At 61.1% G+C, this 57,671-nt stretch carries 59 protein-coding genes and 1 riboswitch; of the genes, 13 read left to right on the top strand and 46 right to left on the bottom strand.

From position 1 onward, the window contains the following. Positions 1-203: 203 nt before the first annotated feature. Entirely contained in the window at positions 204-395 is a 192-nt protein-coding gene (rpmB, locus tag AB1402_05305) for a 50S ribosomal protein L28 (protein ID MEW6541012.1), read from the top strand. 142 nt (positions 396-537) lie between these two features. Here rpmB and ribE read toward each other — a convergent pair whose 3' ends face one another. The 13 genes from ribE to AB1402_05370 form a co-directional block, all read right to left on the bottom strand. Beyond that, positions 538-1,014: a 6,7-dimethyl-8-ribityllumazine synthase gene (gene ribE / locus AB1402_05310; GenBank protein MEW6541013.1), complete on the bottom strand. Its 477-nt coding sequence runs from the start codon at positions 1,012-1,014 to the stop codon at positions 538-540. Between the two features lie 19 nt (positions 1,015-1,033). Beyond that, the gene (locus AB1402_05315) at positions 1,034-2,242 is read right to left on the bottom strand and encodes a bifunctional 3,4-dihydroxy-2-butanone-4-phosphate synthase/GTP cyclohydrolase II (protein ID MEW6541014.1); all 1,209 of its coding nucleotides are present in this window, start codon (positions 2,240-2,242) and stop codon (positions 1,034-1,036) included. A gap of 30 nt (positions 2,243-2,272) precedes the next feature. After that, positions 2,273-2,920 (bottom strand): riboflavin synthase, encoded by a 648-nt coding sequence (locus tag AB1402_05320; protein MEW6541015.1) that lies wholly within the window; start codon positions 2,918-2,920, stop codon positions 2,273-2,275. After that, on the bottom strand, positions 2,901-4,022 hold the full coding sequence (gene ribD / locus AB1402_05325) for a bifunctional diaminohydroxyphosphoribosylaminopyrimidine deaminase/5-amino-6-(5-phosphoribosylamino)uracil reductase RibD (GenBank protein MEW6541016.1): 1,122 nt from the start codon (positions 4,020-4,022) through the stop codon (positions 2,901-2,903). The genes AB1402_05320 and ribD overlap by 20 nt, the downstream gene beginning before the upstream one ends. Before the next feature lie 325 nt (positions 4,023-4,347). Beyond that, positions 4,348-5,322, bottom strand: coding sequence for a GTP 3',8-cyclase MoaA (gene moaA / locus AB1402_05330; protein MEW6541017.1), 975 nt, complete (start codon positions 5,320-5,322; stop codon positions 4,348-4,350). Between the two features lie 159 nt (positions 5,323-5,481). Continuing rightward, positions 5,482-5,602, bottom strand: a riboswitch (molybdenum cofactor riboswitch). Between the two features lie 133 nt (positions 5,603-5,735). Then, on the bottom strand, positions 5,736-6,515 hold the full coding sequence (locus AB1402_05335) for a slipin family protein (GenBank protein ID MEW6541018.1): 780 nt from the start codon (positions 6,513-6,515) through the stop codon (positions 5,736-5,738). 103 nt (positions 6,516-6,618) lie between these two features. Continuing rightward, positions 6,619-7,962 (bottom strand): nodulation protein NfeD, encoded by a 1,344-nt coding sequence (locus AB1402_05340; GenBank protein ID MEW6541019.1) that lies wholly within the window; start codon positions 7,960-7,962, stop codon positions 6,619-6,621. A gap of 99 nt (positions 7,963-8,061) precedes the next feature. Next, positions 8,062-9,762, bottom strand: a complete 1,701-nt coding sequence (locus AB1402_05345; protein ID MEW6541020.1) for a proline--tRNA ligase — start codon at positions 9,760-9,762, stop codon at positions 8,062-8,064. After that, the gene (gene ispG / locus AB1402_05350) at positions 9,762-10,835 is read right to left on the bottom strand and encodes a flavodoxin-dependent (E)-4-hydroxy-3-methylbut-2-enyl-diphosphate synthase (GenBank protein MEW6541021.1); all 1,074 of its coding nucleotides are present in this window, start codon (positions 10,833-10,835) and stop codon (positions 9,762-9,764) included. The genes AB1402_05345 and ispG overlap by 1 nt, the downstream gene beginning before the upstream one ends. Before the next feature lie 22 nt (positions 10,836-10,857). After that, on the bottom strand, positions 10,858-11,877 hold the full coding sequence (rseP, locus tag AB1402_05355) for an RIP metalloprotease RseP (protein ID MEW6541022.1): 1,020 nt from the start codon (positions 11,875-11,877) through the stop codon (positions 10,858-10,860). 4 nt (positions 11,878-11,881) lie between these two features. Beyond that, positions 11,882-13,045: a 1-deoxy-D-xylulose-5-phosphate reductoisomerase gene (locus AB1402_05360; protein MEW6541023.1), complete on the bottom strand. Its 1,164-nt coding sequence runs from the start codon at positions 13,043-13,045 to the stop codon at positions 11,882-11,884. Between the two features lie 19 nt (positions 13,046-13,064). Further along, complete coding sequence (gene ytvI, locus AB1402_05365) at positions 13,065-14,141, bottom strand: sporulation integral membrane protein YtvI (protein ID MEW6541024.1); 1,077 nt, start codon at positions 14,139-14,141, stop codon at positions 13,065-13,067. A 331-nt stretch (positions 14,142-14,472) separates the two neighbouring features. Beyond that, entirely contained in the window at positions 14,473-14,949 is a 477-nt protein-coding gene (locus AB1402_05370) for a hypothetical protein (protein MEW6541025.1), read from the bottom strand. A 261-nt stretch (positions 14,950-15,210) separates the two neighbouring features. On the opposite strand from AB1402_05370, the gene AB1402_05375 reads away from it, so the two are divergent. After that, the gene (locus AB1402_05375; GenBank protein ID MEW6541026.1) at positions 15,211-15,402 is read left to right on the top strand and encodes a hypothetical protein; all 192 of its coding nucleotides are present in this window, start codon (positions 15,211-15,213) and stop codon (positions 15,400-15,402) included. Between the two features lie 109 nt (positions 15,403-15,511). On the opposite strand, the gene AB1402_05380 is transcribed toward AB1402_05375, so the two are convergent. The 15 genes from AB1402_05380 to ligD all read right to left on the bottom strand — a co-directional run bounded on the left by AB1402_05380 (position 15,512) and on the right by ligD (position 30,061). After that, positions 15,512-16,291, bottom strand: a complete 780-nt coding sequence (locus tag AB1402_05380) for a phosphatidate cytidylyltransferase (protein MEW6541027.1) — start codon at positions 16,289-16,291, stop codon at positions 15,512-15,514. Then, entirely contained in the window at positions 16,291-17,049 is a 759-nt protein-coding gene (locus AB1402_05385) for an isoprenyl transferase (GenBank protein ID MEW6541028.1), read from the bottom strand. The genes AB1402_05380 and AB1402_05385 overlap by 1 nt, the downstream gene beginning before the upstream one ends. Positions 17,050-17,315: 266 nt before the next feature. Beyond that, positions 17,316-17,537, bottom strand: coding sequence for a hypothetical protein (locus AB1402_05390; protein MEW6541029.1), 222 nt, complete (start codon positions 17,535-17,537; stop codon positions 17,316-17,318). A 2-nt stretch (positions 17,538-17,539) separates the two neighbouring features. After that, positions 17,540-18,097 (bottom strand): ribosome recycling factor, encoded by a 558-nt coding sequence (gene frr / locus AB1402_05395; GenBank protein ID MEW6541030.1) that lies wholly within the window; start codon positions 18,095-18,097, stop codon positions 17,540-17,542. After that, positions 18,061-18,822, bottom strand: a complete 762-nt coding sequence (gene pyrH / locus AB1402_05400) for a UMP kinase (GenBank protein ID MEW6541031.1) — start codon at positions 18,820-18,822, stop codon at positions 18,061-18,063. Before pyrH ends, frr begins: the two co-directional genes overlap by 37 nt. A 52-nt stretch (positions 18,823-18,874) precedes the next feature. Beyond that, complete coding sequence (tsf, locus tag AB1402_05405) at positions 18,875-19,480, bottom strand: translation elongation factor Ts (protein ID MEW6541032.1); 606 nt, start codon at positions 19,478-19,480, stop codon at positions 18,875-18,877. 75 nt (positions 19,481-19,555) lie between these two features. Further along, positions 19,556-20,290, bottom strand: a complete 735-nt coding sequence (gene rpsB, locus AB1402_05410) for a 30S ribosomal protein S2 (GenBank protein ID MEW6541033.1) — start codon at positions 20,288-20,290, stop codon at positions 19,556-19,558. A 178-nt stretch (positions 20,291-20,468) separates the two neighbouring features. Further along, on the bottom strand, positions 20,469-21,248 hold the full coding sequence (codY, locus tag AB1402_05415; GenBank protein MEW6541034.1) for a GTP-sensing pleiotropic transcriptional regulator CodY: 780 nt from the start codon (positions 21,246-21,248) through the stop codon (positions 20,469-20,471). Positions 21,249-21,266: 18 nt separating this feature from the next. Further along, a complete protein-coding gene (gene hslU, locus AB1402_05420) occupies positions 21,267-22,667 on the bottom strand; it encodes an ATP-dependent protease ATPase subunit HslU (GenBank protein ID MEW6541035.1) in 1,401 nt (466 codons plus the stop codon). Positions 22,668-22,683: 16 nt separating this feature from the next. After that, a complete protein-coding gene (gene hslV / locus AB1402_05425) occupies positions 22,684-23,217 on the bottom strand; it encodes an ATP-dependent protease subunit HslV (GenBank protein MEW6541036.1) in 534 nt (177 codons plus the stop codon). A gap of 135 nt (positions 23,218-23,352) precedes the next feature. After that, complete coding sequence (locus AB1402_05430; protein ID MEW6541037.1) at positions 23,353-24,270, bottom strand: tyrosine recombinase XerC; 918 nt, start codon at positions 24,268-24,270, stop codon at positions 23,353-23,355. Continuing rightward, positions 24,254-25,588, bottom strand: coding sequence for a methylenetetrahydrofolate--tRNA-(uracil(54)-C(5))-methyltransferase (FADH(2)-oxidizing) TrmFO (trmFO, locus tag AB1402_05435; protein ID MEW6541038.1), 1,335 nt, complete (start codon positions 25,586-25,588; stop codon positions 24,254-24,256). The genes AB1402_05430 and trmFO overlap by 17 nt, the downstream gene beginning before the upstream one ends. After that, complete coding sequence (topA, locus tag AB1402_05440) at positions 25,588-27,825, bottom strand: type I DNA topoisomerase (protein ID MEW6541039.1); 2,238 nt, start codon at positions 27,823-27,825, stop codon at positions 25,588-25,590. Before topA ends, trmFO begins: the two co-directional genes overlap by 1 nt. A 109-nt stretch (positions 27,826-27,934) precedes the next feature. After that, positions 27,935-29,062 (bottom strand): DNA-processing protein DprA, encoded by a 1,128-nt coding sequence (gene dprA / locus AB1402_05445; GenBank protein ID MEW6541040.1) that lies wholly within the window; start codon positions 29,060-29,062, stop codon positions 27,935-27,937. Positions 29,063-29,158: 96 nt separating this feature from the next. Then, positions 29,159-30,061 carry a non-homologous end-joining DNA ligase gene (ligD, locus tag AB1402_05450; GenBank protein MEW6541041.1) on the bottom strand — a complete coding sequence of 301 codons (903 nt, stop codon included), beginning with the start codon at positions 30,059-30,061 and terminating at the stop codon, positions 29,159-29,161. Positions 30,062-30,173: 112 nt separating this feature from the next. Between ligD and AB1402_05455 the strand changes: the two genes are divergently transcribed. Further along, on the top strand, positions 30,174-30,389 hold the full coding sequence (locus tag AB1402_05455) for an alpha/beta-type small acid-soluble spore protein (protein MEW6541042.1): 216 nt from the start codon (positions 30,174-30,176) through the stop codon (positions 30,387-30,389). 139 nt (positions 30,390-30,528) lie between these two features. Here AB1402_05455 and AB1402_05460 read toward each other — a convergent pair whose 3' ends face one another. Next, complete coding sequence (locus AB1402_05460; protein ID MEW6541043.1) at positions 30,529-31,464, bottom strand: hypothetical protein; 936 nt, start codon at positions 31,462-31,464, stop codon at positions 30,529-30,531. Between the two features lie 246 nt (positions 31,465-31,710). On the opposite strand from AB1402_05460, the gene AB1402_05465 reads away from it, so the two are divergent. Beyond that, a complete protein-coding gene (locus AB1402_05465; GenBank protein ID MEW6541044.1) occupies positions 31,711-32,625 on the top strand; it encodes a peptidyl-prolyl cis-trans isomerase in 915 nt (304 codons plus the stop codon). Positions 32,626-32,636: 11 nt separating this feature from the next. Here AB1402_05465 and AB1402_05470 read toward each other — a convergent pair whose 3' ends face one another. From AB1402_05470 to AB1402_05490, 5 genes are all read right to left on the bottom strand, one after another. Beyond that, on the bottom strand, positions 32,637-33,482 hold the full coding sequence (locus AB1402_05470; protein ID MEW6541045.1) for a Ku protein: 846 nt from the start codon (positions 33,480-33,482) through the stop codon (positions 32,637-32,639). Positions 33,483-33,536: 54 nt separating this feature from the next. Next, the gene (locus AB1402_05475) at positions 33,537-34,796 is read right to left on the bottom strand and encodes a SpoVR family protein (GenBank protein ID MEW6541046.1); all 1,260 of its coding nucleotides are present in this window, start codon (positions 34,794-34,796) and stop codon (positions 33,537-33,539) included. A 113-nt stretch (positions 34,797-34,909) separates the two neighbouring features. Then, the gene (gene yhbH / locus AB1402_05480) at positions 34,910-36,037 is read right to left on the bottom strand and encodes a sporulation protein YhbH (protein ID MEW6541047.1); all 1,128 of its coding nucleotides are present in this window, start codon (positions 36,035-36,037) and stop codon (positions 34,910-34,912) included. Positions 36,038-36,139: 102 nt separating this feature from the next. Beyond that, positions 36,140-38,035 (bottom strand): protein prkA, encoded by a 1,896-nt coding sequence (locus AB1402_05485; protein ID MEW6541048.1) that lies wholly within the window; start codon positions 38,033-38,035, stop codon positions 36,140-36,142. Between the two features lie 1,120 nt (positions 38,036-39,155). Beyond that, on the bottom strand, positions 39,156-39,491 hold the full coding sequence (locus tag AB1402_05490; GenBank protein MEW6541049.1) for a hypothetical protein: 336 nt from the start codon (positions 39,489-39,491) through the stop codon (positions 39,156-39,158). A 271-nt stretch (positions 39,492-39,762) separates the two neighbouring features. Here AB1402_05490 and AB1402_05495 point away from each other — a divergent pair, with 271 nt between their 5' ends. The 5 genes from AB1402_05495 (at position 39,763) to AB1402_05515 (ending at position 42,759) form a co-directional block, all read left to right on the top strand. Continuing rightward, entirely contained in the window at positions 39,763-40,239 is a 477-nt protein-coding gene (locus AB1402_05495; GenBank protein ID MEW6541050.1) for a hypothetical protein, read from the top strand. Between the two features lie 20 nt (positions 40,240-40,259). Further along, complete coding sequence (locus AB1402_05500) at positions 40,260-40,979, top strand: LytTR family DNA-binding domain-containing protein (GenBank protein MEW6541051.1); 720 nt, start codon at positions 40,260-40,262, stop codon at positions 40,977-40,979. Between the two features lie 189 nt (positions 40,980-41,168). Further along, on the top strand, positions 41,169-41,987 hold the full coding sequence (locus AB1402_05505; protein MEW6541052.1) for an ATP-binding protein: 819 nt from the start codon (positions 41,169-41,171) through the stop codon (positions 41,985-41,987). Further along, complete coding sequence (locus AB1402_05510) at positions 41,984-42,637, top strand: accessory gene regulator B family protein (protein ID MEW6541053.1); 654 nt, start codon at positions 41,984-41,986, stop codon at positions 42,635-42,637. Before AB1402_05505 ends, AB1402_05510 begins: the two co-directional genes overlap by 4 nt. Continuing rightward, positions 42,634-42,759: a cyclic lactone autoinducer peptide gene (locus tag AB1402_05515; protein ID MEW6541054.1), complete on the top strand. Its 126-nt coding sequence runs from the start codon at positions 42,634-42,636 to the stop codon at positions 42,757-42,759. Before AB1402_05510 ends, AB1402_05515 begins: the two co-directional genes overlap by 4 nt. Positions 42,760-42,915: 156 nt before the next feature. On the opposite strand, the gene AB1402_05520 is transcribed toward AB1402_05515, so the two are convergent. The 4 genes from AB1402_05520 to AB1402_05535 form a co-directional block, all read right to left on the bottom strand. Continuing rightward, complete coding sequence (locus tag AB1402_05520; protein ID MEW6541055.1) at positions 42,916-43,716, bottom strand: AAA family ATPase; 801 nt, start codon at positions 43,714-43,716, stop codon at positions 42,916-42,918. Beyond that, positions 43,709-44,401, bottom strand: a complete 693-nt coding sequence (locus AB1402_05525; GenBank protein ID MEW6541056.1) for a Mu transposase C-terminal domain-containing protein — start codon at positions 44,399-44,401, stop codon at positions 43,709-43,711. Before AB1402_05525 ends, AB1402_05520 begins: the two co-directional genes overlap by 8 nt. A gap of 4 nt (positions 44,402-44,405) precedes the next feature. Then, complete coding sequence (locus AB1402_05530) at positions 44,406-45,065, bottom strand: helix-turn-helix domain-containing protein (GenBank protein MEW6541057.1); 660 nt, start codon at positions 45,063-45,065, stop codon at positions 44,406-44,408. Between the two features lie 88 nt (positions 45,066-45,153). After that, positions 45,154-45,639, bottom strand: a complete 486-nt coding sequence (locus tag AB1402_05535) for a DUF6431 domain-containing protein (GenBank protein ID MEW6541058.1) — start codon at positions 45,637-45,639, stop codon at positions 45,154-45,156. Between the two features lie 507 nt (positions 45,640-46,146). Here AB1402_05535 and AB1402_05540 point away from each other — a divergent pair. Further along, the gene (locus tag AB1402_05540; GenBank protein MEW6541059.1) at positions 46,147-46,911 is read left to right on the top strand and encodes a hypothetical protein; all 765 of its coding nucleotides are present in this window, start codon (positions 46,147-46,149) and stop codon (positions 46,909-46,911) included. Positions 46,912-47,746: 835 nt separating this feature from the next. Here the strand turns inward: AB1402_05540 and AB1402_05545 are convergent. Both AB1402_05545 and AB1402_05550 read right to left on the bottom strand, forming a co-directional pair. Beyond that, entirely contained in the window at positions 47,747-48,472 is a 726-nt protein-coding gene (locus AB1402_05545) for a glutamine amidotransferase (protein MEW6541060.1), read from the bottom strand. Beyond that, positions 48,444-49,847 (bottom strand): MurT ligase domain-containing protein, encoded by a 1,404-nt coding sequence (locus tag AB1402_05550; protein MEW6541061.1) that lies wholly within the window; start codon positions 49,845-49,847, stop codon positions 48,444-48,446. Before AB1402_05550 ends, AB1402_05545 begins: the two co-directional genes overlap by 29 nt. A gap of 165 nt (positions 49,848-50,012) precedes the next feature. Here AB1402_05550 and AB1402_05555 point away from each other — a divergent pair, with 165 nt between their 5' ends. The 3 genes from AB1402_05555 to AB1402_05565 are packed head-to-tail and all read left to right on the top strand — an operon-like array spanning position 50,013 to position 52,331. Further along, positions 50,013-50,405 (top strand): GntR family transcriptional regulator, encoded by a 393-nt coding sequence (locus tag AB1402_05555; protein ID MEW6541062.1) that lies wholly within the window; start codon positions 50,013-50,015, stop codon positions 50,403-50,405. Next, the gene (locus tag AB1402_05560) at positions 50,402-51,307 is read left to right on the top strand and encodes an ABC transporter ATP-binding protein (GenBank protein ID MEW6541063.1); all 906 of its coding nucleotides are present in this window, start codon (positions 50,402-50,404) and stop codon (positions 51,305-51,307) included. The genes AB1402_05555 and AB1402_05560 overlap by 4 nt, the downstream gene beginning before the upstream one ends. Further along, complete coding sequence (locus tag AB1402_05565) at positions 51,279-52,331, top strand: ABC transporter permease subunit (protein MEW6541064.1); 1,053 nt, start codon at positions 51,279-51,281, stop codon at positions 52,329-52,331. The genes AB1402_05560 and AB1402_05565 overlap by 29 nt, the downstream gene beginning before the upstream one ends. Before the next feature lie 269 nt (positions 52,332-52,600). Here the strand turns inward: AB1402_05565 and AB1402_05570 are convergent, their stop codons facing one another. From AB1402_05570 to AB1402_05595, 6 genes are all read right to left on the bottom strand, one after another. Beyond that, entirely contained in the window at positions 52,601-53,302 is a 702-nt protein-coding gene (locus tag AB1402_05570) for a 4Fe-4S dicluster domain-containing protein (protein MEW6541065.1), read from the bottom strand. 2 nt (positions 53,303-53,304) lie between these two features. Continuing rightward, a complete protein-coding gene (locus tag AB1402_05575) occupies positions 53,305-54,471 on the bottom strand; it encodes a nickel-dependent hydrogenase large subunit (GenBank protein MEW6541066.1) in 1,167 nt (388 codons plus the stop codon). 147 nt (positions 54,472-54,618) lie between these two features. Further along, a complete protein-coding gene (locus AB1402_05580) occupies positions 54,619-55,077 on the bottom strand; it encodes a hypothetical protein (GenBank protein MEW6541067.1) in 459 nt (152 codons plus the stop codon). 136 nt (positions 55,078-55,213) lie between these two features. After that, entirely contained in the window at positions 55,214-56,101 is an 888-nt protein-coding gene (locus tag AB1402_05585) for a hypothetical protein (GenBank protein ID MEW6541068.1), read from the bottom strand. 464 nt (positions 56,102-56,565) lie between these two features. Further along, positions 56,566-56,880 carry a type II toxin-antitoxin system RelE/ParE family toxin gene (locus AB1402_05590; GenBank protein MEW6541069.1) on the bottom strand — a complete coding sequence of 105 codons (315 nt, stop codon included), beginning with the start codon at positions 56,878-56,880 and terminating at the stop codon, positions 56,566-56,568. After that, positions 56,867-57,139 (bottom strand): type II toxin-antitoxin system Phd/YefM family antitoxin, encoded by a 273-nt coding sequence (locus tag AB1402_05595; protein MEW6541070.1) that lies wholly within the window; start codon positions 57,137-57,139, stop codon positions 56,867-56,869. Before AB1402_05595 ends, AB1402_05590 begins: the two co-directional genes overlap by 14 nt. Positions 57,140-57,671: the final 532 nt, after the last annotated feature.

Consider the following 57,671-nt stretch of genomic DNA (forward strand, 5'->3'; position numbering starts at 1 on the left):
GGCAAGGACCCGCTCCATGATGTCCAGTCTCCTGGCTTCCTTGGGTTTCAAGAAAACGTCTCCCTTCTTCATGAGTGACATTTTCTCAGACCGCTTACGGGGTGACAATATCACAGGCCAACAACACTGCCTGAAATAAGCACTTGCGCTGAAACCCGGGCTTTGATAAAATATTAAAGTGGTTTGCGCAAGGAGGTGGAGTCGTGGCCAAGAAATGTGACGTCTGCGGCAAGGGCGTGGTTGTGGGGATGAAACTCAGCCACTCGCACATCCGCACCAAGCGCACCTGGGAACCCAACCTGCAGCGGGTCAGGGCGCTGGTGGACGGCAAACCCCAAAGGATCAGGGTCTGCACCCGTTGCCTGCGCAGCGGCCGGGTGGTTCGCGCCGTGTAGCAAGTAGTGGATCATTATGGTGAAAACCAGAAACGGTTCGCCTTGAGCCGTTTTTCAGTTTCCTCGCGTATGGTGGGCGGATGAACTCCGGTGCCGGCGATGCCGGGATACACAGGGAGCTCGTTTTCCGTTTCTGGGGTTCCTACGATGAACTCTCCAGGCTGCGGACCAGGTTGGCCATTTCGATGCCGCTGACCGCCGCCTGCCAACCCTTGTTTCCAGCCTTGGTGCCGGCCCGCTCGATCGCCTGCTCGATGGTGTCGGCCGTAATTACCCCGAAGATCACCGGAGTGCCGGTCTCCAGCCCCACTTTGGCGACGCCCTTGGCCACCTCGGCGGCGACGTATTCGAAGTGGGGCGTACCCCCACGGATTACGGTGCCCAGACAAAGGACCGCGTCGTAGCGGTTCCTGGCCAGCATACGGCGGGCCACCAGGGGGATCTCGAAAGCGCCGGGCACCCAGGCCACTTCGATGTCGTTCTCCGCTACGCCGTGCCTGACCAGGGCGTCCTGGGCGGCTGAAAGCAGCTTATGGGTGATGAATTCATTAAACCGGCCCACCACGATTCCAAACCGCAAACCCTCACCGATCAGGTGCCCTTCGAAAACCTTCGCCAAATCGCCCACGCTCCTTTAATTAGTCCGCAAGTGTCAGAAGATGCCCCATTTTCCGTTTCTTGGTGGCCAGGTAGAACCCGTTTTCCGGCCCCGGCGGCACCTCGATCACCACCCGTTCCACCACTTTCAGGCCGTGACCTTCCAGACCGGCGATCTTCCGGGGGTTGTTGGTCATGATGCGCAGCTTGGTCAAGCCCAAGTCCGAAAGGATCTGGGCACCGATGCCGTAGTCTCTCAGGTCGGGCGGAAAACCGAGGGCCTCGTTCGCCTCCACGGTATCCTTGCCCTCGTCCTGCAGTTCGTAGGCCCGGATCTTGTTCAGGATGCCGATCCCCCGGCCCTCCTGCCGCATGTACAGCAGCACCCCGACCCCCTCCGCTTCGATCTGCCGCAGGGCCCGGCCGATCTGGTTCCCGCAGTCGCACCGGATGGAACCGAACACGTCCCCGGTCAGGCACTCGGAGTGGACCCGCACCAGGGGTGCCTCGACCGAACTCAGGTCACCCTTCACCAGCGCCAGGTGCCCCTTGCCGTCCAACAAGCTCTCATAGGCGTATACCACGAAATCCCCGTACCGGGAGGGCATCTTGGCGGTGCCCACCAGGCGCACCAGCTTTTCGGTGCGGCGCCGGTAGCGGATCAGGTCGGCTATGGTCACGATCTTCAGCCCGTGTTCCCTTACGAACCCCATCAGTTCCGGGACGCGGGCCATGGTACCGTCTTCCTTCATAATCTCGCAGATCACGCCGGCGGGATAAAGGCCGGCCATTTTGGCCATGTCCACCGCCGCTTCGGTATGTCCGGCCCGGCGGAGCACCCCGCCATCCTTGGCGCGCAACGGAAAAATGTGGCCGGGCCGCCGCAGGTCTTCGGGCCTGGTTGCCGGATCGATGATCTTCTGCACCGTAAAGGCGCGTTCGTGAGCCGAAATCCCGGTCGTACTCCCCACCGCGTCCACCGATACCGTGAAGGCGGTGGCGTGCGGATCGGTATTGGTGACCACCATGGGAGTCAATTCCAGTTTCAGGGCCAACTCACCGGTGATCGGCATGCACACCAGGCCGCGCGCATGCGTCACCATAAAGTTGATGGCCTCCGGAGTCACTTTCTCCGCGGCCATTATCAAGTCGCCTTCGTTCTCCCGGTCCTCGTCGTCCACTACCACCAGCATCTTACCCCGGCGGAAGTCTTCAATGGCTTCCTCAATCGTGTTGAATCCAAACTCCACCGTCCGCTTCCTCCCCCCAAAATACCTTGACTACAAAAAGCCGTGGCGGGCCAAAAAGTCGCCGTCCAGTTTCCGGTCGGGCTCCTCCCGGCGGCCGCCCAGCATTCTCTCTACGTATTTGGCGATCATGTCCGCTTCCAGGTTTACCCGCGCCCCCACCCTCTTGAACCCCAGGGTGGTCATCTTGGCCGTATGCGGGATGATCGACACCCGGAAGGCATCCCGGTCGTGGTCGACCACCGTCAGGCTGATTCCGTCCACGGCCACCGAGCCCTTTTCAATAACGTAGCGCATTACCGTCCCGGGAGCCTGGATCCGGAACACCAGGGCGACTCCCTCCGGTTCGCACCCGACGACCGTACCCACCCCGTCGACGTGGCCGCTGACCAGGTGCCCGCCCATGCGCTCCCCAAGCCGCATGGCGCGCTCCAGATTGACCCGTTCCCCAGGGCGGACCTCCCCCAGGTTGGTCCGCTTCAGCGTCTCGGCCATTACGTCGGCGGTAAACCACCCGGCACCGAAATCGGCCACGGTCAGGCACACTCCGTTCACCGCGATGCTCTCACCGAGACGCGCCTCCTCAAGCACCGCGCGCGCTTCGACATGCAGGCGGGCGGAAACCGGGCCGCGTTCGGCCCGCCGCAGGGTGCCCAGTTCCTCAATGATCCCGGTGAACATCCGTTCCCGCCCTCCCCCATACCGGATAACCTTCGATACAGAAATCATCACCCAGTTCCAGCCGGCGCACCCGTTCCAGACCGACCGCCTCCGACATGCGCCCCACACCCTGTCCGGCCACCGCCCCCGGGGCTTCCACCCCGCCCACGATCTTGGGAGCCACGAACCAGTGCAGTTTATCGACGAACCGGGCCTCCAAAAACGAGGCGTGCACCGCCCCCCCACCTTCCACCAGCACACTGGTGATCTCCCGCGCGGCCAGTTCCCGGAGCAGCGTCTCCAGGTCGACCGCCGGTCCCGGACCGCAACGCACCACCTGGACGCCCCGGCTCTCCAGAGCCGTCACCCGGGTCCGCGGGGCCTGTCCGGTCACCGCCACGATCACCGGGACGGCCGATTCTCCCGACAGCATCCGGGACGATTCCGGAATACGGGCCAGGCTGTCCAGCACCACCCTTGCCGGATCCCGGCCCCCTTCGGGAAGCCGCGTGGTCAGGGACGGGTCGTCTTTGACCACCGTTCCCCGCCCCACCAGCAGCGCGTCGTACGTGTCCCGCAGCCGGTGGGCGTATTCCCGGGCCGGTCCGCCGGTAATCCAGCGCGAATCGCCGGTGCGGGTGGCGATCTTGCCGTCCAGGCTCACGGCCGCCTTCAAGGCCACAAACGGCCGACCGGTGGTGATGTATTTGATGAAGACCTCATTTAACCGGGCCGCCTCTTCGCGGAGGACGTCCTCGGTGACCTCAAGGCCCGCTTCGCGCAGCCGCGCGATGCCCCGGCCGGCAACCTTCGGGTTCGGGTCCCGCATCGCCGTCACCACGCGACGCACACCGGCGGCGATCACCGCCTCGGTGCAGGGGCCGGTCCGGCCGAAGTGGCAGCACGGCTCTAATGAGACATAAAGGGTGGACCCGCGCGCCGCCTCGCCGGCTTGGGCAAGCGCAACAATCTCGGCGTGGGGCAAACCGGCCCGGGCGTGATACCCATGGCCCACAATCTCCCCGTCCCGGACCACCACCGCGCCGACCATAGGATTGGGGCTGGTGCGGCCCCGGGCTTTTGCCGCCAGGTCCAAAACCACCCGCATGTATTCTTGGTCCATGCGGCCCCCTCCTGCCAAAACATTAAAAAGTCGACATGGGGCCGACTCCGGATCAGATGCTTGTACGACACGCCCAGTGCGCGCTTTGCGCCGCGGTTTTCCGTTTCATTATAGGTTTTTCAAAAATACGCTGTCAAGCAAGGGCCGCCGGTACCCAGTTCCGTGCGAAAAAGGGGGACAGTCCCCCTTTTTCTTTTTTCGGAACACGGACAAGAAAAAGGGGCCAACAAGAAAAAGGGGCCAGGCCCCTTTTTTGCCCGGCCCACCCGAAGCAGCCGTCCGGCCGCACTGTCTGACACCTTTTGCCCCTTTTTGACGTGGGCGGTCAGCCGCCGATCTCGGACATCAGCCGGTCGCATACGGGCCGGATCTCGTTCTCAGGGTGGCCTTGCGGTTTACGGAGCACCGCCTGGACAACCAGGGCGGCCAGTTCCTCGTCGCTCACCCCCCGCGCCAGGGGTTCCACCAGGTCGATCTCGTTCCCCTGGCAGAGGCACGGCCGCAGGGTACCGGCGGCGGTCAGCCGCAGCCGGTTGCAGGACGGACAGAAGTACCCGCTCAAGGGCGCAATCAAACCGACGGTGCCCTCAAAGCCCGGGATCTTCCAGCAACGGGCCGGGCCGTCACCGCCACCCGGCCGTACCGTCTGCAGCGGGCCGTAACGCTCGTCGATCTTGCGCCGGATTTCGTCGGCCGGGACATAATAGTCGGACGCCCAACTGCTGCTTGCCCCAATGGGCATGAGTTCGATAAACCGGACGTGCAGGGGACGGTCTTGCGTCAGGCGCACGAAATCTTCGACCTCGTCGTCGTTGATGCCCCGCATTACCACCATGTTGAGCTTCACCGGATGCAAGCCGTGGGCGAGGGCGGCTTCCAACCCATCCATTACCGGGGCGAGTTCGCCGTTTTTGGTTATGGTGCGGAACCGGTCCGGCCGCAGGGTGTCCAGGCTGATATTCACCCGTTTCAGCCCCGCCGCCTTCAGGGCCTGCGCCCGGGGCACAAGCAGCGAGCCGTTTGTGGTCAGGGCGATGTCGTCGATTTGCGGGATTTCGTTGAGCGCCGCCACCACGGGAACTACATCCGGGCGGACCAGGGGCTCGCCCCCGGTAAGGCGGATTTTCCTGATGCCCACCCGGGCCCCGGCACGAATCACCCGCACCAGACCATCCAGCGGCAGACCGTCCGCTGCAGGCCCTGTGTGCTCGCCCGGGCGGCAGTAGAAGCAGTTCAAATTGCACCTTTCGGTCAAGGACACCCGCAAGTAGGTAATCTGCCGCTCAAAGTTATCCCGCACGCTCCCCAACTCCCCGTGAACTTGCCTTTTTCAAAGCCGCAAAAACAAAACGAGAACTTCCAGACCTCGCCGCCGCGGGCGAGGCAGTGAACTTGCCTTTTTCAAAGCCGCAAAAACAAAACCGAGCCCTGAAAATTCCCAGGCCCGGTCCCGCGCCTATAACCAAAAACCCCACCATCCTTTCCACAACGGGAGGCGCGCCGGTTTCCCAACGCACCCTGTCGGCCCGGGTCCATGGCGCTACGGCTTTAGGTCCCCCGGCTCGGAGGTGCTCTTCAAAAACAGTCTCCATATTTAATTATGCGCTAAAAAACAACTTCGGGGGCCGGGGCCGTTTTCCTGCCGGTTGGACAAAAAACACGAACCCCGCCCGAAGCGGACGGGGTCATAGAGCCTCTGCCGCGCGCCTGTTTCTATTCCGCCGACCGTTCCGGAATAGCGGTGAAACGCTCCAACACCTTGATAAAGTCCATCGGCAGGGGAAACACGATTGTACTGGATCCTTTCTCCCCGGAAATGTCGGTCAGGGTCTGCAGGTACCGCAACTGGATGGCGGCCGGGTGGGTGCCGATGATGGCGGCGGCGTCGGCCAACTTCTGGGCCGCCTGAAACTCGCCGTCGGCGTGGATGACCTTCGCCCGCCGGTCCCTCTCGGCAGCCGCCTGGGCGGCCATAGCCCGCTGCATCGCCTGGGGCAGTTCCACGTCTCGCACCTCGACCATCGACACCTTCACGCCCCAGGGCTCGGTACCCTCGTCGATGATCTTCTGCAGGCGCTGGTTGATCTGATCGCGCTGCGCGAGCAACTCGTCCAGCTCGCTCTGGCCGAGCACGCTCCGCAGCGTGGTCTGGGCCAGTTGCGACGTCGCCCGGATGTGGTCGAGCACCTTCAAAACGGCGTTACCGGGGTCCACCACGCGAAAGTAGATGACCGCGTTGACTTTTACGGTCACGTTGTCCCGGGTAATCGCCTCCTGGGTGGGCACATCGGCGGTCACCACCCGGAGGTCCACTTTCTCCATCCGTTCGATGATCGGAATGAGAAAGAACAGTCCCGGCCCACGCGCCCCGACGAACCGGCCCAGCCGGAAAATCACCCCCCGCTCGTATTCCTGGACGATCCGGATAGCGGAGGACAGGAACATTACGGCCAACGCAATCAGCACGCCCCAGAACATCAGAAACTCCAGCATGTTTTCACTCCCCTTCGCTTGTTTACGCGGTGCCGGTTGGTAAACCGGATACCCGTATTATAATTATACCCATCTTGTTGCCAGGTTTTTCTATCTGGCACCTCTAACCGCCGCCGGTTTTTTCACGCCGGCGCACCACCAACTTCAGGCCGTCCTCCATCCGAACAACGACCACCTCCTCGTCGGCTTCGACCGGACCGTCCTCGGCCACTGCGCGCCAGCGCTCACCTTCAAGCAGAACCTCTCCCTTGGGGTCAAGCTGGGTAAGAGCCACCGCAACCGCGCCGGACATCCCCTCCCGGCCGGTGGCCGCCTGGCGCTTGCGCATCTTTACTGCTGATTGCACCGTAAAAATAGCAAACAGGGTGATGCCGGCGACGATTGCGGCCATCACGCCGATATTTACCTTGAAACCCTCCGGGCTGCCGGCAAAAAGAATCATTGAACCAAGCACAATGGCAATTAACCCCCCTGCGGCCAAGAGGCCGAAACTGACTACGAACAATTCCAAGGCGAGCAGGACGAATCCCAGGATAATTAACGCGATCCCTCCCCAGGAGGCATCCAGCGTTCCCAGTGAATACAGGGCCAGAACCAGGGCCAACCCTCCGGCCGCTCCCGGGAAAATGGCCCCCGGGTTGTAGAACTCGATCAGCAAACCGAGCATTCCGAGCGAGAGCAGTATGTAGGCGATAGTGGGATTGCTTAAGGTGTGCAAGGTTCGCTCGACCCAGTTCATTCCCTCCCGTTCCAGCGGCGCATCCGCCGTAGCCAGCCGTACAATCTCGCCGCTGTCCAGGGTGACGGTCCGCCCGTCGATCAGCTGCAAGAGCTCAGCCAGGTTCGGCGCTTGCAAGTCGATCAGGTTGAACTCCAGGGCCTGGCTGTCGGTGTAGGACCGGCTTTCGGTCACTGTCAGCTCGGCCTTCTCGGCGTTGCGCCCCCGCATCTCGGCGATGCTCCGCACCCAAGCCGCCGCATCCTCAACGATCTTCTCCTCCTGGGCCTCGGTCATCTGCTCGCCGCCGGCCGCCACCGGGTGAGCGGCGCCGATGCGGCTCCCCGGGGCCATCGCCGCCACGTCGGCCGAAATGGTAATGAACGTGCCGGCCGAACCGGCCCAACCCCCGGCGGGTGAGACGAAAACCACCACTGGGACGTCGGCGTTCATTATTCGTTGAACAATCTTCTGGGTGGTGTCGTAAAGTCCTCCCGGGGTATTTAGCTCAATGACGCAAACCGCGCCCAGCCGTTCCGCATCAGCAATGCCCCGGTCCAGGTACTGCGCCACCACCGGAACGATGAGGCCGTCCACCGTCAATACCACAACCTGGTCGGCCACTCGGCCCTGAACCGGAACCGCCGGACTCAGAAGCACCATCCCGACAAAAATCAGCACGCACATGGCGAAGATCTGCCTGTTACGGGGCCGTACCAGACCCAACACTGTCTTTCTCACTCCCCTTAATCGAGAAAGGGGGACAGTCCCCGGGAAGAAAAAGGGAACAGTCCCCCTTTTCTCGACTCCTCCACACAAAACAGGTGTTTACAGAACCGCGCGCACCACAGCCGCCAGTTCCCCGATTCCGACCAGACGGGTGTCCCCGTTCTTCCGAAGCCGCAACTCCACCAGCCCTTCGGCGGCCGTTTTGCCCACGGTAACCCGCAGGGGGTACCCAACCAGGTCCGCGTCCTTGAACTTCACCCCGGGGCGCTCGGGCCGGTCGTCCAGCAGAACGTCCACGCCTGCTCCGGAGAGCGCCGTGTAGGCTTTCTCCGCCAACTCCGACTGCACCTCATCCCGAATGTTCACCGGCACCACCACTACGGCAAAGGGGGCGATGGCCGCCGGCCAAATTATCCCCTGCTCATCGTGGTTCTGTTCCACGGCGGCCGCCAGGGTGCGGGTCACGCCGATGCCGTAGCAGCCCATGACCACCGGGCGCTCCGCACCGTGCTCATCCAGGTAGGCAAGCCCCATTACCTCGGAGTACTTGGTGCCCAGCTTGAACACCTGTCCCACCTCGATCCCGCGGGCCGCGAGCAGGGGCCGGCCGCACCGCGGGCAGGGGTCCTTCTCCCGCACCAGCCGCAGGTCGGTCACCAGCGGCAGCGGGAAATCCCGCCCGGGATTGACGTTCCGATAATGGGCGTCCCCCTGGTTGGCACCGGTAATACAGTTAACCATGAATGAAACCTCATCGTCAACCACGAACCGGACCCCCTCCAGGCCGACCGGGCCGGTGAACCCGACCGGGGCCCCGGTGATCCGCCTGATGGCCTCCGGCCCCGCCATTTCCAGGTGGACCGCCCCGACCGCGTTCTTGAGCTTGACCTCGTTCACTTCCCGGTCGCCCCGGACCAGCGCCGCGTAAGGCCCCTTGTCGGTTTCGTACAACAAGGTCTTCACGATGCGCTCCGGACCGACCTCCAGAAAGGCGCATACGTCCTCCACCGTCCGCTTGCCCGGTGTGGGCGCGAGTTCCAGCGCCCCCGGTTCCTCCTCATGTCGCGGGCGCTCTGCGCCGCTCTCCGCTTTCTCCACGTTCGCCGCGTAACCGCAGGCCGCCTCCGGGCAGTAGACCACCAGGGCTTCCCCGGAACCGGCCAGGACCATGAACTCGTGGCTGACATTGCCCCCGATCGGCCCCGAGTCCGCCTCCACCGGGCGGAACTCCAGCCCGCAGCGGCTGAAAACACGCTGGTAGGCGGTAAACATCTTGCGGTAACTGACTTCCAGGCCGGCCTCGTCCCGGTCGAAGGAATAAAGGTCCTTCATGATGAACTCCCGGCCCCGGAGCAGGCCGAAACGCGGGCGCCGCTCGTCCCGGTACTTGTTCTGCATCTGGTACAAGAGGAGCGGCAACTGCTTGTGGGAGCGCACATCGCCCATCACCAGTTCGGTGATGATCTCCTCGTGCGTGGGACCCAGGCAGAAGTCGCGCCCGTGCCGGTCCTTCAGCCGGAAAAGCTCCGGCCCGTATACCTGCCACCGGCCCGAACGCAGCCACAGCTCGGCCGGCTGCATGATCGGCAGCAGGATCTCCTGCCCCCCCTGCCGGTCCATCTCCTCCCGGATGATGCGCATAATCTTTTGCAGCACCCGGTGGGCCAGCGGGAGCAGGGTGTAAAACCCGGACGCCGCCTTGCGGATGTAGCCGGCTTTCAAGAGGAGCCGGTGACTGACCACTTCCGCTTCGGCCGGCGTTTCCCGCAGTGTCGGGATCAGGTACTCGCTAGCGCGCATTAGTCAACTTGTTCCTCCTCGGACTGCAATTTCTCTATCTCCTTCAGGAGCGCGTCCACCAAATCCGGCTCCGGTACGATGCGGACCGGTTCTCCCCTGCGGAACAAGAGCCCGGCCCCTTTCCCGCCCGCAATGCCGACGTCGGCCTCCCGCGCCTCGCCCGGCCCGTTCACGACGCAGCCCATCACCGCCACCTTGAGCGCCCGGGTCACGCCCTGCAAACGCTCTTCCACCTCGGTCGCGATGGCCACCAGGTCGATCTCGGTCCGGCCGCACGTGGGGCAGGAGATCAGTTCCACGCCCCGGTGCCGCAGTCCAAGGGCTTTCAATATTTCATACCCGGCCCAGACCTCGTGCCTGGGCGGTGCCGTCAGGGAAACCCGGATCGTGTCGCCGATACCCTGCGCGAGCAGCACTCCGATCCCAACCGCCGATTTCACCAGACCCCCGCGCATCGTTCCGGCTTCGGTGATCCCGACGTGAAAGGGGTAGTCCACCTGGTCCGCGAGCAGCCGATAAGCGGCCATCGTCAGGGGTACGCTGCTGGCCTTTAAGGAAACCTTTACGGCCGTGAAGCCCAAGTCCTCCAGAACAGCCACGTGTTCCAGGGCGCTGGCGACCATGGCCTCGGCCGTAACGGCGCCAAACCGCTCCAGGATCTTTCGGTCCAGGGAACCGGCGTTGACCCCGATGCGGATCGGCACGCCCCGCTCCCCGGCCGCGCGCACCACCTCGGCTACCTTTTCGCGGCCGCCGATGTTGCCCGGATTCAGACGCAGCCCGTCCACTCCCGCTTCGACGGCCGCCAAGGCCAGGCGGTGGTCGAAGTGAATGTCCGCCACCAGCGCCACCTCCGGCACCTGGGCGCGGATCTGCCGCAACGCCTCGGCCGCCTCCCGGTCGGGTACGGCCACCCGGACGATTTCCGCGCCGACCCCGGCCAGCTCGCGGACTTGAGCCACGGTGGCGGCCACGTCGCGGGTGTCGGTGTTGGTCATGGATTGCACCGAAACCGGGGCCCCGCCGCCGACCTGCACTTGGCCGAGCCGCACCGCCCGCGTCTTCCTGCGCAAGACCTCAAAAACCCCCGTTTCCTTACATCATCAATTGGGCGATGTCGTTGTAGGTGATGACCACGATCAACAGCAGCAGCAGGGCGAAGCCCACCAGGTGGAACATCCCCTCCCGCTCCGGATTCACCGGCCGCCGCGTAAGGCCCTCCCAGGAGAGAAACAGCAGGCGGCTGCCGTCCAGCGCCGGGATGGGCAGCAGGTTGAAGAGCCCCACGTTGATGCTCAGGAAAGCAGCCAGCTGCAACAGCGGCATCAGTCCGAGCTGGGCCGCGGTACCGATCTCGGCCACAATCCGGACCGGCCCCCCTACGTCGGCCGGCGCGTGGCCGGTGATCATCTGGCCCAAGAAGCCGATGATCAAAAGCGTGATCTGGACCGTGTACTGCACCCCGCCGGCCAGGGCACTAAAAAACCCCACCCGTACCGGCTGTATGTCCGGGGCGAAACCGATTTTGCCCACGCCGTCCTCATCCGCCGGGACCACCGGCAGCTGAAGATGCCGGCCTTCCCGTTCCACCGTCAGGACCAGGGTCTCGCCCGGCCGGTTTTTGATTTCGCCCACCAGTTGCTCCCAGTTGCCCACCTGCCGCCCGTCGACCGCCACGATCCGGTCACCCGGCTGGAGGCCGGCCTCCGCCGCCGGCCGGTCGGGCAGCACCGTTCGCACCACGGTGGTCGGGGTGGGCTGACCCTGGACCATAAAAATGACGGCCAAGAGGACCACCGCCAGGAAGAAGTTGGCCAGCGGTCCGGCCGCGATCACGCCCATGCGCCGGCCGACCGACTTATGCTTGTAGCTCCGGGCCGGGTCATATTCCTCTTCCTTGGGGTCCATACCGGCGAACCGAACGAAACCCCCGAGCGGCACCGCTCTCAAGGTGTATTCCGTCTCCCCCCGGCGAAGACCGGCCAATTTCGGCCCGAAGCCCAGAGCGAACTCGTGCACCAGTATCCCGGCACGTTTGGCCATCAGGAAATGTCCCAACTCGTGAATGAAAATCAAGAGACCGAATACGACAATTACGGCGATGACCGTAAGCATCAGCTCACCCAACCCTTTCCGCGGCCGCCGCGGCCGCCGCGGCCGTTTCCCGAGCCCAGCGGTCGGCGGCCAGAATGTCTTTTAGTCCGGGGCGGCGCTTTTTTTCATGTTGTTCCATGACGGCGGACACCACCTTAGGGATGCCGGTGAAGGCCAGGCGCCCCGCCAGAAAAGCCGACGCCGCCACCTCGTTGGCGGCGTTCAGCACACAGGGCATGGTGCCGCCCTCGCGCCCGGCCTGGTAGGCCAGGTCCAGCGCCGGGAAGAGGTCGCGGCGGGGCGTTTCGAAGGTAAGCGCCCCCAAGGCGGCGAAATCCAAAGCCGGTTGCGCCGTTTCCCAGCGCTGGGGATGGCTCAAGGCGTACTGGATGGGCAACCGCATGTCGGGGGGACCCATGCAGGCCAGCACCGTTTTGTCCCGCAAGCGCGCCATCCCGTGGACGATACTCTCGGGATGCACCACGACCTCGATCTGGTCGTAGCCCACGTCAAACAGCCACCGGGCCTCGATGATCTCCAGGCCTTTGTTCATCAGCGTCGCCGAATCCACCGTGATCTTGGGGCCCATCCGCCAGGTCGGGTGCCGGAGCGCGTCCTCCGGCCGCACCCGCTCCAGCTCCTCTCGGGAGAAACGGCGAAACGGGCCTCCGGAGGCCGTCAGGACGATTCCCGCCACCTCGGTCCGCCGGTGGGCGATGCATTGCCAGACGGCGGAATGCTCGCTGTCCACGGGCAGGATCCGCGCACCCATCCCGAAGGCCAGTTCGGTGACCAACTCGCCGGCGACCACCAGCGTCTCCTTGTTGGCCAGCGCCACGTCCTTGCCCAGTTGGATCGCTTCCACGGTCGGAACGAGGCCGGCGGTGCCGGTGACCGCCACCAGCACGATGTCCGCCGCCGGCCAGCCAGCCACGGCGTTCAGTCCCGGCTCGCCCGCGTGCACCTCGGTCCGGTCGCCCAGGCGCACCCGAACGCGCGCGGCGTCGTCAGCGGACCAGACGGAGACCACTTCCGGCGCGAATTCGGCCGCCTGCTCGGCCAGCAGCTCCCAGTTCCGCCCGGCGGCCAGCCCCACCACTTTGAGTTTTTCCGGGTGGCTCCGCACCACGTCCAGCGCCTGCCGGCCGATGGAACCAGTGCTGCCCAAAACGGCAACCCTCTTCGGCATACCAACCTCCAGCCGCCGGCTACACACTCGCTTCGCGCGCGTGTCTCCCGGCCATAATCGCACCCTGCACCACCACCACCAGGATCGGACCCAGGATTAACCCAAGTATGCCCATTACTTTGAGCCCGACGTACATCGCCACCAGTACGGCCAGCGGGTGAAGACCCAAGCTCTTAGCCACCACTTTGGCCTCCAGGGAAGACCGGACGATAAACAGGATCGCGTACAGAATGAACAGTTTCATCGCCAGCGAATAGGAACCGGTCAGCACGCACCAAACAATCCAGGGCACGAAGATGGCGGTCGGACCCAGCATCGGAATAAGGTCGAAGATACCCGTGACGATGCCGATCGACACGGCGTACGGCGTGCCGATGATCAGGAGCCCGGTGGTGGTGATCGCCATGGTGATGCCCACCAGTACGCACTGGGCCCGGAAAAACCGGATGAACGCCCCGAAGCCCTCGCGCACGATCAGAAGACTCTTGATGCCCCAGGGTTCCGGAATCGCCCGGATCCACGCTTCGCGGAGCTTTTCGCTGTCCCGGCTGAAAAAATAGGTAGCCACGAAGGTGATGATGGTCACGATGATGATCAGCGGCACGGCCGCCAACAGCTCGAGTGAAGTGCCCAGCGCACCCGTCAGAAGCCCTTCCAGGCCCTCGCCCGCCGAAGCGATTAGGCCGTCGATGTAGCTCACCGCGGCCGGGGACAAGCGTCCGTAAATAGTCACCGCCTCATCGATCAGCCGGTCAAAAGTGTTCCGAAAATGGGCGATGTGATGAGGCAACAACGAAGACAGGTGTTGCAGTTCGGCCACCAGCCGCAGGGTCGCCGCCGTCAGCACGGCCCCGACCGCGGCCAGCAGCACCAGGAGCACTCCAATGGCGGCTGCCGGGCGTGGAAAGCGGAGCCGTTCCTGCAGGAACCGCACCAACGGTTCGATCAGCAGGCTGATCATCAACGCCACCAGGAACGGCAGGATGATAGGCAACATGTACCGGGTGATGTAACCCAAGACGATCAGGTTCGCCGTCACCAGCAACAACGCGCCCGCGCTCCAGGCAATCCGCTGCACCCGCTCCGAAGGCGGCATGGCCATTCCCCTTCAACAAAAGTATCTAAATAGACTATAACCATTTGCGCCGTACAAGTAAACCCGCCCGCCCGGTGTGGTTATCGGCCTCCGGTTTCGCGCCAACGAGCACCGCGTTGAAAACGAAGTAGCCACTTTTCGCGGGCCGCCCACAGTTCGTGATTGCGGCGTTATCATGTTCGTCCAACGGCCGGCAATCGGAAAAAGACCCCCCGGCCACGGTGAGTCTTTCCCCCGAAAAAGGCCGTTTTTTCGCTCGGCCTGCCAGGACCGGGTCGGTGGCGGCGCTTCCCCGGCACCCGCGCTTTCGGGCACCCGGGGGATTTCACCGCTAGTCCCCCCCGGCCGGAGTCTCCCCGAAACTTCCGGAACCTTGGGCGCCCAAGCCACGCAGCAGTTCGTTCGCCGACTTCAACATCGCGGCCCAATCAAATTCGCCGCCCGGCCCGCCACCCAAGGCAAAGGCCGACTCTTTCCCCCGGGCGATGTTCTCGATGATCAGGACGGCGGAACCCGCGAGAATCTGCAGCAACTGCCCGCCCATTTCCGCCATCCCGCTGTAGTACTTCAGCTTATTCAACAACTCCTGTGTGTTGTCCTGGGAAAGCCCCGCACCCTGCTCTTTTTTTCGGGCGGCGAGGCATTCCTCCTGTTTCGCTTCAATACGGGAAATTTTCTCGATCACTTCTTTCAATGCGGCGGCAAGCCTGGAGGTCTTTTCGACCTGCCAGGCGAGTTTGGCTTCCAGGTCGTCGACCTTTTTGTTGAGCTTCTCGGGCACCACGGGTTTGTTCCGTTCGTATTCCACTTTTGCACTCCCTTTCGAATCCGTCAACCCCACGGACGCCGGTCACGCCCGGAAGGCCGGGGTTCCTCCAATCAAAATATGATTCCGACCGGAGCAACGTGACTGTACACGGTCAATGTTTGCCGGCACGCCGCCAACCGCATCGACATAGGATATTGGAACCACCCATCCAGGAACATCTTGCCACAGGCGCACGTATAATGACCTTGAGAACGATCAAGGGCATTCGTTCCACACAATAAACTGTAAGGAGGTAATAACATGGCCGTGGGTGAATTGGTAGAACAAATGAAGGGCAAAGCGGGCACTCGGGCGACAAGTCTGTTGGAACTCATCGCCGGGGTTCTGCTGATTGCGGCCGGGCTTGCTTTGCTGCTGACCCTGCCGACCGATGGATCAATCGCCCTAGGTGCGATACTTCTTATTGCCGGGGCTTTGATCGTCTTGTTCTAGGGTCGACAAGCCACGTACCAGCGGGGCACAAACGATTCGGGGACACCACCACAAGGTGTCCCCGATTATGTGTTTGGGGCCTGAATCGGACCAGCGCTTTCCGGAAGTCTCACTGGATAATCAGCCACTGAATCAGGTAATAGCCCAGCGGCGCGCTGAAAAGGACACTGTCGAACCGGTCCAGCACGCCCCCGTGGCCGGGGAGCAGACGCCCCGCATCCTTGACCCCGGCGAAGCGCTTCAAAGCCGAGGCCGCCAGGTCGCCGGCCTGCGCCGCAGCGCCGATCAAAAAGCCAACCAGGATGAAAGTCCAGTCCGGCGCACCGGCGATCAAATAGCCGGCGGCGGCCGCCGCCGCCGTGGCGGCCAGGATTCCGCCGACCAGGCCCTCGACCGTTTTCTTCGGGCTCAGGTTGGGCGTCATCCGGGTGCGGCCGAAGGCCAGCCCAGTAAAGTAGCCAAAAATGTCGAACGCCCAGGTGACGGCGAATACGAACAACAGCCACTGCCAACCGTCCGGCAGGGCCCGCAGTAGATAGAGGTACGACAGCAATCCCGGGTAGACCGCGGCCAGCAGGGTGCCGGCCAGTGATCCGGGTGCAAAACGCGGAAAAAAGAAAACGAAGGCTCCCAGGTAGAGCAGCAACAGGGCGAACAGCGCGGCGTCAGGGAACCGGCCCGGGCTGAAATAGGCCGCCGCCACCAGAATCAGCCCCCCGGCGAAAACCAGCCCCCGGTGCGGGGCCAAGTCCCCAATCAAGCGCACCAGCTCATATTGGGCCAGAAGCACCAGCACAGCCACGGCGGCAAGCAGGTAGACCCCGCCCAGCCAGGCGGCCAACAGCAAAAGGGGTGCGCCGAGCAAGGCGGTAAGAACCCTGGCCGCCATTAAACGTTCAGGCCCCCGTAGCGCCGGTCGCGGCGCTGAAACTCCACCAGGGCCTGGACCAGGTGCACCCGCGCGAAGTCGGGCCAGAGGACCGGCGTCACCCAGAACTCGGTATACGCCAGTTGCCAGAGCATAAAGTTGCTGATCCGAAATTCGCCGGACGGCCGGATCAACAGGTCGGGATCGGGAATCCCGGCCGTGTACAGGGCGGCCTCGACCGTTTTTTCGTCAATGTCCCCGGGGTCAAGCCGTCCCGCCCTGATTGCCTCGCCCAGCCTGCGGGCCATGTCCACCAGTTCCCGGCGGCCCCCGTAGTTCAGCGCCAGGTTTACAATGATCCGCGAGTTGTCCCGCGTCCGGGACACGGCTTCCGCGAGGGCCGCTCCGGCATCCGGCGGCAACTCCTCCGGGCGGCCGATCGTCCGCAGGCAGACCCCCTGGCCGTGCATTTCCTCCAGTTCCTTGTAGATGTATTCCACCAGCAAAGACATCAGGCCGTCAACTTCGGCACGCGGGCGTTTCCAGTTCTCGGTGGAGAAAGTGTACGCCGTGAGATAGCGCACCCCCAGTTCAGCGGCAAACCGGACCACTTCCCTCAAGGCCTCCGCCCCGGCCCGGTGGCCTGCGGCCCTGGGAAGTCCGCGCTTCTGGGCCCACCGGCCGTTGCCGTCCATAATTACCGCCACGTGAGCAGGTATCCGCTCCCGGTCCAGCATCTGCACCAAAGTCTTTTCCTCGGCCGATCCGTCCCGCCCCACGCTTGGCACCTCCAAAGGGGACACCAGAATATAGAATCCAGAATTCAGAATCCAGAATAAAGGGCCGGGGGAACACCGGGGCCAATATTTCGGAATCAGAATGGCGCGCGCCTCAGGGGCCAGAATTCAGAATGAAAATCAGGGCAACCGGGAATGCACAATCGAGAAACCACTATCCACAGCTTTCATAAATAGTATTGAATTCTGAATTCTGACTCCTGAATTCTTTTCCCTATAAGAACACCCCCCGAAACTCTGGGGGGGCGCTACTTATGATTCACAATGCCGTCCGGAAACCGGTTTCCCTCCCAACCCTGGTGGGCCGCCACGATTTCGACTTCTTGGGCACCGGTCATCACCACGCGGACCACCCTGCGGGGTCCCGGCGGTACGGTTCCGGGAGGTGAGGTCAACTTCACCTTCACCCGCCATCCCTTCGCCTCCAGCTGGGCAAGAGCTTCGTCCAGTTCAAAACCAAGAACGTCCACGGTCAGATCTCCATAACCTCTTTCTCTTTGGCCGCGACGATCCGGTCGACTTCCTTGGTGTAACGGTCGGTCAGCTTCTGGGCTTCGTCCTGCTCCCGGCGCAGGTCGTCTTCGGAGACCCCCCCGCCTTCTTTCTGCAGCGCCTTAAGGCGCTCAATGACGTCCCGGCGGATGTTCCGCACGGCCACTTTGGCCTCCTCGCCCCGCTTTTTCAAGAACTTCACCAGGTCCCGGCGCCGTTCTTCGGTCAATTGGGGCACAGCCAGACGAATAATGTTCCCATCGGACGAGGGGGTGATCCCCAGATCCGATTTTAGAATCGCCCGCTCGATCTCGCCGATGGCGCTTTTGTCCCATGGTTGGATCACCAGCAGGCGCGCCTCCGGAACCGAAACCGTCGCCAGTTGGTTTATGGGCGTCGGCGATCCGTAGTAGTCGACGCCGATCCGGTCCAAAAGGGCCGGCGTGGCCCGTCCGGCCCGCAAGGAGGCAAATTCCTTATCGAGCACTTCAATCGTTTTCATCATGTTGAGTTCGGCTGATTCCAGTAGTTCGCGCATTCGACCTCACTCCCGATAAAAGTCCCGATATTCTCTCCGAGTACGGCTTTCTTAATGTTGCCGGGCTCGTAGATGCTGAAAACCACAACCGGGATGCCGTTTTCCATACAGAGCGAAGCAGCGGTGGCGTCCATCACGCCCAGGCCCCGGTTCAACATCTCGATGTAGGTCAGCCGGTCCAGCTTCTTGGCGGCGGCGTTTTGCAGGGGGTCGGAATCATATACCCCGTCCACCCGCTTGGCCATCAGAATCGTCTCGGCTTCGATTTCGGCCGCCCGCAGGGCGGCCGTCGTGTCCGTCGAAAAATAGGGATTGCCGGTTCCGGCGGCGAAAATCACAACCCGCCCTTTTTCCAGATGCCGGATCGCCCGGCGCCGGATGTAAGTCTCAGCGATCGCCCGCATCTCGATGGCCACCTGCACCCTGGTATCCACGCCGGTCTTCTCCAGGGCGTCTTGAAGAGCCAGAGAGTTGATCACCGTCGCCAGCATCCCCATATAGTCGGCCGTGGCCCGGTCCATGCCCTTGGCGCTGCCGGCCACCCCGCGCCAGATATTCCCGCCGCCGACCACGATGGCCGTCTCCACGCGGAACTGCTGGATCACTTCCTTGATTTCCGAGGCGATGTACAGCACGACCTCGGGGCTGATACCGTATCCCTGTTCTCCAGCCAGGGCCTCACCACTCAGCTTGAGGACCACACGCCGGTACCTGGGGGTTATCAATGGCGGACCCTCCTGTCCCTATTCGGCAAACGCCCCGCTTTTCCTGCTTTTTCTATTCGTCGGCCCCCTCGCCCAGCTGGAACCTGGCAAACCTCTTGATCACGATATTTTCGCCCAACCTGGCCACGGTTTCCTTAAGCACATCCTGTACATCTATGTCCGGATTCTTGATGAACGGCTGCTCCAGAAGGCAGTTCTCCCGGAAAAACTTGTCGAGGCGGCCCTCAACCATCTTGTCGACGATCTTTTCCGGCTTGCCCTCGTTCAGCGCCTGGGCCCGCAAGACGCGCCGCTCTCTATCCAGCGCCTCGGCCGGCACTTCCTCGCGCCCAACAAACTCCGGCCGGGCAGCCGCGATTTGCATGGCCACGTCCCGGGCAAAAGCCCGGAACTCATCGGTCTTGGCTACGAAGTCGGTCTCGCAATTGACCTCCACCAGCACGCCAATCCGGCCCGCACCGTGAATATAACTCTCGATCAAGCCCTCGGAGGCCGCCCGGCCGGCTCTCTTGGCCGCCGCCGCGAGGCCTTTCTCCCGCAGATAGTCAACCGCCTTTTCCAGGTCTCCGCCGGTTTCCACCAGGGCTTTCTTGCAGTCCATCATTCCCGAGCCGGTACGCTCGCGGAGTTCTTTTACCAGCCTTGCCGACACTTCCACTTCACTTACGCCCCCCAAAACCATGATTTACCGAACGAGCCACCCTGGCCTAATTATAACCGAAACCCCACCGCTTTAGGCCCGGGCTTCGGCCACGACTCCCCGGTCGGGTTCCGGGGCCGGCTGTTCTCCCTGGCGCCCTTCCAGCACCGCGTCGGCCATCCGGCTGGTTAGAAGTCGCACGGCCCGGATCGCGTCGTCGTTGCCCGGGATAATGTAGTCGACCTCGTCCGGGTCACAGTTCGTGTCCACAATGGCCACGATCGGAATACCCAGCTTGCGGGCCTCGGCTACCGCAATCCGCTCTTTGCGCGGATCAATTACGAAAAGCGCGCCCGGAAGCTTGCTCATGTCCTTGATGCCCTTAAGATACTTCTCCAGACGGTGTTTCTCGTGCATGAGTTCGGCCACTTCTTTCTTCGGGAGCACCTCGAAACGGCCCTCGGCCTGTTTCCTCTCCAGTTCCTTCAACCGGTCAATCCGGCGCCGGATGGTCTGAAAATTGGTCAGCATGCCGCCCAGCCAGCGCTGGTTTACATAGAACATCCCGCACCGCTCGGCCTCCTCCACCACCGTCAACTGGGCCTGCTTCTTGGTGCCCACAAACAGCACCGCTTGCCCTTCGGACACGATCTGCTTAACGAAGTTGTAGGCCTCTTCAATCTTGCGGACCGTCTTTTGCAGGTCAATGATGTAGATGCCGTTCCGGTCCGTGAAAATATAAGGGGCCATTTTGGGATTCCACCTGCGGGTCTGGTGGCCAAAATGCACCCCGGCCTCAAGCAACTGCTTCATGGTCACAATCGCCACTATTACACCTCCCTCCGCGTGGTTTTAAGCCTCCGCCGCCTTCAACTTGCGGCCGGACCCCCGTTCGAAACGGGGGCACCGTGGACGCAATCCGGCGGCGTGTGTAATTTAGCACCAGGGAATATTTTATCACAAACCCGGGGCAGAAAGTCAAAAAAATTTCAATACCTAATTATTTTTAAGGCTTCATCTTCGCCAGTTCGTCGAGTAAACGGTCATTGAGCACCCGGATATAGGTACCCTTCATTCCCAGGGACTTGGACTCAATAACGCCCGCGCTCTCGAACTTGCGCAGGGCGTTTACGATCACCGAACGGGTGATGCCGGCCCGGTCGGCGATCTTGCTGGCTACCAGGAGGCCTTCGCTGCCGTCGAGTTGCTTGAAAATATGCCGCACCGCGTCCAGTTCCGAATAGGAGAGGGTACCCAGCGCGACCTGTACGGCGGTCCGCTTCCGAATATCCTCTTCCATCCGGCCCACCTGGGCGCGCAGGATTTCCATACCCACCACCGTTGCCCCGATTTCGGCCAGCACCAAATCGTCACCGGTAAACTCCTCGCCGAATTTGGCCAGGACCAAGGTCCCCAGACGCTTTCCGGCGCCCACGATGGGCACCACCGTAGTCACCTTGTTCACGTACTGGCAGTGTTCGTAGGCGTTGAAAACGCAGGCGTTTTCGGTCTGGCAGAAATTGGCGTACGTCGAGGGAATCCCCAGCAGCCATTCGTTGTACTCCCGGGGGAACCCCGATTCGTAAATCATGCTGCGGACGACCTCACAACCGAAATCGTCCAGGAACTCCGCTCCCAAAATCCGGCCGTCCTCGTCCAGGATATAGGCGTTGGCCCGGAGGTTGACACACAGCACCTGGGCAATTTCACCGTAGTCCACCGCGTAGCCGGCCGACTTCTGCAAAATCCTGTTGATCGCCCGGCATTTTTCCAGCAGAGTCACCAGCCAAAGCCCCCTTGCGGTCTAAAGAATATAGCGGCTCAAGTCCTCACGGCGTACAATTTCGCTTAGTTTTTCCCGGACGTAGTGCTCATCGATGAACACGTTTTTGTCCTCAATATCTGGGGCGGCAAACGATATTTCCTCCAGGAGTCTCTCGAGCACGGTAAAAAGCCTGCGGGCACCGATATTCTCCGTCTGATCATTAACAGTATAAGCGATTTTCGCAATCTCGACAAGAGAATATTTAGAAAATTCGAGCTTAATGTCCTCCGTGGCCAACAATGCGGTGTATTGCTTGATTAAAGCGTTCTGGGGCTCCGTCAGGATCTGCAGGAAGTCCTCTTCGGTGAGATTCTTGAGTTCCACCCGGATTGGAAAACGGCCCTGCAGTTCGGGAATCAGGTCGGAGGGCCGCGACATGTGAAAAGCGCCGGCGGCGATGAATAGCATGTGGTCGGTCCTGGCCGGGCCGTACTTGGTCACCACGGTGGAACCCTCGATGATCGGGAGAATATCACGCTGCACGCCTCCCCTTGATACGTCGGGCCCGGCGCCGGCCTCCCGCCCGGCGATCTTGTCGATCTCGTCCAGAAAAATAATCCCGGATTCCTCAGCGCACCGGATACCCTCGGTCACCACTTCCTCGTTGTCCACCAGCTTCTGAGCTTCCTGCTGGGTCAGGATCTTCCGGGCTTCCGCTACGGTCACTTTGCGTAGTTTCTTCTTCTTCGGAAAGATGTGGCCCAGCATGTCGTGCAAGTTGATGCCCATCTCCTCGACACCCTGGCCGGAGAAAAGCTCCATGGTCGACATCGGACGGTCCTCGACCTCGATCTCCAGGTGCTCGTTCTCCAGCTCCCCGCGTTCCAGTTTCGCCCGCAGGGTTTCCCGCTCGAACTCCACCCGGCGCAGCCGCTGCTTGTGCCGGTCGTCCGTCTCCGGATCCGGACGAACGGTTCCCAACAACATCTCCAGGGGGTTGCGCCCGCCCGTGTCGTGGGGTGGAAAGGGCGCCAGAAGTTCAATGATCCGCTCCTGCGCCAACCGGGCGGCTTCTGCCTCCACTGCGGCCAAACGCTCGGACCGGACCATGCGGACGGATGTTTCCACCAGGTCGCGCACCATACTGTCGACGTCCCGGCCCACATAACCCACCTCGGTGAACTTCGTCGCCTCCACCTTCACAAACGGGGCGTTGACCAGGCGGGCCAGCCGCCGGGCGATTTCCGTCTTGCCCACCCCGGTCGGTCCGATCATGAGGATATTCTTGGGCATTACCTCTTCGCGAAGATCGTCCGGGAGCCGCGCCCGCCGGTAGCGGTTCCGCAAAGCGACCGCCACCGCTCTCTTCGCTTCGTCCTGGCCGACGATATACTTGTCCAGTTCGGCCACGGTCTGCCGGGGTGTCAGTTCCACGGTCATAACTCCCTTCCTCGCCTTAGACTTTTTCCACTGTGATCCGGTCGTTGGTGTGCACGCAGATCTGGGACGCAATCAAAAGGGCTTCGCGGGCGATGTCGGCCGCCGGCAACGCGGTGTGCCGGGCCAGGGCCCGGGCCGCGGCCAGCGCGAAAGCTCCCCCGGAACCGACGGCGATAATCCCGTCGTCCGGCTCGATGACCTCGCCACCACCGGAAATCAGCAGCACAGCCTCCCGGTCCGCCACGACGAGCAACGCCTCCAGGCGCCGCAGGTACCTGTCGGTGCGCCAGTCCTTCGCCAACTGCACGGCCGCCCGGCGCAGGTTGCCCTGGGATTCCTCCAGCTTTCCCTCGAAACGCTCAAACAGGGCGAACGCGTCGGCCACGCTCCCGGCGAAACCGGCCACCACCCGGTCCTTGTACAGACGCCGCAGTTTTACGGCGTCACGCTTGACGATGATTCCCTCGCCCAGTCCGACCTGCCCGTCACCGGCCAGGGCCACCGAACCGTCCCTCTTTACGGCGACAACGGTGGTGCCTTTAAATGTCAAATCAGTCTCACCTCATAACACAGTCTTGCCCGGTTCGACCCGGCGAAAGCCAAAGCACCGTATGAACCAAAACCGAAAACCGGCCCCCGATCACCCAGGTTTTGCGCGCGGAGCACCCCCCCCGTGCCGCCGCTCTCAGTCCCTGCGGCTCCGTCCGCGGGGATGCGCCCGCCGGTATACTTCCTGCAGACGGTCGGCCGAAACCCGGGTGTAGATCTGGGTGGTCGACAGGCGGGCGTGGCCCAGGAGTTCCTGGACGGCGCGCAAATCCGCGCCCGCCTCCAGGAGGTGAGTCGCGAAGCAGTGCCGGAGCAGGTGGGGCCCGGCCTGTTGGTCAGGTGCCAAAAGCTTCAGGTGGTTGGTGAAAACAAGCCGCGCGCCCCGGTCAGTCAGCCTCTCGCCCCGGTGATTCAAAAAGAGCGCCTCGCCTGTCTTCTTTGGACCAAGAAGCTTCGGCCGGCCTTCGTCCAGGTACCGCCCCAAGGCCGCACACGCGTATCCGCCCAAAGGTAAGAGCCTCTCCCGGTTCCCTTTTCCCAGCACCCGCACGTGGGCTGCTTTTAGGTCCAGGTCGGCCAGGTCGAGCCCCACCAGTTCAGATACCCGGAGCCCCCCGGCGTACAACACTTCTAAAATGGCGCGGTCGCGCAAGCCCCGTGGGCTTTCGTCCGGCACGTCTACAAGCTTGCCGACCTCCTCCGGGTATAGGACTTCCGGCAGCCGCTTCTTCAGACGAGGTGCGGACAACCCGGCGAGGGGACTCGCCGGGACGGCGTCTTCCCGGACCAGGTAGCGGAAAAAAGAACGCCAGGCTGCCACCTTCCGCGCTATGGTGCTCCGGGCGAGACCGGATTGCCCGAGGTGCGCCAGGTAACCCCTGAAGAGCTTCAGGTCGATCTCGTGTGCTGTGAGCGCGGCATCTGCTTTTCCCCGGCGGCGCGCGAAGTAGTCGAGCCCGGCGAAAAGGTCCTCCTGGTAGGCGGTGATGGTGCGGGGTGAGGCCTGACGCTCCGCCTGCAGGTAGGCCACAAAACCGTCAATTAAGTGGTACACTGTCCTCTCCCTTTTCGGCCAGCCAGGCCGCGAGACGTTCCAGGGCGCGCTGCGCGAGGGCCAGGTTGCGTTCCGGCCGGCGCCGGAGGCGCTTTCCGGGCAGAGGCGGAAACAGCCCGAAGTTTACGTTCATCGGCTGAAAATTGGCGGAATCCGCGGTGCTGATATAGTTCAACAGGGCCCCGTGCGCCGTCTCGGGTGGAAAAACCAGAAGGTCGTGCCCCTTTGACCGCCGCGCCGCGTTCAAACCGGCCGCCAGCCCGGCGGCCGCCGACTCGACGTAACCCTCCACACCGCTCAACTGCCCGGCAATGAAGAGCCCGGGCCGGTTTCGCAACTCCAGGGTGGGGTCCAGCAAAACGGGCGCGTTGATGTACGTGTTCCGGTGCATCACCCCGTAGCGTACAAACTCCGCCTGCTCGAGCCCCGGAATCATCGAGAACACCCGGCGCTGCTCCCCCCACTTCAGGTTGGTCTGAAACCCCACCAGGTTGTAGAGCGTGCCCTCCCGGTTGTCTTGGCGGAGCTGGACCACGGCGTGCGGCCGCGCGTGCGTGCGCGGGTCGACCAACCCCACCGGCTTAAGCGGCCCGAAAAGCAGCGTTTCACGGCCCCGGGCGGCGATCACTTCCACCGGCAGGCAGCCTTCAAAGTGAGTTTCCCGCTCGAAGCCGTGCCGCGGCGCCCGCTCGGCGGCCACCAGCGCCTCCCAGAACCGTTCGTACTCTTCCCGCGACATGGGACAGTTCAGGTAGGCCGGGTCGCCGCGGTCGTAACGCGAGGACCGGAACACCCGCTCCTGATCGATGGATTCCAGGGTGACGATCGGGGCCACCGCGTCGAAGAAATACAGGTGTTCGTGCCCGGTCAACCGCCGGATTTCGTCCGCCAGGGCGTCGGAGGTCAGGGGTCCGGTGGCCAGGATCACCGGTTCACCGGCGGGAACGGCGGTGATTTCCTCCCGGCGGACGGTCACCAGCGGGTGGCTCTTTAACCGCTCCGTAACCGCCAAGGCGAACAACTCCCGGTCCACGGCCAGCGCCCCGCCGGCCGGCACCCGGTGCGCATCGGCGCAGGCCATGATCAGGGAACCGAGCCGGCGCATCTCCTCTTTGAGCAGGCCGACCGCGTTCGTGAGCGCCTCCGCCCGGAGCGAGTTGGAGCAGACCAGCTCGGCGAACTCCCCGGTATTATGGGCCGGGGTGCGTTTTTGCGGGCGCATCTCGTAGAGGACGGTGGGAACGCCGCGCCGGACCAGTTGCCAGGTCGCTTCCGCCCCGGCCAGCCCGGCCCCCACCACCACAGCGCCGCCGGACATCAGGCCTTGCCTCGCACGGCCTTGCGCTCCTTATAGCCGCAATCCGGATTGGCGCAGGCCAAGGAGCGGCCGGCGTGAGCCGACCCTCCGACCCGCTCACCCGCTGACCCGACCCACTGGCGTGGGTGCCCCGCGTGGGTATCCCCGGGTGCCCCCGGGTGCCTCCGGGTGCCCCTGGCCACCAGGAACGACCGGCAGTCGGGGCATTGCTGGTCGGTGGGCTGATCCCAGGTCACAAAATCACATTCCGGGTATCCGGCACAGCCGTAAAAGACCTTGCCCTTCTTGGTCCGTCTGACCACCACCGGGCGGGTGCATTTGGGGCAGCGGTGGCCCGTCTCCTCGAAGATGGGCTTGGTCTGCCGGCAGTCGGGAAACCCCGGGCAGGCCAGAAACTTACCGTACCGGCCCATCTTGATCACCATTTTCCGGCCGCACTTCGGGCACTCCTCGTCGGTGACCTCATCCAGCCGCACACGATGGATCTTCGCCTCCGCCTCGGCGACCTCCCGGCGGAAGGGCCGGTAAAACTCTTCCAGCACCTTTTCCCACTGGACGGATCCCTCTTCGATCTGGTCCAGCTTTCCCTCCAGTTCGGCGGTGAATTCGCTGTTGATGACGTCCGGGAAGTGCTCTTTCAAGAGGTCGATGACCACCAGGCCCAATTCGGTCGGATGGAGCGATTTGCCCCGCCGGATCACGTAGCCGCGGCGCTGGATGGTTTCCACCACGGGCGCGTACGTGCTGGGACGTCCGATGCCCAGTTCCTCCAGAGCCCGCACCAGGGTGGCTTCGGTGTATCGGGAGGGCGCACTCGTGAAGTGCTGAGCCGGCGTCGTGCGCACGCACTTTAGCTGCTCTCCTTTTTCCAGCGGCGGGAGCGCCCCTTCCTCTTCCTCTTCCTCTTCCTCTTCCTTTTCCTTTTTCTTTTCGCTATTTTTGGCTTCGTCCCGCGTCTCGGCGTAAACCCGGGTGAAGCCCGGGAATTTCACCGTGGAACCGGTGGCCCGGAAGAGGTATTCCCCGGCGGCGATCTCGGCCCGTACGGTGTCGAGTAACGCCGAAGCCATCTGGCTGGCCAGGAAACGGGCCCAGATCAGCTCGTAAAGGCGCATCTGGTCGGGATTCAGGTGCTTCTTGACCGCCTCCGGCGTTCGCAGCACGGACGTGGGCCGGATGGCTTCGTGGGCGTCCTGGACCCGCGCCGGGGTACCCGCGCTTGCGGGCCGGGCGTACACCCTTTTGTGTTTCGGCACGTATTCGGCGCCGAAGTTCTTGCCGATGTATTCCCGGGCCTCGTCCTGAGCGTGAGCGGAAACCCGGGTCGAATCAGTCCGGATATAGGTAACCAGACCGACCGGCCCCTCTTTGCCCATGTCCAGGCCCTCGTAGAGCTGCTGCGCAACCATCATCGTCTTCCGGGTGGTGAAATTCAGGCGCCGGTGCGCCTCCTGCTGCAGGGTGCTGGTGGTGAACGGGGGCGCCGGGTTCTTCTTCTTCTCTTTTCGGACCACGTCCGCCACCCGGTAGAATTCCCCCTTGAGGTCGTCCAGGATGGCCTTCATGGTCTCCTCGTCAGGCACTATAACCTTTTCCCCGGCCTTTTTGTGCAACCGGGCCTTGAACTTCTCGCGCTTCCTGTTGGCCACCAACGCGGTGAGCGTCCAGTATTCCTCGGGTACAAAGGCCTCGATCTCCCGCTCGCGCGTGCAAATCAGGTGCACGGCCACCGACTGCACCCGGCCGGCACTCAAACCCTTGCGCACTTTGCGCCAGAGCAGGGGACTAAGGTTGTAGCCGACCAGCCGGTCCAGAATCCGCCGCGCCTGTTGGGCGTCCACCCGGTTGGGGTCGATCTTCCGGGGATTCTTGATCGCCGCCGTCACCGCTTCCCTGGTGATTTCATTGAATTCCACCCGGCAGGGTTTTTCCGGGTCGATCTGCAGCAATTCTTGCAAGTGCCAGGCAATGGCTTCCCCCTCGCGGTCGGGGTCCGAAGCCAGAAGCACCTGATCCGACTTCTTGCGCGCGGCCCTCAGTTCCTTGATGGCGTCCCCCTTGCCCCGAATGGTGATGTACTTGGGCTTGAACCCGTTATCAACGTCCACGCCGAACTGGCTCCGGGGAAGATCGCGGACGTGCCCCATTGAAGCCCGGATCTCGTACTTTTTGCCCAGGAACTTCCCGAGCGTCCTGGCCTTGGCCGGGGATTCGACAATCACCAGCGTCTTCTCCAATCAGCTCCACCTCGTGTCGTCAAGAATTCACCTGACCCGACCCACTGACGTGGGTGCCCCGCGCGGGTGCCCCGACTGGCGTGGGTGCCCCGCGCGGGTGCCCTTACCGCTACCGGCCTTTTAATAAGGAGTAGTATAACCCGCCCGGCGCCCGCCGCACAAACCCCTTGATTTCCAGGTAGGCCAAAACGGACGCCGCCTGGGGAGCCGTCAAGCCGGTAAGTCTCATCAGGGCTTGGTCGGACAGGCTCTGTCCTTGGAGCATTTCCAGGACTTGTTTCTCTTCGGGGCTCAACTGGGCGACCCGACCCGCGGACGCAGCCAGCTGGGCTTCCCCGGATTCGTTTTCGGGGAAAAGGGCCGTCAGGCCCAGTTCCTCCAACACGTCCCGGGCGTCCTCCACCAGCCGCGCGCCTTGCTTGATCAGGCGGTTGGCCCCCCGGCTGTAAGGGTTGTTCACGTTGCCGGGCACCGCCATCACGTCGCGGCCCTGTTCCAGCGCTGCCTCCGCCGTAATCAGGGCGCCGCTGCGCTCGCCGGCCTCCACGACCACCACCGCGCGGCAAAGACCGCTGATGATCCGGTTGCGTACCGGAAAATGCCAGGCCTCCGGTTTTGAACCCAAGGGGAATTCGGTGAGCACCAAACCGCCGGAAGCCGCAATTCTCTTCATCAGTCCGGCATTTTCCGGGGGGTAGGTCACGTCCAGGCCCGACCCCAGCACCGCCACCGTCCGGGCCCCGGATTCCAGGGCACCGTTATGCGCCGCGGTGTCGATGCCCCGGGCCATCCCGCTGACTATCACCAGACCGCAGGAACCGAGAGCGGCGGCCAGCCGGCCGGCCGTCTCCTTGCCGTACGGCGTGGCCCGGCGCGAACCGACGATGGCCACGTTGGGGCCGGACTCCTGAAAGCTAAAAGTCCCCAGGCTGAAAAGCACCGCCGGGGGATCGTAGATGTGGCGCAGGCTTTCCGGGTAGTCTGCGTCCATCCAGGTTATGACCCGGACGCCGGCACGCCGGACCCGCTCCTGCTCCGCCCCCGGGTCGACCCGGGACCGCCTGGAGAGCAGGTCCTCCGCCTGGAACATATCCAGCCCCGACGCACAAAGCTCCTTCTTCCCGGCCCCCCAGGCCTGCCGGGCGGATCCGGACGCCTCCACCAGGTTCAGAAGCCGCCGCGCCCCGACCGGCCAAACCACCGCCCAGGCCAGCCAGTATGCCCGTTCGTCCACCATGCGCCTCCCCCTGCCTGATTTGTCCATGGGATTCGGGGGTGTTCTGTAAATTCCTGCCGAATCAGACGTCTTAGGCGCCCAAAAAGTGAACGGTAATTACGCGGGTGACGGGACAAGTGCCAGCAGTGCGTCCAGGCGGTGGCGACGGTTGAAAAGCGCGGCATAGGGGTCCCCCCGGTTCTGCAGGCGGTCCGGGATGGTTCTGATATTGAACTGATTTGCCGCTTTTAGGCTTTCCAGTTCATCCCAGGTTACGGGGGTGGACACGGGCGCCGACGGACGGGGGCGCACACTGTATGGAAAAGCCATGGTCTTGCCCACCGTGTTTTGAAGATAGTCGATGTACACTTTGCCGGTCCGCCGTTCAATCACCCGTTCGGTGGTGGCAAAGGCACAAACGCCGGTCACCAAGCGGGCCAGCGCCTCCATTGCCCGGGTCGTCTCCCGGTTGGTGTGCACCGGTTCCAGAGGGATAAAGATGTGTACCCCGGTCGCCCCTGAGGTTTTTGGGAATCCGGCCAGGCCGAATTCGGCCAACACGGTGCGGGCTAAAAGCGCCACGTCGATCACCTGGCGCCACGTCGCGTGAGCCGCCGGATCCAGATCGAGGACGGCCAGGTCCGGGTATTCCAGATGGTCGGCCCGGCCCAGCCAGGCGTGCATCTCAATCGCCCCCTGGTTGGCGATCCAGACCAGGGTGGCTTCGTCCCGGCACACGATGTAGTTTGTCACCCGTTGGGCACCTTCATGCGCCACCGGCAGAGTCTCAATCCAGTCGGGCGTGTACTCGGGCTTTTCCTTCTGATAGAAGTGCTTCCCGTTTATTCCGTCCGGATACCGGCTCATCACGATCGGCCGGTCCTGGAGGTAGCGCAGCACATACGGCGCCACCCGGTGGTAATAGCCCACCAGGTCGCCCTTGGTGTACCCCTCCGGCCAAAAAAGCTTGTTCAGATTGGTCAGGTCTACCTTTCGGCTGCCGATGAGGACCGTTGGCATAGCGGTTCCCCTTTAAACATATCCGGGTTCCCCATAGGACCGGCCCGTGCGCGTGCGCGGTTGCAGAATATTTTCCCGCTGGAGGTGAAATATATGAACGAGGTGATGCTTGATGCCCCAAAAGAAGAACCGGCGCAAGAAAAGATACGAACAGTTGAAGTGGGAAACGGCACGCGAACTCCATCTGGAGGACGATTTGAAGGCCGGAGGCAATGCGTTGAGCGCCCGGGAGGCGGGACGCATCGGCGGACAGATGGTACGCAAACTGGTTGAGGCCGGTGAAAGATCACTGCAAGAGACACAACTCAACAATAAAAAACCGGGGTGACGGCAGGCCCCGGCACGAATAGAAATCACCAGTGCGAGCAACAATAGGCTTCGACAAGGCGCAGCCCGTAGTTTTCCGGCTCCAGGATTTTAATCAGTCCCTTTGCCGGAAGCCGGCTCTGTGCCTTGTCGTTATTCCTTCAAAATGGAAACACGCAATCCTCCGGCGCCTGGTCGCCGAACCCTTCCAGCACCGGGTTGCGCAGCCGCCCTTGGTCGGTCCAGCCGGTGAACCGCACCCGGGCGGTCAAGGGTATCTCCAGCCAGGCGACCTCAAGACCCCGGCTCAACGAGGGTGTGTCCTTGAGCGGGGAACGTCCGGCCGCGTGGGTGCGGGCGATGCCGGTCAGAACGGTCAGGTCTCGCTCAGAAAGCCCGGCGGCCGCCCGGCCGATGTAGACCAGGTCCCTGCCGGAGTAGAGCCCGAGCAGCACGGCCTTCGCCCGCCCCTGTTTCAACAAGATGCCGCCCACCACCGCCTGCAAACGGCGGGAGTGCTTTACCTTGCGCCAGGTGGGGTGTTTGCACCCCAGGTGGTACCGGCCGGCCAGCTCTTTGCTCACAATCCCCTCCAGCCCGAGGGCGCCGGTCGCTTGGAACAATTCCACGCCGTCCGGGAGGCTCCGGCAGATCGCCACCGGTGCCTCTTCCGGCAGGATAGCCGCCAGGATTTCCTGCCGCCGGGCCAGCGGGCGGTCCAGCAGCCATTCCCCGTTGACGGACAGGAGGTCAAAAACCACGTAATGCACCGGCAGCTCCCGGCTCAGCGCCGCAGTGACTTTGCGGGTCCGATCGCGCCTCAGAATCCGCCCGAAGCTCGGACGGCCTTCCTCGTCCAGGACCACCGCTTCACCGTCCAAGACGGCCGACTCGCCTAGCAGGATCTTGGTCAGCACGTGAAGCTCCGGGTAGGTCTCGGTCCGCACCCCGCCCCGGCGCGTCCGGAGCCGGGCCCCATCCCTCCGGACCTCCGCAATGATCCGGATTCCGTCCCATTTCAACTGGTGCACAAAACCCGGGTTGTTGAACGGCGCCGGCCACGAAACGGGTTCCATGGGCGAAAACTTGGCGTTCATACCTCCAGTCTTTCCGGAAACGGGCGCGGGCGCCTCCATATTTGGGCGTTGATAAGGCGTGAAGCTCACCCGGATCCTTGATAAGGGAAGAACCGTTGGGAAATGGCGGACGGGGACCCGGTCCGCCGCGGGTAAGCGCACGTCTTTGTGCGTACCCCCACGTCGGCTTTGAGTGTAATGGGCGTGACCTCGCGGGCCGAAAGGTGTATAATGGGGTCCAGTGCACTAAGAAGGGAGTAATCAATCGTGACTGAAGCATTCTCCAAATACGGTCGTTCTCGGCTGGTGGTTGGCATCGCCGTCCTGGTCGTCGCCGCCCTGCTCGCGGGGTCAGCCCTCGGCGGCTACGCCCTGGGTACCCGCGGGGCGGGCGGCGGTGAAACGGTGGCCGTCGTAAACGGCGAGCCCGTCTCCCGCGATGAGCTTTACGCCGAGATGTACACGCAGACGGGTGATCAGACCCTGCAGGAGTTGATTAAACGCAAGCTGATCCTCCAGGAGGGCCGCGCCCAAGGGGTCGAGATAGCGGACGCCGACATCCAGGCCCGGCTTAACGAGGTCATTGAAAGCGGATTTGCATCCCGGGAAGAGTTCGAGGAGGCCCTGGCAGCCTACGGACTGGAACAAAAGGACCTGGAGCAGCAGATGCGGATCCAACTCACCGTTGAAGCACTGCTTGGCAAACAGGTCGAACTGGACGAAGCCGAAGTAAAGGCCCACTTCGAGGCCAACCAGGAGCGTTTCGGTGAACCCGAGCGCCTGGAGGCGCGCCACATCGTGCTCAAGACCCGCGAAGAGGCGGAGAACGTCCGGTCTGAGCTGGCGGCGGGTGCCGACTTCGCCGCCCTGGCCCGCGAGAAGTCGGTGGACACGCTCACCGCCGGCGGCGGGGGCAACCTGGACCCCATCCGGAACGGCGAATTCATCCCCGCCTGGCAGAAAGCCCTCTTCGGCAAGGAAGCCGGCCTGGTGGACGAAGTGATGGAGACCGAGTCCGGTTTTCACGTGGTCGAAATCCTGGAGAAGCACCCGGCCACGGCGGCCGTGTTCGCCGACGTGGAGGCGAAAGTGCGCCGTGAACTCACCGAACAGGAGATCACCCGGCTCTACCCCGCCTGGCTGGACAGCCTGTTGGCCAAGGCCAAGGTGGAGTACAAGTAAGCGTTCCTGCTCTACGGGTGGGCCGCGTCCCTGACCGGTGGGCGCGGCCGTTGCGTTTTTGTCCCCTTGCCTGCCGCCTTCCCGCGCTCTTTCCTGGCCTGTTCGATGCTCGCCTTCAGGGCCTCCATCAAGTCGACCACTTTTTCCGGGCGCGCCGGCGGCACGGTCACGACCGCCTCACCGGCCACCTTGGCCCGGATGATTTCCCAGACGGCCTCCCGCCTCTCGTCCCGGTATTTCTCGGGTTCAAACGGTCCCGCCAGGCTCTCCACCAGGCTCAAGGCCATTTTGACTTCGTTGTCGTGCAGGCTCACGCCGGCGCCCAGCTCCGGCAGGAGCGCGGGCGAACGCACCTCGTCCGGGTAGTACATGGTGCTCATCTGCAGCGCCGGCCCGCTGACCCGGAGCACCGCCAGCGACTCCTTGGTCCGGATGGACACCCGGGCCACCCCGACCCGCCCGCTCTTCTCCAGCGCTTCGCGCAGCAGGCTGTACACCTTTTCGCCGCCTTCGGCCGGCGACAGGTAGTAAGACCGGTCGTAGTAGACCGGATCGATTTCCCCGATGGGGACGAAATCCAGGAGGGAGATGTTTCTCGCCCCGCCCGTGGGCAGGTTCTCCAGTTCATCCTCCGTCACGACCACGTACCGGCCCTTTTCGTACTCGTAGCCCCGGACGATCTCCTCGGCCAGCACCTCTTCCTCACAGTGGGGGCAAAACTTGCGGTACCGGATCGGCATGTGGCAACTCTCGTGCAGGTAGTTGAATTTGATGTCCCGGTGCTCGGTCGCCGGATAAAGTTTCACCGGGATGTATACCAGGCCGAAGGTCACGGCCCCTTTCCAGATCGGGCGCAAAGCACGCATCACTCCCCGTGCGCTTTTCCCCTAGTTTGCCTGCACGGACCAGGATTATATCAAGCGTTTGCTGATTTTATCGCCGACAAACGAAAAGAGCATTTCCTTTTCCTCAAGGACCGTTTCCAGGTGCACCGGGCGGCCCCAGAGCCGATGGACCAACGGCAGCGTTTTTTCCAGGTAGTGAACGTCCAGTTCCACTCCCTCATAGTGGTGTTTGAGGTAGAGTTCCCCGCGGCCGTTGAAGTCGCCCGTCTCCACCAGGATGTACGGGTGGCCGCAGTTGAAGAGGTTTTGCACCAGGGTGTCGCGCACCACCCGCCAATCCTTTTCCACGGCCCGCCATTCGTAGCCGATCCTGCGGAATACAAAAAGGCCCATTTCCCGGACCAGTTCCTCGGTCAGGTGGTTGCGCAAAAACCCCGCGTCGTCACTGGTGACCCGCGCTTCAAAAACGGCGTCCCGCCCCCAACGCCGGTCGATGTCGGCGAAGATCGACAGGCCCAGGAGGTAGGGGTTCACCTGCAAACGCAAAGGCTGGACAAGCTGGGCGTGCATCCGTGCGAAATCAACCGCTTCCGCCTCCGTGAGCTCCAGGCGGCGCATGATCTCCAGGTGCCAGAAGGTGGCCCAGCCCTCGTTGCACAACTTGGTGGCCGACTGCGGCCGGAAGTACAGCGACTCGTCCCGGACAACGGCCAGGATGTCCCGCTCCCAGGAGTCCAGATGGTGAGCGAACCGGGCGATGAACCCCAGGAAGTCGTTTTTCGGGTGGTCGGCCGACTCACCGGCGCCCGCCCGCCCGGCGTACGCCGGATGCCTGGGGTAATCGACGTGTTCGGCAACCGCCAGCGCCGCGTCCAGGAACTGCTCCACCCGGTCCCGCCCGCAGGCTTCTTCGTAACCTCGAAACCGGCCGGCGGCGGCGGCCATACTGTCCAGCGCGGTCCGCGGCGCGGTCCGTGCAAAGTAAGCGTTGTGTTTGAAGAAGTCGCTGTGCGCGAGGACGTGGGCGATCACCAGCCGGTTCTGAATCCGGGAGTTGCCCTGAAGCAAAAAGGCATAGCACGGGTCGGTATTGATCACCATCTCGTACATCCGGCTTAAATTATGGTCGTATTCCGCCTTGATGCGCTGGTAGGCCTTCCCGAAACTCCAGTGGCCGAACCGGGTGGGCATCCCGTAGGCGCCGAAGCTGTAGAGCACCTCGGGCGGACAGATTTCGAAGTGCATGTCGCGGAAATCCAGGCCGCACTCCCGGGCGACCGCCATTATCTCCTCGATGTCTCTTTCAAGGTGTTCCAGGTCGCACAAACCGCTTTTCCCTCCTTGTCAGCCACGTGGCACCGTACCGCCTTCGGCCGGTTCCAGGTCGTACAAGAGCTCCCCCCCCCCCCCTTGTCAGGCGTCCGGACCGTCCCCTTCGCTCACGAGCGGGCCTGGAAGAAAGTCCGCAGGGCGCCGTATACCTCGCCCTTGTCCCGCAGCACCACCGTCACAAAGCGGGGATCAGCGATCTTCTTGAAGACGCTGCGCAGGGTGCTCGTGTAGTAGTACGAGCCTTCGATTTCCCCGTAGCCGACGAGGTTCGAGACCCCGGCCAGTTGCGTCGCCAGGGCGGCGCACAGTTCGTTGTCGGAGGTGAGGTTGTCGCCGTCCGAGAAATGGAAGGCGTATATGTTGTATTGCCGCGGCGGGTAGCGTTCAGCCACAATGTCCAGGGCCAGGCGGTAGACCGACGAACAGCGCGTGCCGCCGCTCTCTCCCCGGGAAAAAAACCCTTCCGGCGTGGTCTCCCGGGCTTCGGTGTGGTGAGCCAGGAACACCGTTTCCACGCTGTCGTACCGCGTTCTCAGGAAACGGACCGTCCAGAAGAAAAACGTCCGGGCGATTTGTTTTTCGAACGGACCCATTGAACCGGAGGTGTCCATCATGGCCAGGACCACGGCGGCGGATTCGGACTGGCGGACGGTATGCCAGGTCCGGTACCTGAGGTCCTCGGGGGCGACCTGTAAGCCCGGGCGCCCATTCAGGGTGTTTCTCCGGAGCACCTCCTTGATGGTCCGGCGGCGGTCCAGGTTTCCCGCCAAACCCTTGGGGCGCACATCACGAAAGTCCACGCTGTCGGTGACCAGCCGCGGCTGCGGTTTGTCGCGCAGGTTGGGCAGGTGCAGGTCTTCGAACATCAGCGCCGATAACTCGTCGAGAGTCACTTCCGCTTCATAGTACTCGATGCCCGGTTCACTGCCGGCGCCTTTGCCGCCCCAGACGGCCGGGCAGCCGCCCGCCACCATGTCGCCGATTTCCACCCCACCCCCGCCATGGCCGACTTGCTTCCGTCGGTTCTGATCGAAACGGAAGCGGTATTCCCGGATGGCCCGCACCGGGATCCTGACCGGCCGGTCCGCATCCGAAACGATGATGCTCTCCTCGCTGACGATGTCGGACAGGTGCTCCCGGATGGCCCGGCGCACCTTCTCGCGGTGCCGCTGCTGATCCCGCAGGCCCTTCCGGTGCAGGGACCAGTCTTCGTGTTCGATCGTAAACCGTTTCACTGCCGCCGGCCTCCCCAAACAAGCCCGGCTGCCGGTTCAGCACGATCAGCCGTTGCCGCTTTCGTTACCCGCAATTCAACCGGCCTCCCCATACAAACCCGGCTACCGGTTTAGCAGACTGCCGACGTAGCGCAAGAGCTCCGCCGCGCAGACCGGGCAGAACCCGCGGTCGGCCGTCAACCGGTTCCGGACATCTTCCATTCTCTGGACTTGCAAGGGATCGGGGTTGCGGGTGGAGGTGGTGATTTTGATCACGTCCTTCAGGTCGGCGAAGAGCTTCTTCTCGATCGCTTCCCGCAGCCGCGGGTGGCGGGTAAAGTCAAACCGCTCGCCCTTCCTGGAAACGGCCGAGATGCGGATCAGGATCTCTTCGCGGAAGGCTTTCTTCGCGTTTTCCGTAATTCCGATCTGTTCTTCGATGGAACGCATGAGCTTTTCATCCGGTTCCAGTTCCTCGCCGGTCACGGGGTCATGAACCGCCGCCCGGCAGCAGAAGGCGTCCACGTTGTCCAGGTAATTCTCGCATAGGACCCGGGCCGAATCCTCGTAGGAGTGGGTAAAAGCGCGCTGCACCTCGCGCCGGGCGAACTCATCGTATTCCTGACGGGCGGTGACGATGAAGTTCAGCAAACGTTCCCGTTCCTCCCGCCCGATGGACGGGTGCTGGTCCAGTCCCTCGCGCAGCGCCCGCAGCACCTCCAGCGCGTTGAGGCACCCGGTCTCGCTCCGGATCAGCGCGGACGACAGCCGGTTGACCACGTAGCGGGGGTCGACCCCGGTCATCCCCTCGTCCGGATGCTCACTCCGGAGTTCAGCCAGGTCCCGGCGGCCGAAGCCCTCGACCTCCTCCCCGTCGTACAAGCGCATCTTTTTCACCAGGTCCAGCCCCGGTTTCCGCGACTCCCGAAGCCGGGAGAGCACCGAGAAGACGGCCGCCGCCCGCAGGGCGTACGGGGCCAGGTGCACATCACTAAGATCGCTCTGGCCGATCAGCTTCCGGTAAATCCGGACCTCTTCGGAAACACGGAGGTTGTAGGGAATCCGCATCACCAGCAGGCGGGACACCAGGGCCTCGTTCTTCCGGTTGGCGACAAAGGCCCGGTACTCGGACTCGTTCGTATGGGCGGCGATCATCTCGTCCGCGCTGATCAGGGAGTACCTCCCGGCCTTGAAGTTTCCCTCCTGGGAGAGGCTCAAGAGGTTCCAAAGGAATTTCTCGTCGCACTTGAGCATCTCTTGGAACTCCATCAGGCCCCGGTTGGCGATGTTCAGTTCCCCGTCAAACCGGTACGCCCGGGGGTCGGACTCGGCCCCGTACTCGGCGATGGTCGAGAAATCGATGCTCCCGGTCAACTCGGCGATGTCCTGGGATTTAGGGTCCGAGGGGGCGAAGGTGCCGATCCCCACCCGCCGTTCCTCGGACAAAAAGATGCGCTCGACCGGGACCTCCTCGATCCGGCCGCCGTACTCCGTTCCCACCCGCAAGCGGCAGGCCGGGCACAATTCCCCCTCGATGTGCAGGTTGTATTCCCGGGCGAAGGCGTCCCGGACCGCGGCCGGGATCAGGTGCAGGGGTTCCTCGTGCATCGGGCAGCCCTTGATCGCGTACACCGCGCCCTCTTCCGTGCGGCTGTACTCCTCCAGGCCCCGCTTCAAGAGCGTGACCAGCGTGGACTTGCCGCCGCTCACCGGACCCATCAGGAGCAGGATGCGGTGGCGCACATCCAGGCGGCGGGCCGCCGGGTGCAGGTATTCGTCCACCAGCTTTTCCAGGGTCTCGTCCAGCCCGAACAGTTCCCGGGCAAAAAACTTGTATTGTTTTACACCTTCTACTTTCTCCACCCCGGCCGCCATGACCATCCGGAAGATCCGGGAGTGACTGAGCTGGCAAACCCAAGGCCGGCGGCGCACCACCTCCAGGTAGTCCCTGAAGGTCCCCTGCCACTCGAGCTTTCTCCTGGCCGCACGATACTCTTCCAGGTGGTGGAGAAAACGCATGTCCTGCCTCCCGCAAGCCAAGTAGTTCACGGTACCAGTATATGCGCCGGTTTCGGGGAAAAAGAATTAGTGGTCGGTGGTCGGGAAGAAGGGTGATGGGTGGTCGGTGGTTGAGCCGTGGCAAAATCCTGGGTCAAAACGATTGACTGGAACTTACTGGGTGGTCAGTGTGCGACCCGGGGAGGAAACCAGGTGAAAGCAAAGCACTTTGGAAGAACCGGGGGGGCTACGACTGGAGGCTGACGACCATTACAGTGGCCGGCGGTTGGACCAGGAAAAGGAACCTCGTTCAAGGTACATTGGCCGCGAACCAGTGGACAGCCCCGGTGACCGACGACTGACCACCAACCACTAATCAGTGCAAGGGGATGACGATGTAGTGCTTATCGGTCTCCAGTATTTCCGGCAGCTCATCCGCGGGGACAAACCGGTATACCACTTCGTCGCCCTCGACCCAGGTCACGAGGTAATTCATCCGGCCCGCCTCCCAGTGCACAATGTATGGTGTATACAGTATTACTACGCCCATCCTAACAGACTATTCCCCGGGCGGCAAGCTTTTTTGTCTTCTCTAGTTTACCGTGACGGTGCGCGAGTACGAAAAGTACGGGGGATCCGGGTCTTTAATGCCGTTATGAACGGTTTGCGTTACCTGTGCTGGGGCGGGGACGGCTAAGCCGTCCAACCCAAAAGGCTCAGGCGTGGAAAACTGCTTGGGATGTGCGCACGCCGCGCAGCGGCAGTCCCCAGCTTCAGGTGCACGCTTTGTTGGGTGGTGTTGTTAGAAGTATACTTTATCTTCGGTCGAGCCACTGATAATACTTCATTACGCCTTGAACACCGAACCATTTGAATGGCTCTGGGGGGATGAACGAAAGTTTGTGATTGGCATAGGCGGTTTTTTCCCAACCGTGAGGCATGCCGTGGTACATGCTGGAAATAATATTCCCGAACATGAAAGAGGAATTGACGCCGTGACCGCTGTATGCCAAACCGTAATAAATATTTTTGAACTTGCCTGTTACGCCGACAGACTCCACTCTATCGTATGAAATACCCAAAATGCCGTTCCATTTTCCTGTTCCCCTATGGTTATCCCCGCAGCGTATTCAGCCCCCTTTCAAAAGTCGTCGGCATCGTCTGGTATGCAGCAAGGGATTCTGTCGTCAACAATGTATCGTTCCGGGTCTTCATGCGGGTTCCCGTTGTCCCTGTCTGCTGTGCCGGGCCCGGCACAGGCAGGGAGGTTTTCATCATAGAGGGCTTCGGCCCACAGAAAGTTCAACAGCTCAAGCGTGTCGGCAATGCAGTGTTGGCCGGAGAAAACAATCATTAGCGGTCTTTTTCTGCCCTCGAAAAACAGCTTCAGGCCGTATTCGCCGGCTGAAACGGCCGGACATTCACCGGACCATACCGTTTCCACCTGCGTATCCTCAGTGACTCTGACTGTCCGCATGTTTTCACTCCTCCTGCCTGCCGACAGGCAGGGCTTGCTTCTATTTTGGCAGCAGGTCGGTTGATCCTTAATATGACACCTTGCTATCCCTTATTTGACGGTTACAGCGGGATTTTATCTGATTTTTAGCTTGTTACTTTATGACATCCTGATTAAGCCGTTTTGGCAGAAGTTTGTAGCTGAGGTCAGGAGGGAAGTTCTTTAAGCGTGAAGGATTGTGGGAATATCTGCCGAATTAAAGAAGCAATAGTAGTATATGGAGGGTGCGGCCGTGGATCGGATGCCATTGGCGGCCGTTGTGTTGCATTCCATACCCGAGAGCGTAGTTTTGCTCAGCCTAGCGGGCGCCCTCCTCGGGGTACGCTGGAGATTCCAGTTGATATTTCCGGCTGCTGTTCTATCGGCTCTTGCGGCATGGGGTGTGCGGGCGTTGCCGCTACCCTACGGTGTTCATTCATTAATTGGCGTACTGGTGTTCACTATCCTCATCGTTGTTTTCTATCGGCTTCCCTTTCTCCGAGGTTTGATCGGTACGCTGTTTGCCTTCGGCAGCTTTGCCGCAGTCCAAGTTATTATTATACCCTTGCTGGCTCGGGCCGTTGGCGTGACTGAGTTAAGGGATCTCTGGGCGGATTCCTGGTTACGCATCATTCTGGCCTGGCCGGAACTCATCCTGATGGCTGTGGTGGCCTGGTTCCTATATCGTTTCCGGCCTGTCCCGGGACAAAGAACTGCTCAAAGTGGGTGAGTGCAGGAATGCTTAGAGCGGTGGTGGTTGAGGACCAAGTCATTGAACGGGAATACCTGAGGCAACTACTGGATGAGGCGGGCGACGTGGCGGTTATAGCCGAAGCCGGGAGCGGGCCGGAAGCGCTGGATCTGGTTACCCGCTTTCATCCCGACTTGGTCTTCCTGGACATCGGCCTTCCCGGATTGGGCGGGCTGGAGGTGGCCCGGCAACTGCTTCTCGCCGACCTTAGGCCGTTCATCGTCTTCGTGACCGTAGATCGACAACACGCCCCCGAAGCGTTTGATCTGGGTTCGGTGGACTACCTCCTTAAGCCTTACAACCGTTTGCGCCTAGCCAAAACCCTTGCCCGGGTGCGAGAAAGGATGGCTCCGCAGCGTCAGGCCGGTCGCCTTGTTCTCTCTCACAAAGAAGAGTTCCAGATAATCAGGTTAGAAGAAATCATCTTCATCGAATCTGACAAAAGAAAGAGGACTATTGTCCATACCGAAACCGCAACATTTGCCGCCCGCCAGAGTTTGGCGGTAATCGAAGATCAACTGGTCCGTTACCCCAACTTCTTGCGCACTAGCCGCTCCTATTTGGTAAACCTTGATTGGGTGGCCAAGGTTGAGGCATGGACTAATTACAGTCTTAGAATTGTCTTTCGCAATTGCGCCAAAGAAGCGTTTCTTAGCCGCAATAACTTGGCGGAATTCAAGAGACGACTGGAAGCCTTGCCTTTTGTTCCGGGTCAGTAAAACTACATTTCGGGTCATTATTTCTGCATTTCGGTTTTAAACCCCCCTGAATATCGTCCGCGGGATGTTACGATATACTCAAAATGGGACGAGGTAGTACGCGTGAGGTTCCGTTCAAAAAGGCCTGTTGCTGAAAACAGCCAGCATACATGGCCTAATCAGCAACACTTTTCCCGGGCAGGCTCACTCTTGCTGGCCGCCATACTATGCCAATTGCTCGGAATCGCCCTTGTTGTTCAAGTTCTGCAATTCCACGGTTTGCTCCTCTGGTCACAAGGCTTAGTGATCGCGGCGGTGTTCATTCTCTTGCACTATATGCTGGTCCTGGCCCTCGTCGGGTGGATAATGGCCAATGAGGCCCGCCGTTTCATGCTGGACGAACAGAAGAGAGCAGTGGAGACGGCCCACGGCTTTCTCCAGGTGGTGCGGGCGCAGCGGCACGATTTGGTGAATCACCTTCAGGCACTGGCAGCCCTGTTTCAAACCGGGCGCGAAGAAATGGGGCGCAAATACCTGGGCGAAATGATCCGGGTTGGCGCCAACGCCAATGAGGCGATTCAAGGCAATGACCCCGTGCTGGCGGCTTTTCTGCAGGTTCGGGTTCATCAAGCTGCGGCGCAGGGGGTGGACTTCGAGCTGGATGTGGAAAATGCCTTCGGCCCGCTACCAGTATCCATCGCCTACGCCCTGGTCGGCGTACTGGGCAATCTCCTGGATAACGCCTTCGAAACCGTGACACCCTTGCCGGCTGCGCAACGGAAAGTAATGTGTGCCATAGCGCAATACGACAAATACTTGATCGTGCGCATTAGTGACAGCGGCCTGGGAATTGCTCCCGAACACCGGGAGCGGATCTTCAACCCCGATTTCTCTACCCGGGGTACGGGCCGGGGCCAGGGCCTTGCCCTGGTATGGGAAGTGGTGACCGGCATCGGGGGACGGGTGGAAGTCGGTGATAATCCAACCACGTTTACCGTATGGTTTCCGTTGCGGGGGGTGGCGCCGTGATCCGGCGTTGGGCCGAACAATCGGCGGTTTATCTGCAGACCGAGCTTGAGCTGGATCCGGCCCGGCTAAAGGTTCTGGCCTACGGTCTGGAAGCCGTCCTAGGCGGGTTGGTTCAGCTCACGGCCTTAGCCATCATACCTTTTCTGCTTGGGATCGGCCCGGCCACCTGGATGGCGGCGGGAACCGCGGCATTTTTCCGACTGCCGGCGGGCGGAGCGCACTGCCGGGCGTTTGACCGTTGCCTGTTAAGCTCTCTGAGTACCTTTATGCTGGCCGGCGCCACCAGCGTCCTGCTCACCAGCCAAATTTCTTTTCATCCCTTCCCCCTCGTCCTTGCCGTTCTGTGTGTGGCCGCATTAGCCGTTTTGCTCTATGTACCCGCGGACACGTCCGCACGCCCGATAAAAAGTCACCGGGAAAAACGGCGCTTGAAAGCCTGGGCCTTTTTCGTGCTGGGTTTTTACCTTCTTCTCCTCCACCTGGGCATCCGAAACAACATTTCTCCGGAATTGATTGTAGCGGGCGGCCTGGGACTGCTCATTCAGGCCTTCACCGTCACGCCCTGGGGTTACCGGGCAATAAACGCTGTGGACCAGTTCCTGGCTGCTGGGTTGGGAATCTTTACGCGCCGGGGGGAGGTGAGAAGGTGAAGAAACTATTGCTGACATTCGCCAGCCAGACGGCTCTGTTGGCCGCCGTGATGGTTGCACAGCCGGCCAGTTGGCTGTTCTGGCACCAGCCGGAAACGCCGGAAGAGCTAAGGAGAAAATAGAGATCAAATACTTGGGAAAGGGGCAAAAAGGCCCCTTTCCCTTTTGGGGGATTGCTGTTACGGCCAGCCTATAATGTCCGGGGATAGACGGTGTTAATTGTCCAAGAATTGACCGGACAGTTGGCCGGCAATCATCGGCGGGCGGAGCAGGGAGAGCTATATGAGCTCTCCCTGAATCACCCGCTTTACCATATGGTCGTCAACGATTCGGTTGCCGTTCTGCGCCCCGTAAATCAGGCAATGGGTACAGGCCTTGTTGATCAATCGCGGGGCTCCGGCTGAGAAACGAAAGACCTCATCCAACGCCCCATCCGAGAAGATGTCTCGGTCCGCACCGGCGTAGGCCAGGTGCCGTTTTACGTACTCGCCGGTTTGCGCCCTGTCCAGGTAGGTTAGTCTGCACTGCAAGTCGATGCGTTGCCGGATGGCGGCGTAGGCCTGGAGTCGGAGCCGTTCTAAAAGCTCGCTCTGCCCGACCAGGATGAGGGCCATGGGGCTTATGGAGTCCATCTTGAAGTTGAGGAGAAACCGGACCTCTTCCAGCATCTCCTTATCTAACAAGTGGGCTTCATCCATGATCACCACCGGCTGCAAGGAATGAACGCCCCGCATCAACTCGATCTCCCGGTGCAGTTGGCGCTTGGCATCGCCCCGGTAGAACTTGGCTTCGCACCCCAACTGTTCCAGCAGGCCTTTGTAGAAATGCCGGGGCGTCAGCTTGGAATCTGCCAGGTACATAACCAGAAACCGGGCCGGGTCGAGGGTATCCTTGAACCGCCGGATGGCGGTGGTATTACCGGTCCCGCTGTCCCCAGTGAACACAATAAACAGTTGGCGCTTGGCGGCATGTTCCAGTCTGCCCAGTGTCTCTTCCAGCATCACGGACGGGTACAACTGGCCTGTCGGAATGTCACGGGTGAACGGGGTATGGGCAAGACCGTAGAATCCTTCAAACACTGCCGTCGACCTCCCGCTTGCGAGTTGACCGGTAGGAAACGGCGGGAATCTGCAGGTTTTTGCGCTGCTGGTGCCTTAAGCGTGCTGCCGTCAAAAGCCTCGATGATGCCGCCGGCTCTTGCTGCAGATGCTCTGGCAGTCGCGGACGCTTGCCGGTCTGCTCGCCAATGACCAGTGGCTTAACCGTAAAGGCGTGCCCCTCGTACTCGATGGTCAGGGCGGCGGTATCAGCCGGGTCGTAGACGACATCCACCTTGCAGCCGATAAAATTCAGACCGACCTCGTACTTTTTGCCCGCGAAGCTGATGCAGCCCGCCTTGTCAACCTTCCTGTCCTCGCAGTGCAGAAAAGCAGATGCGACAGTTTCGGCATCCAAAAACCTGATCGCCTTGCTGTCACTCTGGTAAGCGGCAGCCGGGCTCCGGTTGTTCTCCAGAGCTGAATGGGGCTTGTTCTGGTAACACTCCTCCAACCAGACCCAAAACAGCGCATTGAGCTTGTCCAGCGACTGCGGTTTCTCCAGGGCCGCCTCGGCCAGGAAGGCATCCACCACTCGGTTGAACCGCTCCACCTTGCCCGTTGCTTCCGGAGCATACGGCTTGGCAAAAAGCAACCGGATCCCCATCTTGGCGCAAGCCCGGGTCATCCATTTGGTCCGGTACTGTTTACCGTTGTCAAAAAACACCGCTTCAGGCGTCCCGTACTTCCGGATCGCCTGGCGGAAACAGTCCTCGACGAATGCGCTGCTCCAAGGTGGGGTAGAACTCTCCGTGCACAATGAAGCGGGTGGCGTCGTCAAAGAAGGATACCAGATAGACCTGTTTCCTGGCGCCATCCGGGCCGATGGGCAGGTACGGCCCATACTTGATGTCCGAGTGCCAGAGCTGGTTGCGGTACCGCTTCTGAAACCGCCGGGCGGCAACGCCGGTATCCGCGTACATGCGCATGTGCCGGGCACTGTAGCCCTTCTCCACCAGTTTCTCCTGCAAGGTGCTGCGTTTGATCCGACCGGGTTCAACGAGCCCTTCCCACTCCAGGACCTGAATGATCTGCGCGACACTTCTTCCCGGCACCTCGCGGCGCAAAAGGACGGCCTGCTCCAGAACGTTGGCCGGGACGGCCTCCCTGTTCAGGCGTTCACCTTTACCCTTGGGCTTGAGGCCCCCGAACCCGTTTTCCCGGTACCGGGCCAGGTACCGGCGCAAGGTACGCTCGGATATCCCGGTCTGTGCGCAAATCTGGGCCTTAAGTATTTTGGCTTTGGCCGCATCCACGCCTTCCGCCAACAGCGGGGACAAAAGCTGTATTCGCTCGGCGGCGATTTCTTCGGCCTTCCGGTGGTCTCTCATGCCAAACGCCCTCCTCGATAGTTGATTTGGCACGAGTCTATACAGGAGCCGTCAGGACAGGAATGCCGAACGGGTCTGTACCCAAAGATTAGCATTGGCCACCGGGCGGACAACTCTGGCCAGCCAGCTCACGCCATCCCCTACCAACTGCCAGATCCTGTGGAGCGCGGACCCGGGAAGGGTGGATCGGCCTTCCGCAGACGCTAGCGCATAACGGGCGGCTGAAGAGCGGTAAGGCAACCGAGGAAATACGCAGCCAGTGCCCAAAACCAGCTCCGCCAGCGCCACAAGGTGGAGTCATCGGCCGCGGCGCTACACCGCCCACGGCTGCCTCAATGCTTTCTCTTATGTGACGCCTGTACGGCACCAGCAGGTCCGGCAGTTCGTGGTGGATGCGACGGCACGCAACACAACGAAGGCGGCGGATGACGAGGATGATTTTGTCCCCCAGGCTGTCGATACAACTCCGCTTACGGCTGCCAATTGCCTTCAACCGCCCGCTACAGCAGGGACAGGGTATCTGCTCCGCGCTCCTCACAAAAAACACCCCTGTTGGGGTTCTCAATGAGCTCATATTCTGTTACAATGACCATGCGGTGACGGACGCCTCTTGTGCTGCTGCTAACCACACACGCACAGCAAACAGGGGGCGTCTTTCCTTTCTCAATGATGTGGCCATTATATCCAGCAGACCCCGGTCAGGCAATCCCGTCAGCTTTCGGACGTTTTAGGGTAGCCCTAACAGATTGCCTCTGCAAACCGGTAAGTGTTCATTCTCGTTTCAATAGGTTTCGTACCAAAATCTCTACGTCTCAGGGGCGTACGCCACCATTTCGGGCAAAAATTGAGACAAAATGGTTACGGTTTGTTATGGTGGATGCGCAAAGGTTTCGGGTGGGTTACAGGTTTTCAGCCTTGCTCCCGTGGGTTACCGGGACTTTGAAGGAAAAGGAGGTAGCAAAAGGCTGCATCCTGAGGAACTTACAGGGAGGTGGTAATCAGGCGATGGTCTTCCGGGGTTGAGAGCGCGAGTAACTGATGATTGTGGTGTCAATTCATTTTGAAAGGAGTGTAATATCCTGTGATCACTCGGAAAAGAATTGCGTTAATGCTGATGTTAGCTCTAATGTTGAGCCTCGTACCGTTCAACGGGGCTTTTGGAAAAAGCGATTTAAAGGATGAACACGTAAGTGTTCGTGTTTTGGAGGCAGACCCAGCTAGTGACTTAGTTTTGGATCAAGTCAGCGCAATAATCTACCCAGATGGACGTGTTTCAGTCAGAACTATGGGAACAAAGAAAGCAGGAACACCAGAAATCGTATTTGACATAACCGTTGATGTTGAAGCAGGAACTTACAAAGTTGAGCTATTGACACCAAGGGATGAGCTTGAAACTTACGATGATGAAGCAAGCAGCATAAGCTCTATTAAACCAGGAACTTACGAAATACAAGTAAGATTAGTTACAAGAGATCATCTTCCTCAATATGAACTTGCCAGCACCACAAATCGACTTCGTTGGACTGTGTATGCGAATGGTACCGTGTTTCGAAACAATCACTGGTATGTATTTTGGACTGCCCAACCCTCTCCAATTGGTACTTACTGGTATACAAGTTGGTCAACAAGCTACAGCCCTTGGTACAGCGCAGGCAATACTGTCATTAACACGAAGTGCGAGGCACAATACTGGAACAATGATTTTCTAGATCCTAACAAGTATACCTGGGCCTGGCACCATGTGACTTTATCCGGAACAAATAGTGGGGTGGCAGCTTGGTATGCAGATTGGGATCACTGGGGTGAGTTTAGCGGTCTATTGCATGGAAGAGTGTTTGTGAATTGAGTATTTATGGGACCGCGCGCATTGTGCGCGGTCCCATAACCTTATGCAGGAGATAAACAGGATGAGAGGAAAGCAAAAATGAACCCTCCATTAACAATGGTGCTATTTGTGTTATTTTGGTGTTGGCCGATATCGCTTCTGATATCACTTATAGGATTGATAAAGAAGCGGCCCAAATGGCTGATATTGGGTGCAATACTGTATTTGCCCTTTGCACTGTACTTAAGTTTATTGCCTTTATTTAAAGGATATCCACTCCTATTTCCTTTGTTTTTGGTGGGTGCGTCCGTTGCTCTGAAGAAGGATAAAACGGGTCTTGCCTGGCTATTATTTCTAGCAGTATTTGTATTTACTATCTGGGTGTGGGCGGTCTTTCATGATTTGGAACCGTTATTTTAGCCGGTTGATTCGATTGAAAAACACACGTAACACTCGCCAGCCGAGCCGGTAGCTTTTCTTGATGTTAGAGCTACCCTAAAACGTCCGAAAGCTGACGGGATTGCCTGACCGGAGTCTGCTGGATATAATGGCCATATCATTATAGAAAGGAAAGACGCCCCTGTTTGCTGTGCGTGTGTGGTTAGCAGCAGCACTAGAGGCGTCCGTCACCGTATGGTCATTGTAACAGAATATGAGCTCATGAGAACCCCGACTGCCAGAGCATCTGCAGCAAGAGCCGGCGGCATCATCGAGGCTCTTGACGGCAGCGGGCTTAAGGCACCAGCAGCGCAAAGACCTGCAGATTCCCGCCGTTTCCTACCGGTCCGTCCGCAAGGGGGAGGTCGACGACAGTGTTTGAAGAATTCTACGGTCTTGCCTATTTTCGGGGTTGGGTCTAGCGCACCTTGAGCCGGTTCAGGACGGCGGTGCGGGCCTGCTCTTCCAGGCGGTCGTCCAAGGGGCTTAAGAAAGGGTCCAGGCCCCGCCGCTGCAGGGCCAGCGAGATGAGGTGGTCGGTCAGCCGGGGGTTCTTGGGGAGCAGGGGGCCGTGCAGGTAGGAGCAGAAAACGTTGCGGTAGCGGGCCCCCTCCAGCCCGTCGGCGCCGTTGTTGCCGTAACCGGCCAGCACCCGGCCCAGGGGCTCGACCTGGCCCAGGAAGGTCTGGCCGGAATGGTTCTCGAATCCGGCCACCCGTACCGGGCGTCCGTCAAGTTCAAGCTCCACCGCACAGTTCCCGATGAGCCGCCTCGCGCCGGCCCGCGTGTAGAAGTCGAGCAGCCGCAGGCCCGGGACCACCTTGTCCTCGGCAAGCTGGTAGTAGTGGCCGAGAACCTGGTAGCCGCCGCAAATCGCCAGCACCACCAGCCCGTCCTCAACGGCCGCTTCCAGATTGTCCCGCCGCCTTATCAGATCTTCCGCCAGGATTCCCTGTTCCCGGTCGGAACCCCCGCCGACGAACAGAAAGTCCAGTTCCCGAAAGTCCACCGGTTCCCCGAGCGGTATCTCCCGTACGGCAACCGGAATCTGCCGCCACGAACACCGCCGGGCGAAAGCGGTCAGGTTTCCCCGGTCCCCGTACAGGTTCAAGAGGTCAGGATACAGATGACCCGCGACCAGCATGGTCCGCCCTCCCTTCCGGGGTCAGCCTCGGCCTCAGAATCCTCTCCACCGGCCAGAGCGCCGTGTAGGTGGCAAAGAAGTACGCCGCCTCCCCGGGGCCGTCCAGGGTCGCGCCCACGGCCGCCTTCAGGTTCGGCTGCACCGCGATCTTCTTCGGGTCCACGCCGGCGTATTTCAGCCGCACCGCCATGTCCTCCGCCCGGAGGCCGCCGCACACGAACCGGGGCACTTTCTCCTGCACCGTCTCCAGCATCTCGAAGTCGACGTCCCAGAGCCAGGAGACGTCCCGGCCGTCCGCCACGTTGTCGTTTATGGCGATGAAGACGTCCTTGGTTCCCGGATTGGCCGGCAAAAGGTTCAAGCCCTCGTTGAAGCCGGCCGGGTTCTTTACTAAGTTTAAAAACACCGGCTTGTCCCGGTAGCGGAAGCGCTCCAGCCTCCCGACCGCCGGCTCGTAGGTCTCCAGGCTTTCGATCACCCGGCCGGGGTCCAACCCCAAAAGGGTCCCGGCGGCAAAGGCGGCCAGGGCGTTGTACAAGTTGTAAAACCCCTGGGTCTGCATCTCCAGCCGGTATTCCGCGTCCCCCGTCCGGATGAGGCAGGACACCCCTTCGCCCTGGTAACGGGCCTGCAACGCTTCCACCCCCGGTTCGGGCCGGCGGAAACCGCACCCGGCACAACGGAACAGGCCCAACTGGCTGTAGTGGTAAAAGGAATACTGCAGGGTGGTGCCGCACTGAGGACAAAACCGCGCCTCCCGGGTGTGCCGGCCGCCCTCCACCACCCGGGTGTGCGGGGCCAAGCCGAAGTGGGCCGTACGCGGCCCCAGCAGGCCGAACTGGGCCACGAGCGGGTCGTCGGCGTTTATGACCAGCCGGACCCGGGGCAGCCTTTTCAGGGCTTCGCGGATCAGCGCGACGGTCGTGTCGAGTTCTCCGTAACGGTCCAGTTGGTCGCGAAAGAAATTGGTGACCACCACCGCCTGCGGATTGACCTGGGCGGCCACTCCCGGAAAAGCGGCTTCGTCCACTTCCAGGACCGCGTAGTCAAACCGCAGCCGGCCGCAGCCGTCAGCTTCCCGGACAAACGCCGTCGTCACCCCCGTGACCAGGTTGGCGCCCTCCCGGTTGCACACGACCCGGTAGCCCGCCTCCCGCAAGATGCGGGCCAGCATGTTGTTCGTGGTCGTCTTGCCGTTGGTGCCGGTGACCAGGACCACCCCCCGCTGCGCCCGGGCGGCCAGCTGCCTGAGCGTTCCGGGATAAAGGCTCAGGGCGACCTTGCCCGGCAGGGACGACCCCGGCCGCCCCAGCAGTCGACTGCACCGGGCGGCCGACTTGGCGCCGCAGATGGCGATCAAAAGCCTGCCGTTCATAAAAACCTCCATCCACCTTAATTAATGTACAATCCCGGCGGCCATTAATCAAGGTTTGGGTCACTCGCCCCAAAAAAAACCTCTTGACACGATTCCCGGACAATGCTATATATGTACTAGTTATCCTAGTACACTTCAGACACTCCGCAAGGCAGGTGAGCGGCTTTGTTCAATATCGACCAGCGCAGCAGCACCCCCATCTACCAGCAACTGGTGCAGGAGGTCAAAGAGGCCGTCCTCCGGGGTGTGCTGCAACCCGGTGACCGGCTGCCTTCGGTCCGGGAGCTGGCTGGACGGTTGGCGATTAACCCCAACACCATTCAGAAATCCTACCAGGAACTGGAGCGGCAGAAGGTCGTCGAAACGCTGCGGGGCAAGGGCACCTTCGTGTGCCTGGATTATCGGGTGCGGGAGGACGAGGAGAAGATGGGTGAGTTTCGGGAAAACTTGCGCAAAATCCTGGTCGAGGCGCACTACCTGGGACTGGACCGGGAGCGGATTGTGGCGCTGGTCAGGCAACTTATGCAGGAGCTTGGCATCGGGGAGGGCCTAAAGTGAATATTGTCATTCACGGGTTGACGAAGACCTTTCGGGAAAACACGGCGCTGGAGAACATCAATCTCGAAGTGCCGCCGGGCACGATCTTCGGCCTGGTGGGACCGAACGGCGCCGGTAAAACCACGCTGATCAAGATCATCATGGGCCTCCTGCTGCCCACCCGGGGTTGGGTCTCCATCGACGGGCGCTCGGTGCTTCAGGATCCCCGGATAAAATCCAGGATCGGCTACCTGGCCGATTACCAGCGCTACTACCCCGGTTTCAAGGTCAAGGACATGTTCCGGCTTTACCGGGAGTCCTATGAAACGTGGAGTCCGGAACGTTTCGAGGAACTCTGCCGGGTGTTTGACCTGCCGGAAAACGCCAAGGTCAAGAACCTATCCAAGGGAATGCGCACCCAGTTGGCGATCATCCTGAACCTGGCCTTTAGGCCGGCCCTCTTGGTCCTGGACGAACCCACCGCCGGCCTGGACCCGGTGCTGCGCCGGCAGTTCTTGACCATCCTGATGGACGAAGTGGCCCAAAACGGCACTACCGTTTTCATCTCCACGCACAACCTGCACGAACTGGAACGCATCTCTGACCGCCTGGCCGTCATCCACCAGGGCCGGCTCTTGTTCAACGAAAGCCTGGAAGACTTAAAGCACAAGGTGCGCAAAATCCAGGCGGCATTCGAGAACCCCCTTCCCGCGGACGTTTTGCAGAAGACCAGCGTCCTGAACGTCGAGCGAGAAGGCCGGGTTTACAGCATCACTGCACAGGACGGCATCGACGAGCTTGCGGCCGAGCTGCGGACATTCCAGCCCCTTTTCCTGGACTTCGTGGACATCTCCCTGGAGGAGATCTTTATTTACCGGATGGGAGGCGAAGGCTATGAACTTAAAAAGATTCTGGCCCAATAAGACGCTGGCCTGGAAGGACTGGAAGAACAGCGGGCTGCTTTTCGTCCTGTTCTTCGGCTTTGTCGCCTACGTGACCACGTTCGCCCTGCAGAACGCAATCACGACTTACTTAAGAGCCGGGGTGACGCTGCCCGAAGGGCACTACTGGCACGGATTCGAAGCTTTCGCCGTTCGAGTGTGGTCCGCGGACGCCCTGGTGGGGATCGGCCTGGTCCTTTTCACGGTCGCCCTGGCCGCCATGACCGTGGGCCAGGAACGGGACCGGGAAACCCTGGGTCTTTTGCTGGCCATGCCCTATTCCCGGCGGGACATCCTGTTCAGCAAAGTGGTGGTGGGCTTGGGGCAAATCCTGATCATTGTCGGGGTGAACGCCCTCTTAATGACCTTGCTGGTTTGGGTCAACCCGGGCGTTCCGTTTCCGTTCGGCACGCCGGACATCTGGGGCTGGGCGCTCCACAGCTTCCTGGTCCTGACGTTCGTCTTCTGCTTCACCGTGTTGATCGCCACCGTCAGCGGCACCACCCTGGGCAACGGCCTCCTGGCCCTGATCTTCCTGTTCTTTCCGGCGGGACTGTACGCGTTGCTGGAGGTCAACGTTTACTACTGGGTCTCGGATTACGCCCATCCCCCCTACTGGATTTGGCCCAACCTTTTCTCCGATATCGCGCTTCTGGCAACGGTACCCGTTTGGGTCATCGATTTCAACGCGCTCGGCAAGTACAACCCGGTTTACCTTTACGGTGTCCTGGTCGCCCTGTCCGCCGGCGCTTACGCCCTGGCCCGGTTCCTGTTCGCCAAAAACCCGCTGGAAAACAACGGGGAGGTTTTAGTGTTCGAACAGCTGGAAGGCGTCTTCAAGCTGGGGGTGGTGGTCTGCTTCGCGCTGCTGGGCGGCCCGCTGCTGACCGCTTTGGCCGGCATCCACAATCCGGGGGCCCTGGTCTTAAGTCTTTGCTACCTGCTGGCGGGCGGCGTCACCTGGTTTTTGACCAACCGCCTGCTGGAATGGCGCCGGGCGGCCTAAAGACCAGATGGACGGTAATTCTTGTTGAGCCGGTAACAGGTGAATTCAGCTCGGCAAAGTTGAACTCGGACGCGTACCGGTCGAGCATGTCCCCACTCGCCGTTCCGGGTGGGTAGACCGGCCCGACTCAGTCCTTGTAGCTGTAACCCGATGTGCCGACGCAGATCACCGCGCCTGCGCCCCTCCGCCCGTCCGGGTCCCGTCCTCGCAATTCCCAGATGGCGATCCCATACCAGATACATCCTCAATTACGATGACCAGCGATCGGCCTACTTGCAACCCCGCACTTCCCGGTTCTCTTCCCGCTCCTCTTTTCGCCACCGTTTGATCAGTTGAGGACAGCAAGCGTAGCACACCCCGCACCGGATACACTTTTCCACACTGAACTCCGGTATCTGGTCGACCATTTCGATGGCCAAGCCGGGACAGGAAACCGCACAAAGTCCGCAACCGGTACAAAGCCCGGTATCGATATTCTCATCCAACAGGTTAAAACAACTGATATGACTAATGGTGGTCAGTTTTTTGTAAAGATTAAATTTACCTTTGGCGGTGGTGGACAGGCTGACGATAAGCCGCCCGACGCTACGCGCGGGCGGCGGGCAGCCGACGACCGACAGGTCGCAATCAACAAATCGCCCAAGTGGTTGGTGCGTCGCCTGCCACGGCTTCGGCTCTTGTCCGCCCCGGACGAAGAAGCGCATTATCCCGCCCACAGCCGCGCAGGAACCGAAAGCGACCAGCGTTTTGGTCTTCTCCCGTAACCGGACCAGCAACTCAACACTTTTCTGATCTTGAGCGCAAACGGCACCACCCACGAAAAAAAGATCAACAGTCTCCGGCGGCTCCGGCACATCCAGTTGCAACGGGTGATAAACTAGTTTCCCACCCTGGGGCAACGGTGTCGCGGCGCTCAAGAACGCCAACGAGCAACCGCCGCAACCCCCGATTTCGGTAAAAGCCACGCGCATACTCAATGTACCTCGCAAGGCATACAGGGATCGTACAACCGGACAATGGTCGCGCCCCATTCGGCCGGCAAACCCTTCATCGTCTCCTGCAGGACCGCAATATTAAACATCGTGGGGGGAATTACCCGGTAGTCCGCCACCCGGCCGTTGGCACCCAGTCGTACCGAATGAATGAGCACCCCCCGGGGGGCCTCATACAGCCCGGTCCCTTCCCCGGATCTCAGCGTCGTTACTTCGGCGATCACCATATCTTCCGGACTAATTATTTTTAAAAGGGTCTTTAGTCGCTCCAGACACAACCACATCTCCCAAACCCGGGCCTCGTTTGGCCCGACCAACCCTTTCCCGGAAAATTCCTTGAAAAGAGTCATCCGGGCCCGGGGACCGACCTCCACCATTTGCCGGGCGTAAAGCGCCACCATACCGGTGGACTCGCCGATCTCCACCCGGAACGCCTCCTGCCCGGAAGTGTTCGAAACAATCTCGATCAAGCCAGGGTCTATTTTCCCTTTCGCTACCGAAAAAAGACCACCGGCCAGCAAGGGCGGGATTTCAATCGCCGCCGCTTTCAGCTCCAAGTACTGCGCCTGCAGCACCCTTCCAGCCTCAAGGTGGGTCGTATACTCCCGGAGCAGCCCCTCCATACGAGCGACCAGGGCGTCCAGCTTCTCCAAGGCCTCGGAGGACAATCCTTTCCGCATCCCCCCGATGGTGATATAGGGCGAGTGGATCGGCGCGCCGCCTACCGTCTCCATAGCTGCATTGAGGTCATTATACAATTGCTGTAGCTTCGCTTTGACCATCACCGCCGCGCCGGGAATAAACATGTCATCGACCAACAGTAGTTGAGCCAAAGTATGACTCTGGAGGCGGTTGAGCACCCCGCACGCCTCCCTGAGCAACGCCCCGCCGTCAGGCACGGTGATCCCCAAGGCGTCTTCAAAAGCCATCGCCGCAGCGATCCCCTGCACCGCGTGACAAACGCCGCACACCCTTTTCATCCCCTCGACCACGAAGTAGGGGTTCTTGCCCTTGGCGAACGATTCAAAAGCCCTGATAGGCAAAACGGGCACCAGGGAGGCCTCTTTCACGATCCCGTCCGCGTTGGTCACCAAAGCCAGCCGTGCCTCACCCGCGATTCTGGTCATCAAAGTAACGGTTTTAGACATCGCCCTTCATCCCCCACTACCTCGCTCCTCATTTCTCATTAAATGTACAATCCCGGCAGCCATTAATCAAGGCTTGACCGGATATGGCACCTGACACCTGGTTATCTGCCATTACCATTAATAACTCGCGGTCTGACCCCGATTTTTTTAAGCGAAGCACTTCTTTGAACTGTAGCGTTTTATCAGGTCCTCACGGTCACTGTTGAATACCAGGAATCTAAACACCAGCGTCGTCTTCTGGCGCTCTCTCATGTGCGTGATCCCGCATTTAATCAGGAACTGGTGCACATGGTCCGTATTAAATTCCTCTTCTTGCAGGAGAGAATCAATCATGTTTGCGTACACTTTTGCGCATACCCGCCCGAAAACCGCGCCCCGGGCGTCGGGGGCAGCCAACAGCTTCCCCTCGGCGGTAAGGTGTCCGGTCGGCTCGGTGAAACCCAGGATGCAAAGCCCCTCACTCAACTGACGGGCGTCTTTTTCCGAGAGCCCCACGGTCTCCGTCAGCCAGAGGTGATCCACCGCCTCGATCCCAGGCGTTAGCCGGGCCAAAAACGCCTCCAGGCTCGGTACGCTGAAAACCGGGTAGGCCGACCTGCTCGACAAAAGCCCCCTCACCTCTCTTGGCTCGATTGCACCATAACAGATAATTCCAGAGCCGGAATTTATGATAGTTTAACCGACAAGCATACTCCCGCGGAAATCAATGCGAAATTCGCGGCTCGCGGCGGACCGCGCAGAATCACGTGACGCGGTCAACACCCCGGAATTCTCCGCGCAAAAGATTCGGCGGCCGCTCAGCGGCGACGACTTCTCCGCCGGACTTGATTCCCCCGCCGGCCCGGATATTTTTGCCGGCCCGGATGTCGGCGCCGGCCTCGATGTCCTGGTCGGCATAAATGCCCATGCCGGCCTGGACGTGCCTGGCGGTCTTGATGGTCCCGCCGGACTGGATATTTTTGCCGGCCCAGATGCTCCCGCCGGCCTGAAGGTCCCCGCCGGCTTGGAGGTCCCCGCCGGCCTGGATGTTCTCGCCGGCCTCGATGTTCTCGCCGGCCTGAATGCATCCGCCGGCCTGAATGCTTGCACCGGCCCGGATGCGCTCGCCGACCAGGACACCGCCGACCTCGATTTCCCCGCCGGCCTGGATGCCCGCGCCGGCCTCGACATCCTGGCTGGCCAGGATTTCCCCGCCGGCCTGGATGTTCTCGCCGGCCTTGATGTTGCCGCCCGCCCGGATGTTCTCGCTGGTCCGGATATTACCGCCGCTCAGGGTACCGCCGGCCTCGATGTCCTTACCGGCCTCAATGTCCTTGCCGGCCTCGACGTCCTTGCCAGCCTCGATTCCCCCGCCGACCAAGAGTGACTTGGCCGCCTTGATCGAGCTTTTCGCGACAATCGAGCCCGCGAAAAACAGGTTTTCAACCACCAGATCCTCGATCTCCAAGACGGCGCTCGTTGGACCCGCTTCCCGCATCAACCAGACCGCCCAATCGGTGCGGTCTTCCACGGCCAACACGTCCAAAACGGCCTGGTATTCCAAGCCGCCCGGGAAGCGATTTTTGAACGCCTCCCGCATTTCGGCGGGGGCTTCTTTTTCAAGGAGCCATTTCGCCGTGATCACGGTCATTATTCTCCTCCGAAAATAGAATCTTGGCTGATATTTTCATCCCCGGTGGCGACGAAGAATCGTCGTGCGCGACTCCCTCCCAGAAATTCCGGACCCCGGGGTCAAGTCCGCGCCCTATCTACAAAATAAGAATCTGTTTCAAGATTTCGTCCACGGCAGCACTCTCCCCGACGGATTAGGTTTATGTTACCACGAACCATCCGGGGCGGAAAAGGGGTACACCCCGATCCCTGACGACCTGCGCCGCCGGGCCGGCGCCGTGGGAGAAGGGTTTTAGCAAAGCTGTCGAGCGAGAGGCCTACCGAGCTTTTAAGGCCGTGGGCCTTCGGGTGCCATCTCAGGTGATGGAGCTTTAATTACCCCCAGGGAAGTGTGGTGGCACGCCTCATACTCGTACCCGAAAAGCTGTGATATGCGGGACTTTCCAAAATTGAAGCGTCAAACTTGGAATGGCGGCGTGAGGGCTAGAGAATGCGAAGCCAGTCGCGGCGTACGTACAGGATACGCTCAACGTCAACGACCTTCGCTTTTTCGTCAATCGTGAAGAAAGCAATGTGATTCTTCACGATTAATTTGCGATAACCCATCGAAGCCAAGCGCTCATCAATAACAGGAGGGTATTTTTGTGGCATATCCGCCAGACCTGCGATGGCTTCCTCAACGGTGTCCATCATCCTCAGCGCGGTTATTGGTGCGGACAGCTGCGCAGAAATGTGGCGGACGATGTCGCGCAGGTCGTTTTCGGCAGGTTCCGATATGTTCACTCTATATTTTGCCATCGGTTATTTCCTGCCGGATGTCACGCATGACATCGGCGAGGGGACGCTTCCGGCCTTCTTTTACCGCCGCTCTGCCCTCGTCAAGCAGACGGTAAAGTTCGAGCTTTCCATTAAGCATCTCAAAGGTTTCGATGCTCATGACCACGAGATCGCCTCGGCCATTCTTGGTGATGAAGACAGGTTCACGGCTTTCGTGACAGAATGCGGATATTTCGTTGTAGTTGTTTCTCAAATCTGTGCTGGACTTAATGTTCGGCATGAGATCAACCCCCCTATTCAATCTACAGACATAATACCCGAATTTCTTTAGCTTTACAAGTGTCAACGTTGGGAGGGGCGGTCAAAATCATGGTGTCCGGTTGGCCACCAAAATCAGAGCGCCCTGAACCCGCAAAGCATTGGTAGTGCGGGTTTTAGTCTTCCGCATCTTGAAAATGGCCCGAAACTGTCGAACCCCGCTGGTGAAAAAAATCTCGGGCCGAAACCCGAAGACTCCGCGGCTGGTGTGCAAGAAATGGGCCGTACGTTCCGCAACCCGGCCTTACTGCAGCATTGGATGGATAATTTTCACTTCGGCCTGATTCTTCAGGCCTTCCATCTCCTATCTCGATTGCCCGCAGAGATGACAGAAGCGAAAAAGCAAGGCCCCTCTGCCAGGGCATGGATACCACCCTTGGACGCGACGAGGATGAGCGGCTGTGATCCTGATTGATTCCTAATAAGGACCGCGTTTCGAGTGGGGAAGGACGGCGAACATCCGTGCCGGTTTGCCCCATCCAAGGCAGCGGAAC

This window comes from Bacillota bacterium, from assembly GCA_040757205.1.
Taxonomy (GTDB): Bacteria; Bacillota; Desulfotomaculia; order Desulfotomaculales; family Desulforudaceae; genus Desulforudis.

Excerpts from the sequence above, each read along its gene's own strand:
- AB1402_05570 (MEW6541065.1), bottom strand. The coding sequence starts at position 53,302 with ATGCGCGTGGCTTTTACCGAAATCGGGGGTTGCGGCGGTTGCTCGTTG.
- AB1402_05585 (MEW6541068.1), bottom strand. The coding sequence starts at position 56,101 with ATGACCGTGATCACGGCGAAATGGCTCCTTGAAAAAGAAGCCCCCGCC.
- AB1402_05575 (MEW6541066.1), bottom strand. The coding sequence starts at position 54,471 with ATGTCTAAAACCGTTACTTTGATGACCAGAATCGCGGGTGAGGCACGG.
- AB1402_05455 (MEW6541042.1), top strand. The coding sequence starts at position 30,174 with ATGCCCCAAAAGAAGAACCGGCGCAAGAAAAGATACGAACAGTTGAAG.
- AB1402_05460 (MEW6541043.1), bottom strand. The coding sequence starts at position 31,464 with ATGAACGCCAAGTTTTCGCCCATGGAACCCGTTTCGTGGCCGGCGCCG.
- AB1402_05565 (MEW6541064.1), top strand. The coding sequence starts at position 51,279 with ATGAACTTAAAAAGATTCTGGCCCAATAAGACGCTGGCCTGGAAGGAC.
- AB1402_05590 (MEW6541069.1), bottom strand. The coding sequence starts at position 56,880 with ATGGCAAAATATAGAGTGAACATATCGGAACCTGCCGAAAACGACCTG.
- AB1402_05550 (MEW6541061.1), bottom strand. The coding sequence starts at position 49,847 with ATGAACGGCAGGCTTTTGATCGCCATCTGCGGCGCCAAGTCGGCCGCC.
- AB1402_05485 (MEW6541048.1), bottom strand. The coding sequence starts at position 38,035 with ATGCGTTTTCTCCACCACCTGGAAGAGTATCGTGCGGCCAGGAGAAAG.
- AB1402_05335 (MEW6541018.1), bottom strand. The coding sequence starts at position 6,515 with ATGCTGGAGTTTCTGATGTTCTGGGGCGTGCTGATTGCGTTGGCCGTA.
- AB1402_05545 (MEW6541060.1), bottom strand. The coding sequence starts at position 48,472 with ATGCTGGTCGCGGGTCATCTGTATCCTGACCTCTTGAACCTGTACGGG.
- AB1402_05360 (MEW6541023.1), bottom strand. The coding sequence starts at position 13,045 with ATGCCGAAGAGGGTTGCCGTTTTGGGCAGCACTGGTTCCATCGGCCGG.
- AB1402_05345 (MEW6541020.1), bottom strand. The coding sequence starts at position 9,762 with ATGCGCGCTAGCGAGTACCTGATCCCGACACTGCGGGAAACGCCGGCC.
- AB1402_05320 (MEW6541015.1), bottom strand. The coding sequence starts at position 2,920 with ATGTTCACCGGGATCATTGAGGAACTGGGCACCCTGCGGCGGGCCGAA.
- AB1402_05380 (MEW6541027.1), bottom strand. The coding sequence starts at position 16,291 with ATGGCGGCCAGGGTTCTTACCGCCTTGCTCGGCGCACCCCTTTTGCTG.
- trmFO (MEW6541038.1), bottom strand. The coding sequence starts at position 25,588 with ATGTCCGGCGGCGCTGTGGTGGTGGGGGCCGGGCTGGCCGGGGCGGAA.
- frr (MEW6541030.1), bottom strand. The coding sequence starts at position 18,097 with ATGCGCGAACTACTGGAATCAGCCGAACTCAACATGATGAAAACGATT.
- rseP (MEW6541022.1), bottom strand. The coding sequence starts at position 11,877 with ATGCTTACGGTCATCGCCGTAATTGTCGTATTCGGTCTCTTGATTTTC.
- AB1402_05530 (MEW6541057.1), bottom strand. The coding sequence starts at position 45,065 with ATGAGAGACCACCGGAAGGCCGAAGAAATCGCCGCCGAGCGAATACAG.
- ytvI (MEW6541024.1), bottom strand. The coding sequence starts at position 14,141 with ATGCCGCCTTCGGAGCGGGTGCAGCGGATTGCCTGGAGCGCGGGCGCG.
- AB1402_05375 (MEW6541026.1), top strand. The coding sequence starts at position 15,211 with ATGGCCGTGGGTGAATTGGTAGAACAAATGAAGGGCAAAGCGGGCACT.
- ribD (MEW6541016.1), bottom strand. The coding sequence starts at position 4,022 with ATGGACCAAGAATACATGCGGGTGGTTTTGGACCTGGCGGCAAAAGCC.
- AB1402_05595 (MEW6541070.1), bottom strand. The coding sequence starts at position 57,139 with ATGCCGAACATTAAGTCCAGCACAGATTTGAGAAACAACTACAACGAA.
- ligD (MEW6541041.1), bottom strand. The coding sequence starts at position 30,061 with ATGCCAACGGTCCTCATCGGCAGCCGAAAGGTAGACCTGACCAATCTG.
- dprA (MEW6541040.1), bottom strand. The coding sequence starts at position 29,062 with ATGGTGGACGAACGGGCATACTGGCTGGCCTGGGCGGTGGTTTGGCCG.
- hslU (MEW6541035.1), bottom strand. The coding sequence starts at position 22,667 with ATGACCGTGGAACTGACACCCCGGCAGACCGTGGCCGAACTGGACAAG.
- AB1402_05535 (MEW6541058.1), bottom strand. The coding sequence starts at position 45,639 with ATGAGCTCATTGAGAACCCCAACAGGGGTGTTTTTTGTGAGGAGCGCG.
- AB1402_05490 (MEW6541049.1), bottom strand. The coding sequence starts at position 39,491 with ATGCGGACAGTCAGAGTCACTGAGGATACGCAGGTGGAAACGGTATGG.